General features: G+C 42.7%; 58 protein-coding genes (2 of these 58 running past the window's edge). 17 read left to right on the top strand and 41 right to left on the bottom strand.

The window, feature by feature from the left end; genetic code table 11:
- Nucleotides 1-341, top strand: partial view of an aspartate/glutamate racemase family protein gene (locus JOC54_RS14620; protein ID WP_035421166.1) — the end only. The gene continues 355 nt to the left of window position 1, outside the view; only the last 341 of its 696 coding nucleotides appear in the window; its start codon lies off the left edge, out of view; its stop codon occupies nt 339-341.
- A gap of 37 nt (nt 342-378) precedes the next feature.
- Here JOC54_RS14620 and JOC54_RS14615 read toward each other — a convergent pair whose 3' ends face one another.
- Nucleotides 379-1,812, bottom strand: a complete 1,434-nt coding sequence (locus JOC54_RS14615) for a DEAD/DEAH box helicase (RefSeq protein WP_204466912.1) — start codon at nt 1,810-1,812, stop codon at nt 379-381.
- A gap of 62 nt (nt 1,813-1,874) precedes the next feature.
- Between JOC54_RS14615 and JOC54_RS14610 the strand changes: the two genes are divergently transcribed.
- Nucleotides 1,875-2,747, top strand: a complete 873-nt coding sequence (locus JOC54_RS14610; protein ID WP_204466911.1) for an oxidoreductase — start codon at nt 1,875-1,877, stop codon at nt 2,745-2,747.
- A 12-nt stretch (nt 2,748-2,759) separates the two neighbouring features.
- On the top strand, nt 2,760-3,860 hold the full coding sequence (gene ribD / locus JOC54_RS14605) for a bifunctional diaminohydroxyphosphoribosylaminopyrimidine deaminase/5-amino-6-(5-phosphoribosylamino)uracil reductase RibD (protein WP_239586743.1): 1,101 nt from the start codon (nt 2,760-2,762) through the stop codon (nt 3,858-3,860).
- Here ribD and JOC54_RS14600 read toward each other — a convergent pair.
- Complete coding sequence (locus JOC54_RS14600) at nt 3,857-6,040, bottom strand: ABC transporter permease family protein (protein WP_204466910.1); 2,184 nt, start codon at nt 6,038-6,040, stop codon at nt 3,857-3,859. The two genes, ribD and JOC54_RS14600, sit on opposite strands and share 4 nt — an antisense overlap.
- Nucleotides 6,037-6,690, bottom strand: a complete 654-nt coding sequence (locus JOC54_RS14595; RefSeq protein ID WP_204466909.1) for an ATP-binding cassette domain-containing protein — start codon at nt 6,688-6,690, stop codon at nt 6,037-6,039. The genes JOC54_RS14600 and JOC54_RS14595 overlap by 4 nt, the downstream gene beginning before the upstream one ends.
- A gap of 170 nt (nt 6,691-6,860) precedes the next feature.
- Here JOC54_RS14595 and JOC54_RS14590 point away from each other — a divergent pair, with 170 nt between their 5' ends.
- Nucleotides 6,861-6,998, top strand: a complete 138-nt coding sequence (locus JOC54_RS14590) for a YycC family protein (protein ID WP_081760836.1) — start codon at nt 6,861-6,863, stop codon at nt 6,996-6,998.
- A 27-nt stretch (nt 6,999-7,025) separates the two neighbouring features.
- Here the strand turns inward: JOC54_RS14590 and JOC54_RS14585 are convergent, their stop codons facing one another.
- From JOC54_RS14585 to JOC54_RS14555, 7 genes are all read right to left on the bottom strand, one after another.
- Nucleotides 7,026-7,565: a GNAT family N-acetyltransferase gene (locus tag JOC54_RS14585; protein ID WP_204466908.1), complete on the bottom strand. Its 540-nt coding sequence runs from the start codon at nt 7,563-7,565 to the stop codon at nt 7,026-7,028.
- Nucleotides 7,566-7,683: 118 nt separating this feature from the next.
- Nucleotides 7,684-8,613, bottom strand: coding sequence for a nucleoside hydrolase (locus JOC54_RS14580; protein ID WP_204466907.1), 930 nt, complete (start codon nt 8,611-8,613; stop codon nt 7,684-7,686).
- 69 nt (nt 8,614-8,682) lie between these two features.
- Nucleotides 8,683-8,997 (bottom strand): CHY zinc finger protein, encoded by a 315-nt coding sequence (locus JOC54_RS14575; protein WP_204466906.1) that lies wholly within the window; start codon nt 8,995-8,997, stop codon nt 8,683-8,685.
- Nucleotides 8,997-10,295, bottom strand: coding sequence for a branched-chain amino acid transport system II carrier protein (gene brnQ, locus JOC54_RS14570; RefSeq protein ID WP_204466905.1), 1,299 nt, complete (start codon nt 10,293-10,295; stop codon nt 8,997-8,999). Before brnQ ends, JOC54_RS14575 begins: the two co-directional genes overlap by 1 nt.
- A 133-nt stretch (nt 10,296-10,428) precedes the next feature.
- The gene (locus JOC54_RS14565) at nt 10,429-10,935 is read right to left on the bottom strand and encodes a DoxX family membrane protein (protein WP_204466904.1); all 507 of its coding nucleotides are present in this window, start codon (nt 10,933-10,935) and stop codon (nt 10,429-10,431) included.
- Nucleotides 10,936-11,099: 164 nt separating this feature from the next.
- Nucleotides 11,100-11,531 carry an ASCH domain-containing protein gene (locus JOC54_RS14560; RefSeq protein ID WP_204466903.1) on the bottom strand — a complete coding sequence of 144 codons (432 nt, stop codon included), beginning with the start codon at nt 11,529-11,531 and terminating at the stop codon, nt 11,100-11,102.
- 80 nt (nt 11,532-11,611) lie between these two features.
- Nucleotides 11,612-12,331 carry a M15 family metallopeptidase gene (locus JOC54_RS14555; RefSeq protein WP_204466902.1) on the bottom strand — a complete coding sequence of 240 codons (720 nt, stop codon included), beginning with the start codon at nt 12,329-12,331 and terminating at the stop codon, nt 11,612-11,614.
- Between the two features lie 138 nt (nt 12,332-12,469).
- Between JOC54_RS14555 and JOC54_RS14550 the strand changes: the two genes are divergently transcribed.
- Nucleotides 12,470-12,736 (top strand): 4a-hydroxytetrahydrobiopterin dehydratase, encoded by a 267-nt coding sequence (locus tag JOC54_RS14550; protein WP_035421153.1) that lies wholly within the window; start codon nt 12,470-12,472, stop codon nt 12,734-12,736.
- A gap of 97 nt (nt 12,737-12,833) precedes the next feature.
- Here the strand turns inward: JOC54_RS14550 and JOC54_RS14545 are convergent, their stop codons facing one another.
- The 6 genes from JOC54_RS14545 to JOC54_RS14520 all read right to left on the bottom strand — a co-directional run bounded on the left by JOC54_RS14545 (nt 12,834) and on the right by JOC54_RS14520 (nt 18,362).
- The gene (locus JOC54_RS14545) at nt 12,834-13,229 is read right to left on the bottom strand and encodes a hypothetical protein (RefSeq protein ID WP_204466901.1); all 396 of its coding nucleotides are present in this window, start codon (nt 13,227-13,229) and stop codon (nt 12,834-12,836) included.
- A 62-nt stretch (nt 13,230-13,291) separates the two neighbouring features.
- Complete coding sequence (locus JOC54_RS14540; RefSeq protein WP_204466900.1) at nt 13,292-13,717, bottom strand: FixH family protein; 426 nt, start codon at nt 13,715-13,717, stop codon at nt 13,292-13,294.
- 25 nt (nt 13,718-13,742) lie between these two features.
- Entirely contained in the window at nt 13,743-15,131 is a 1,389-nt protein-coding gene (locus tag JOC54_RS14535) for a sensor histidine kinase (protein ID WP_204466899.1), read from the bottom strand.
- Nucleotides 15,128-15,808 carry a response regulator transcription factor gene (locus tag JOC54_RS14530; protein ID WP_204466898.1) on the bottom strand — a complete coding sequence of 227 codons (681 nt, stop codon included), beginning with the start codon at nt 15,806-15,808 and terminating at the stop codon, nt 15,128-15,130. The genes JOC54_RS14535 and JOC54_RS14530 overlap by 4 nt, the downstream gene beginning before the upstream one ends.
- Complete coding sequence (locus JOC54_RS14525; protein WP_204466897.1) at nt 15,805-16,776, bottom strand: YncE family protein; 972 nt, start codon at nt 16,774-16,776, stop codon at nt 15,805-15,807. The genes JOC54_RS14530 and JOC54_RS14525 overlap by 4 nt, the downstream gene beginning before the upstream one ends.
- Before the next feature lie 413 nt (nt 16,777-17,189).
- A complete protein-coding gene (locus JOC54_RS14520) occupies nt 17,190-18,362 on the bottom strand; it encodes an MFS transporter (RefSeq protein WP_204466896.1) in 1,173 nt (390 codons plus the stop codon).
- Between the two features lie 293 nt (nt 18,363-18,655).
- Here JOC54_RS14520 and JOC54_RS14515 point away from each other — a divergent pair, with 293 nt between their 5' ends.
- A complete protein-coding gene (locus JOC54_RS14515; RefSeq protein WP_204466895.1) occupies nt 18,656-18,799 on the top strand; it encodes a hypothetical protein in 144 nt (47 codons plus the stop codon).
- Between the two features lie 126 nt (nt 18,800-18,925).
- Here the strand turns inward: JOC54_RS14515 and JOC54_RS14510 are convergent, their stop codons facing one another.
- The 3 genes from JOC54_RS14510 to JOC54_RS14500 all read right to left on the bottom strand — a co-directional run bounded on the left by JOC54_RS14510 (nt 18,926) and on the right by JOC54_RS14500 (nt 22,977).
- Nucleotides 18,926-20,587, bottom strand: a complete 1,662-nt coding sequence (locus JOC54_RS14510; protein ID WP_204466894.1) for an SLC13 family permease — start codon at nt 20,585-20,587, stop codon at nt 18,926-18,928.
- Nucleotides 20,588-20,659: 72 nt separating this feature from the next.
- A complete protein-coding gene (locus JOC54_RS14505; protein ID WP_204466893.1) occupies nt 20,660-21,376 on the bottom strand; it encodes a response regulator in 717 nt (238 codons plus the stop codon).
- Complete coding sequence (locus JOC54_RS14500; RefSeq protein ID WP_239586742.1) at nt 21,373-22,977, bottom strand: ATP-binding protein; 1,605 nt, start codon at nt 22,975-22,977, stop codon at nt 21,373-21,375. Before JOC54_RS14500 ends, JOC54_RS14505 begins: the two co-directional genes overlap by 4 nt.
- A gap of 250 nt (nt 22,978-23,227) precedes the next feature.
- Between JOC54_RS14500 and JOC54_RS14495 the strand changes: the two genes are divergently transcribed.
- From JOC54_RS14495 to JOC54_RS14480, 4 genes are all read left to right on the top strand, one after another.
- Nucleotides 23,228-24,655 carry an aldehyde dehydrogenase family protein gene (locus tag JOC54_RS14495; RefSeq protein ID WP_204466891.1) on the top strand — a complete coding sequence of 476 codons (1,428 nt, stop codon included), beginning with the start codon at nt 23,228-23,230 and terminating at the stop codon, nt 24,653-24,655.
- Between the two features lie 185 nt (nt 24,656-24,840).
- Nucleotides 24,841-25,737 (top strand): DMT family transporter, encoded by an 897-nt coding sequence (locus JOC54_RS14490; protein WP_204466890.1) that lies wholly within the window; start codon nt 24,841-24,843, stop codon nt 25,735-25,737.
- An 11-nt stretch (nt 25,738-25,748) separates the two neighbouring features.
- Entirely contained in the window at nt 25,749-26,312 is a 564-nt protein-coding gene (locus JOC54_RS14485) for a cysteine dioxygenase (protein ID WP_204466889.1), read from the top strand.
- A gap of 27 nt (nt 26,313-26,339) precedes the next feature.
- A complete protein-coding gene (locus JOC54_RS14480; RefSeq protein ID WP_204466888.1) occupies nt 26,340-26,957 on the top strand; it encodes a YdcF family protein in 618 nt (205 codons plus the stop codon).
- Nucleotides 26,958-26,993: 36 nt separating this feature from the next.
- Here JOC54_RS14480 and JOC54_RS14475 read toward each other — a convergent pair whose 3' ends face one another.
- Nucleotides 26,994-27,839 (bottom strand): DegV family protein, encoded by an 846-nt coding sequence (locus JOC54_RS14475; protein WP_204466887.1) that lies wholly within the window; start codon nt 27,837-27,839, stop codon nt 26,994-26,996.
- Between the two features lie 240 nt (nt 27,840-28,079).
- Here JOC54_RS14475 and JOC54_RS14470 point away from each other — a divergent pair, with 240 nt between their 5' ends.
- From JOC54_RS14470 to JOC54_RS14455, 4 genes are read left to right on the top strand one after another with little or no spacing between them, the layout of a single operon-like run.
- On the top strand, nt 28,080-28,661 hold the full coding sequence (locus JOC54_RS14470) for an RNA polymerase sigma factor (protein WP_035440500.1): 582 nt from the start codon (nt 28,080-28,082) through the stop codon (nt 28,659-28,661).
- A complete protein-coding gene (locus JOC54_RS14465) occupies nt 28,624-29,466 on the top strand; it encodes a hypothetical protein (RefSeq protein ID WP_035421144.1) in 843 nt (280 codons plus the stop codon). The genes JOC54_RS14470 and JOC54_RS14465 overlap by 38 nt, the downstream gene beginning before the upstream one ends.
- Nucleotides 29,450-30,331, top strand: coding sequence for an ABC transporter ATP-binding protein (locus tag JOC54_RS14460; RefSeq protein WP_204466886.1), 882 nt, complete (start codon nt 29,450-29,452; stop codon nt 30,329-30,331). Before JOC54_RS14465 ends, JOC54_RS14460 begins: the two co-directional genes overlap by 17 nt.
- The gene (locus JOC54_RS14455) at nt 30,324-31,469 is read left to right on the top strand and encodes an ABC transporter permease subunit (RefSeq protein WP_204466885.1); all 1,146 of its coding nucleotides are present in this window, start codon (nt 30,324-30,326) and stop codon (nt 31,467-31,469) included. The genes JOC54_RS14460 and JOC54_RS14455 overlap by 8 nt, the downstream gene beginning before the upstream one ends.
- Nucleotides 31,470-31,515: 46 nt before the next feature.
- On the opposite strand, the gene JOC54_RS14450 is transcribed toward JOC54_RS14455, so the two are convergent.
- The 5 genes from JOC54_RS14450 to JOC54_RS14430 all read right to left on the bottom strand — a co-directional run bounded on the left by JOC54_RS14450 (nt 31,516) and on the right by JOC54_RS14430 (nt 38,985).
- Nucleotides 31,516-33,438: an endonuclease MutS2 gene (locus JOC54_RS14450; protein WP_204466884.1), complete on the bottom strand. Its 1,923-nt coding sequence runs from the start codon at nt 33,436-33,438 to the stop codon at nt 31,516-31,518.
- Nucleotides 33,439-33,877: 439 nt separating this feature from the next.
- Nucleotides 33,878-34,561, bottom strand: coding sequence for an ABC transporter ATP-binding protein (locus JOC54_RS14445; protein WP_204466883.1), 684 nt, complete (start codon nt 34,559-34,561; stop codon nt 33,878-33,880).
- Nucleotides 34,558-35,568 carry an ABC transporter permease gene (locus tag JOC54_RS14440; protein ID WP_204466882.1) on the bottom strand — a complete coding sequence of 337 codons (1,011 nt, stop codon included), beginning with the start codon at nt 35,566-35,568 and terminating at the stop codon, nt 34,558-34,560. The genes JOC54_RS14445 and JOC54_RS14440 overlap by 4 nt, the downstream gene beginning before the upstream one ends.
- Before the next feature lie 163 nt (nt 35,569-35,731).
- Nucleotides 35,732-38,848: an efflux RND transporter permease subunit gene (locus JOC54_RS14435; RefSeq protein WP_204466881.1), complete on the bottom strand. Its 3,117-nt coding sequence runs from the start codon at nt 38,846-38,848 to the stop codon at nt 35,732-35,734.
- Nucleotides 38,845-38,985 (bottom strand): hypothetical protein, encoded by a 141-nt coding sequence (locus JOC54_RS14430; protein WP_157684225.1) that lies wholly within the window; start codon nt 38,983-38,985, stop codon nt 38,845-38,847. Before JOC54_RS14430 ends, JOC54_RS14435 begins: the two co-directional genes overlap by 4 nt.
- A gap of 197 nt (nt 38,986-39,182) precedes the next feature.
- On the opposite strand from JOC54_RS14430, the gene JOC54_RS14425 reads away from it, so the two are divergent.
- Entirely contained in the window at nt 39,183-40,058 is an 876-nt protein-coding gene (locus JOC54_RS14425; protein WP_204466880.1) for a TetR/AcrR family transcriptional regulator, read from the top strand.
- A gap of 22 nt (nt 40,059-40,080) precedes the next feature.
- Here JOC54_RS14425 and JOC54_RS14420 read toward each other — a convergent pair whose 3' ends face one another.
- The 9 genes from JOC54_RS14420 to JOC54_RS14380 all read right to left on the bottom strand — a co-directional run bounded on the left by JOC54_RS14420 (nt 40,081) and on the right by JOC54_RS14380 (nt 49,839).
- Entirely contained in the window at nt 40,081-40,998 is a 918-nt protein-coding gene (locus tag JOC54_RS14420; protein ID WP_204466879.1) for a Ppx/GppA phosphatase family protein, read from the bottom strand.
- A 16-nt stretch (nt 40,999-41,014) separates the two neighbouring features.
- Nucleotides 41,015-41,812, bottom strand: a complete 798-nt coding sequence (phnE, locus tag JOC54_RS14415; protein WP_239586741.1) for a phosphonate ABC transporter, permease protein PhnE — start codon at nt 41,810-41,812, stop codon at nt 41,015-41,017.
- Nucleotides 41,809-42,579, bottom strand: a complete 771-nt coding sequence (phnC, locus tag JOC54_RS14410; RefSeq protein WP_204466878.1) for a phosphonate ABC transporter ATP-binding protein — start codon at nt 42,577-42,579, stop codon at nt 41,809-41,811. The genes phnE and phnC overlap by 4 nt, the downstream gene beginning before the upstream one ends.
- Nucleotides 42,579-43,481: a PhnD/SsuA/transferrin family substrate-binding protein gene (locus JOC54_RS14405; protein ID WP_204466877.1), complete on the bottom strand. Its 903-nt coding sequence runs from the start codon at nt 43,479-43,481 to the stop codon at nt 42,579-42,581. The genes phnC and JOC54_RS14405 overlap by 1 nt, the downstream gene beginning before the upstream one ends.
- Before the next feature lie 182 nt (nt 43,482-43,663).
- A complete protein-coding gene (locus JOC54_RS14400; RefSeq protein ID WP_035440487.1) occupies nt 43,664-44,524 on the bottom strand; it encodes a mechanosensitive ion channel family protein in 861 nt (286 codons plus the stop codon).
- Between the two features lie 22 nt (nt 44,525-44,546).
- On the bottom strand, nt 44,547-45,398 hold the full coding sequence (locus tag JOC54_RS14395; protein ID WP_035421137.1) for a GAF domain-containing protein: 852 nt from the start codon (nt 45,396-45,398) through the stop codon (nt 44,547-44,549).
- 165 nt (nt 45,399-45,563) lie between these two features.
- Nucleotides 45,564-46,280 carry a purine-nucleoside phosphorylase gene (deoD, locus tag JOC54_RS14390; protein ID WP_204466876.1) on the bottom strand — a complete coding sequence of 239 codons (717 nt, stop codon included), beginning with the start codon at nt 46,278-46,280 and terminating at the stop codon, nt 45,564-45,566.
- A 564-nt stretch (nt 46,281-46,844) separates the two neighbouring features.
- Entirely contained in the window at nt 46,845-47,822 is a 978-nt protein-coding gene (locus JOC54_RS14385; protein WP_204466875.1) for a ring-cleaving dioxygenase, read from the bottom strand.
- 163 nt (nt 47,823-47,985) lie between these two features.
- Entirely contained in the window at nt 47,986-49,839 is a 1,854-nt protein-coding gene (locus tag JOC54_RS14380) for a UbiD family decarboxylase (protein WP_204466874.1), read from the bottom strand.
- Nucleotides 49,840-50,021: 182 nt separating this feature from the next.
- Here JOC54_RS14380 and JOC54_RS14375 point away from each other — a divergent pair, with 182 nt between their 5' ends.
- Nucleotides 50,022-50,432, top strand: a complete 411-nt coding sequence (locus JOC54_RS14375) for a hypothetical protein (protein ID WP_204466873.1) — start codon at nt 50,022-50,024, stop codon at nt 50,430-50,432.
- Nucleotides 50,433-50,544: 112 nt separating this feature from the next.
- Here JOC54_RS14375 and JOC54_RS14370 read toward each other — a convergent pair whose 3' ends face one another.
- The 6 genes from JOC54_RS14370 to JOC54_RS14345 form a co-directional block, all read right to left on the bottom strand.
- The gene (locus tag JOC54_RS14370) at nt 50,545-52,491 is read right to left on the bottom strand and encodes an FtsX-like permease family protein (RefSeq protein ID WP_204466872.1); all 1,947 of its coding nucleotides are present in this window, start codon (nt 52,489-52,491) and stop codon (nt 50,545-50,547) included.
- Complete coding sequence (locus JOC54_RS14365) at nt 52,488-53,243, bottom strand: ABC transporter ATP-binding protein (RefSeq protein WP_035421134.1); 756 nt, start codon at nt 53,241-53,243, stop codon at nt 52,488-52,490. The genes JOC54_RS14370 and JOC54_RS14365 overlap by 4 nt, the downstream gene beginning before the upstream one ends.
- 118 nt (nt 53,244-53,361) lie before the next feature.
- Nucleotides 53,362-54,366 (bottom strand): sensor histidine kinase, encoded by a 1,005-nt coding sequence (locus JOC54_RS14360; RefSeq protein ID WP_204466871.1) that lies wholly within the window; start codon nt 54,364-54,366, stop codon nt 53,362-53,364.
- A complete protein-coding gene (locus JOC54_RS14355; protein WP_035421133.1) occupies nt 54,363-55,058 on the bottom strand; it encodes a response regulator transcription factor in 696 nt (231 codons plus the stop codon). Before JOC54_RS14355 ends, JOC54_RS14360 begins: the two co-directional genes overlap by 4 nt.
- Before the next feature lie 131 nt (nt 55,059-55,189).
- Nucleotides 55,190-55,831: a 3-oxoacid CoA-transferase subunit B gene (locus JOC54_RS14350; protein WP_204466870.1), complete on the bottom strand. Its 642-nt coding sequence runs from the start codon at nt 55,829-55,831 to the stop codon at nt 55,190-55,192.
- A 1-nt stretch (nt 55,832) separates the two neighbouring features.
- The gene (locus JOC54_RS14345; protein WP_035421132.1) at nt 55,833-56,540 is read right to left on the bottom strand and encodes a CoA transferase subunit A; all 708 of its coding nucleotides are present in this window, start codon (nt 56,538-56,540) and stop codon (nt 55,833-55,835) included.
- A gap of 163 nt (nt 56,541-56,703) precedes the next feature.
- Between JOC54_RS14345 and JOC54_RS14340 the strand changes: the two genes are divergently transcribed.
- Nucleotides 56,704-57,309 (top strand): DUF6944 family repetitive protein, encoded by a 606-nt coding sequence (locus JOC54_RS14340; protein ID WP_204466869.1) that lies wholly within the window; start codon nt 56,704-56,706, stop codon nt 57,307-57,309.
- On the opposite strand, the gene JOC54_RS14335 is transcribed toward JOC54_RS14340, so the two are convergent.
- On the bottom strand, nt 57,281-57,671 hold the final stretch of the coding sequence (locus JOC54_RS14335) for a sodium:calcium antiporter (RefSeq protein WP_204466868.1). 584 nt of this gene lie beyond the right edge of the window; 391 of the gene's 975 nt are visible here — the last part of the coding sequence; its start codon lies beyond the right edge, outside the window — the gene reads right to left on this strand; its stop codon occupies nt 57,281-57,283. The genes JOC54_RS14340 and JOC54_RS14335 overlap by 29 nt on opposite strands.

The following is a 57,671-nucleotide window of genomic DNA, read 5'->3' as shown; positions in this document are numbered from 1 at the left end:
CGGTTGGTTTGCTCGGAACTCAATTTACAATGGAAAAACCATTTTACCGTGAACGAATGGAGAAACACGGAATAGAACTAATTGTTCCAGAAGAAGCCGACCGCAAAAAAGTCCATGATGTTATCTTTAACGAACTTTGCGTCGGCACAACCTGTCCAAATTCAAAACAATACTATTTATCTGTAGTCGAACAATTAGCCGACCAAGGGGCAGAAGGCGTCATTCTCGGCTGTACAGAAATTCCGCTGCTTATTAACCAGTCAGACAGCATTCTTCCGTTATTCGATTCAACTAAGCTACATGCAGAAAGTGCCGTTTCGATCGCACTTGAAGCCAGATAATCAAGACAAGAACCGCTCAGAAACTGAGCGGTTCTTATTATTTCTTCGCTTTATGCACTTTCAGCTGCTTTCCTTTTACCGTTACCTTACGCAAATGCTCTAACACATACGGACCTTTGTAATTTAAAATTTCTACAAAACTTGCCGTTTGTTCAACCGTAATAATACCGATGTCGCTTGCCTCAACGTCTGGGATTGAGGTAATCGTGCCCACTAAATCTCCAGCACGAATTTTCTTCTGTTTTCCCCCATTTAAGTATATCTTCATGATTCCTTCATCAATCTTCTTCTTATCTTCAGTTACATGAACCACTTTTTTAGCTCGGAAAAATAGGTTACGTTGTTGAGAAGAAACGACCGGTTCTTCTTGGAGCCTGAAAACAACATTAAGCTCTTGTTCAAGCTCATTCAAGTCTTCATTTTCATCAGGATGAATAAGCAAGATTGATTTACCCACGGCTCCGTTACGTCCCGTTCTACCTGTCCGGTGAACATAGTGCTCGGAAGTTTGCGGAAAGCTTGCGTGAATGACAAGTTCCAATTTGTGCACATCAATGCCGCGTGCTGCTAAGTTTGTTGAAAGTAGATAACGAATTTTTCCTGTTTTAAATTGATTCATTATATCGAGCCGTTCTTCCTGTTTCATTCCCCCATGGAGTTTGCCGAGGGCCGGAATGAAGTCTCTTAACTTCTGAAAAAGAGAATCAACATCAGTCTGCATTTCGCAGAAAATGAGGGCATTCTCTGGCTGTTCAACGCTGAGCAGATCGAGCACACGATTATCTGTTTGTTTTGTTGATTCGATTACTACATGCTCAATCGCAGGAGCATCAGCTTTCTCCTCGTTTGTTAAATAAACCGGTTTATTTAACATTTGCTCCATTAACTGCTCAAGCTCCGACGGAAAAGTAGCTGAAAAAAGCAAATGAGTCCGTTCCTTTGGCAATAATTCCACAATCTCTTCAAGCTGTTCCAAAAATCCGCGGTTAAACAATTCATCCGCTTCGTCTATAACAAGGTACTGCAGCTTCGAGACATCAAGTGTACCTTTCTGTAGATGATCCAGCACGCGTCCCGGCGTTCCAACAACGACATGGCTTTTCTGTTTTAAACTTAACTTTTGTTTCTCAAACGACTGCTTGCCGTAGATCGCTTTAATTTGTAGACGTTTAAAACGCCCTATTGCGGTTAAATCACCTTGGACTTGGGCTGCCAATTCTCTTGTAGGCGTTAAGATCAATGAATGAACTTTGTTTTCTTCCCAATCTATTTTCTCGCATAAAGGAATCCCATAGGCGGCCGTCTTTCCACTTCCCGTCTGTGATTGGACAACAATATCTTGATTTTCATTATCTAGAAGCAACGGAACAACAAGTTGCTGAATGGTTGTAGGCTTTGTATAGTGTAATAAAGATAACGCACGCTTAATTTCATTACTTAGCAGATACGTTGAAAATGGTTTTTTAGTCATTGGACACCTCACTTACTTAAGCATACTCTATTTTGCTTGAAATAGAAAAAGGATGATTGCAAATGAATCAGAATGTGACGATTATAACGGGTGGAACGAGCGGTATCGGATTTGAGACTGCAAAAGCCCTCTTGCAAAAAAATCATCGCGTCCTTATTGCGAGCAGAAATGCAGCAAGAGGCAAGACTGCCATTAGCGCCTTACAGCCCTTTGGAAAGGTTGAGTTTAAGCTACTTGATTTAGCTGATCCCGCCTCTATTCGTTCATTCGCAGACCACGTGAATAAAGAATATACCGCAATCCACTGTTTGATTAATAACGCTGGCGTAATGATTCCACCACTAACGCACACAGTGGAGGGATTTGAGCTTCAATTTGGCATTAATCACCTCGGCCACTTTGCTTTAACAGGCTTATTGCTGCCTCAGCTGATGGAAGCTAATCGGGCAAGAATCGTCATGATCTCAAGCATCGCAGCAATAAAAGGCTTTATTGATTTTACAAACCTCGATGGTAAAAACGGATATAAGCCAATGGTTTTTTATCGCCAAAGCAAGTTCGCTAATTTACTTTTTTCTAAGCAGCTGCAGCAGAACTTACGCTCAGCTAACTCATCGACGCTAGCGGTTACTGCCCACCCTGGACTTGCTTACTCGAATTTGCTGTCCCGTGGCTCTGGGAAAGAGGCAAACCTGCTTATTCGCAAGCTGCTTCCACGGCTCATTCAGTCTTCTGCCAACGGTGCATGTTCGCCGATTTATGCTGCAACTGATCCGCTGTTAGAAGGTGGCGAATGGATTGGTCCAAGCGGACACCGATCATGGTACGGAGCACCAGTCGTCAGTACATTAGGCGATCAACTGTATGACGAACAAACTGCAGACAAGCTCTGGCAATTTTCGCAAGAAGTAACTGGTGTCACCTATTCGTTTTAAGGAGGAGAAACGATGCACGAAACGTATATGAAGCTCGCACTAGAGAACGCCAGAACGATGCGGGGACAGACAGACCCTAACCCAACGGTCGGCTGCGTTCTTGTAAAAGAAGGTCGCGTCATTGGAATTGGCGCCCACTTAAAGGCTGGTGGACCCCACGCGGAAATTCATGCGCTACAAATGGCCGGTAAAGAAGCCGTAGGATGTACGGCGTATGTGACGCTTGAACCTTGCTCCCATACAGGAAAAACCGGACCTTGCGCACTTGCGCTTATTGAGGCCGGTGTCAAACAAGTTGTCGTTGCCATGCTTGATCCAAACCCGCTCGTTGCCGGTAATGGCATTAGACTGCTTGAAGAAGCAGGAATTCACGTGGAAACAGGTGTCTGCGAATACGAAGCACGGGCGCTAAACGACGTTTTTATTCACTCAATCCTGCATCAGAAACCCTTCGTCACGGCAAAAACAGCGATAACCCTCGATGGAAAACTGGCAACCCATACAGGCAGCAGTCAGTGGATTACCTCTAGCGAAGCTCGGACTGACGTTCATCATCTGCGTAGCGAACATCAAGCGATTATGGTCGGGGTGGGGACGGTTGTACAAGACAATCCCGCACTAACTGCGCGAATCCCGAACGGTAGAAATCCACTTCGTATTATTGTTGACTCGCACTTACGCACTCCGCTCAATGCCCAAGTGATTACGGATGGACAAGCTCCTACATGGATATTCACAGCACAGGCGACGGATGAAAACAAGCGTAAAGCCTTGCAAGACCTCGGCGTAGAAGTTATCAAGACTTCAGGGACAGAGCAAGTAAACCTTGAGGAGATGCTCGATTCTATCTACCAACGATCGATTACCTCTATCCTCCTTGAAGCTGGCGGGACGCTAAACGCATCGTTTATTGAAGCCGAGCTCATTAGTAAGCTGATTCTATATATGGCTCCAAAAATCATTGGCGGACGTTTGGCGCCAACCTTCTTAGAAGGCGAAGGGATTGGGCTAATGAATGATGCCATTCCAGTCGAGATTGCTTCGGTTGATTTTGTTGGCAAAGATCTTAAAATTACTGCTTATCCCCAATACAGTAAAAAGCCAAGAACTTAGTGAAGTTCTTGGCTTTCTTTTGGAGAAAACAGGACAGCGGCAATGCCAATTCCAGTTAAGCAAGCAAATAGAATGAGAGATAGATAAGGAAAGGCCAGATCACTCACAACCTGAGCCGTCGCAAACCAACTTATCAGCCCACTGACCCCAGCTAGTCCAGTTGAAAGTGTCAGCTGAACCTTACGCTTGCGATGGCGCAAAACACTCCTTGTGAACTGATAGAAAGCATAGCCAAACAAAAACACAAATGGGCTTATTACAACGGCAATAAAGGTTGTTGCACTGCTTTTTAGGGAATCCATCCCGTCAACAAACCAATTGTTAAACCCATCGTAATACATGTCTACAAACGGGTAAGCGTCACCTAGCTTATCCTGCAAAGCTCCCGCTATTTCGCTGGCATTATGGTTAATCGCATAAAGCGTAACACTTTCATCCATATACACTGTATTTGTATGGTTGGTTCCCTCAACCCAATCATCCACATGTGATTTAGGTATAATAAATAAACTGTTCATGTACGAATCGATTGAACCTACCTGTTCACTAGATGCTGTTGCTTTTATTTGTGTTTCTTGTTCAAAAACCTCCGCTTCTCCATATTCATTAGTCCTGAACAATTCAACTGTATAACCATTCTCCAATTGCACTCCTGACTCTTGTGCGCTTCTCACCAAAAACATGTCGCCTTTATCCATTTCAGCGAGTTGGATGTCTTCACTCCAATCAAATGTTTTCAAAACTAAATCCCAATCTGAATCGTCAATAATGACAAGATCGTAATCGTATTTATAATCGTCTCCCTCAACTCGAGTAAAGAAATTGTAATTACGATAAAACGTTAAAAATTCGTGCCGCTCTTCTCGTGCTTCTTGTAAAAAAGACTCAATTTGATTTGTGCCAACGGAATAAACTTCTATAAATGTCGTTGACCCCTCTTGTTCAAGCCCTTCATCTTCATCCCAATACATTTCGCCAAACTGTTCACCGTAACGAAGCGTAAGATCCGTCCAGATCGTCTGCATTCTTTCCATAAGTGGACCAATCATTAAAGAAGCTAAAATAACGATACCGATATAGAAAAAAGCTCCTGTTTTTTTCATTTTAAAAAATGTTGTTTGCTTTATAGCAAAACAACTAAAGACTACCACCAAAACAGCTAACATGAATACAAAAAAGATCGTTGTAGGAAATGGGATGTACGGATTGTATTCTGTCGATTGATACAGTAGTCCCCCTAAGCCAATACCTAGAGCACTTCCCACCGTCTGTCCGTACCCATAGAAAAACGCGTAAATGAGTAAAGCGCCAACTACAGCAACCACAGTTGCTGAAAGAATCGCCTGATAAATTCCCTTCCGTTTCATCCGCTTAGGCGAATAGCCTAGCGTAACATACAGCTGTTTGTGTGGATTAAATACGTTTTCCAACAACATCTTCAACCGCAGGCAACAGCCTACTAAAATTAACCCCAGTGAAATGAATAAGATTGTAAACGTACTATTTAGTAGAGTATGATCAAATAGGGATGTGTGATCATCATAAATTTGCCAGGATTGATGACTAACATGTTGCCCCGTCTCTGCTTGAATTTCACGAGCAAGTTCCCCCAGGTCTTCTACACTTGAATATGCATATAAGCGACCGAGTTCAGTCGTCTGTACATCTTTTATACTAACTGCATTTATGACACTTTGACCATATTCATAAAATAAGCCTGTAATTGTATACGTTCTTTCTTCTCCATTCTCGTTTTGGAGAACCAGCTCATCACCGAAGCTCATATCTGGATAAAAAGTTGTCGCAAAATTAAAGCCTAAAGCTACTTCCGTCTCGTTACTTGGAAACGAACCGTTGGCTAATTGCAGATCTGTTTCTACGAAATTAGGTGAATTTAAGTAGCCAATATCTAATTCAAATCCATCCCTATCTGAAACTAGTTCTGGCGCGCTTAGAAGCCAAACATGATCAACCTTTCTTAATCGACTAACATACTCTACTGTTTCTGGTTCGACATTTTCAATTAAGAGCGAATAGCTATTCCCATTAAATAAACGTTCTTCCGTTTTCTCTGCTTGATAAAGAACAAGCACCATCCAGCCAATTACAGCGAGAACCAGTAGAATTGCGCTTACGAGTATTCCGGCTTCTCGCTTCTTTCTCTTTGTTAACTGTTTCATCCGCTGTATTCAACCACCTTCCCCGCTTCTAAAAGAACGGCCCCTTGGGCAAGCTGAACTTGCTCCCAGCTCGAGGTTGTATAGATTAGAGTATGACCATTTCTGCGGGCATAGCGGATAAGTTTTTCAAGTACCTCATTTGTCTTTGGTTCATCGAGCACAAGTAGACTAGGATTTGAAGAGAGTGCTCGTATGTATAAGACCGCCTCATGTTCCACTAGATTAAGTTTCGGCGGGAATTTATTCATTAAATCAGCACAATTGAAATAATCAATCAACTCTTGCAATAACTCTTTGTCTCCCTTCTTCCCTCGAACCTTGTCCATTATTTGCAAATTCTCGGCTACAGTCTTGTCACTTATCAGTGGACTCTTTTCTAAGTAAACGCCTATCTCTTCTCGCCGAATTTGCGCGCGTTCCTCTTCTGTTTTAAATGCCAGATCGTCCTGTCCGACAATAATCTGTCCGTAATCTATTTTATCAATGCCTAGTAACAAGTTTAGCAGCGTTGTCTTGCCAGAATCATGCTCTCCAAAAATGGCGAGGCATTCTCCGTACGACACACTAAAATTGAGTCCATCCAACACAGTCTTTCTTGTTTTTCCCCAACCATACTCTTTCTTTAAATCAATTACATCAACATGTTTCATCTACGTCCTCCTACAAGATGTCAACCAGCTTCTTCCATCATACCATTCAAGAAATAAAAGGAATAGTTGAAATAGAATCAAAAAAGAACTTTTGAAAGCATCCGTCTATTAGGCCGTGCTATACTACATGAATACGCTACGCTGAACGTGGAAAGGAGGGCTGTATTAAGATGGGTCCTTTACAACTATCGGAAGAAACGGCGCTCGCTTTATCAAAGTCGTTGAATATTCCATTGGAACAACTGATGCATATGCCAAAACCTGTACTGATGCAAAAGCTAGCTGAACTAAATGAAAAAAAGAAATAGAAGCAGGCAAGAGCCCGCTTCTATTTTTTATATCGTTTCTTTCAAGCGTCCCATAACCACTTGATCATAATACGTTCCGTTCACAAATTCAGCGTTACGTAACAAGCCCTCAACTTCAAAACCGCACTTCTTATAAACATGAAGCGCTCGCTCGTTGCCACTCCATGTATCAAGCTGCACTCGGTTTAAGTTCATGTCTGCAAATAAGAAATGGACAAGAAGATTCAGTGCTTCTGTTCCGTACCCTTGGTTGCGCGCTTCAGGTGAGCCAATCGTCATACCAACTTCTGCACTTCTTGCAATGAAGTTTACATTACGGTAGTCACAATTACCGATGTGCGTTTTTGTCTCGGCCACATAAATGGCAAACAGACAACCCTTTGTCCGATCAGGAACGCTATTCTTCTCAAAAATAGCTTCCGCCTCTTCGATAGTAACATGGCTGTATAAAGCAGCATACGTTCCTGCAGCAAGACGTGCCGTTTCTGGATCATTTCGCCAAGCCGCCTGCCTACGCCAATCGTCTTTTGTTGCTGGTCTTAATTCAATCCGTTCTCCTTTGATCAATCAAACCTCTCCCTATTTTCAATTTGTCTCCAACTAATTTTCTCTGCGTTTTCCACTTTGCTGTCATCATCGTCATCACCCTTCCTATTCATTCTAAACAAATCATAGCAATTTTCCGTCAGCTTGTATAGTTGATTTGAAAGACATCCGTAACCTCATTATGAAAGGTTGTTTGGTTGATCGTCCAACAAATATGATGATTGCCCCCTTTACTTGATGGTCTGAGATCAGCAATGGTCATTCCTTTTGCTTCTCCTTTTGTCACAACCGTTACATCACGCTTAATAAATGTCGCAATGTCTTGATTATGCAGGAGCGCGACCGGTAAAAGATCATGAATTGGAGCTTCAGGAAGAGAAGGATTAGTAGCTGAGTAGTAGTTTTGATAATGGAAGAATACGTGTTGAAACAAGTTCCCGAATAGAGGGTGGTTCGCTAAGAGATTAATTAACGAGGTAGAGAGAGTTGCCTGCGATGTCACATTTAATGGCGCAATGACTGCTTCCGTGTGGTCAAGTACAAACTTTGCAGCGATGGAATCACCATATACATTCGCTTCTGCCACAGCCGTCCGGTTTCCAGGCATAAAAAAGGCGCCTCCCATAATGTAGACGCCGCCTATCTGTCTAAACTCTTTTTGAAATACATTTAGTGCGAGGGCAAGTGACGTCATTCTCCCTAGCTCCACTACATATAGATCACGCTTGTAATGCGCAGCAAGAGTTCGAATATGATCAAACGTATGGATATTGCCCGGGAAATGTCCTTGTCCTGTAAACAAACCTAGCCCGCTCACCCCATGAATATCTGGGTAATGGCTCTCATGTCTTTCTGCAATTGACACACAGGCAGCAGGAATAACCGGTACGTGACTCATCCCGGCAAGATGTAAAACGTACGAAGCGTTTATTGTCGCCTGCTCCTGCGTCACGTTGCCATAACTAGTCACGACAGCGACTAGCTCCAGCAGTGGATTCAGCAGAACATACATAAGTGCGATTGTATCATCAATACCAGGGTCACAAAAAACGATGACGTATTTCTTCATACCATCCCACTCCCTTACGCTTTTTACTAAAACTATGAAGCGCAAGGAAGGGTCATGATTGTTTTTAACCTAAATCTGGAAATAATACGAAAAATGCGCTGAACAGTTTGGATTAAAGGGATGATCACAGGCCGGGCAGGAGCTTACTTGCATATATTCATTGATTGATAATAGCTCTTGACAGCTTCCACATAAAATCGCTTTTTGCTCAAATTGGTCCTTCTGCCAGCGAGTAAGCGGCTTACTGCAATGATCCTGATGACATTTGTAACATGGATAAAACGTTTGGCAACAAGCGAACTTGATTGCGACGACATCTCGCTCTGAGTGGTAATGAATGCAGCGCGTTTGCTCATCAACTTTCGCTCCGAACACATTGATCATTATTTTGATCCCAATGAGGCGACCCAGCCAATGACAAAGCCGACAAGTGCTGGTACAACCCAAGCAAATCCAATGTCTGCAAACGGCAGCCAAGCAACAAAGTCCCAGTTTCCATTAAACGCTTTTAAGCCTTCGCCAATGCTGACAATAGCCGTGAAGATAATCGTCATTTGATAAACGAGTCTTTGTCCACCGAATAATTTATCAAGGAAAGCTAAAAGAATGAGCACAATAACGATTGGATAAATAAATACTAATACAGGAATTGAGTACGCAATAATCTGCGAAAGTCCAAAGTTAGCAATAACTGCGCTAAATAGTGTAAAACCTAAGACAAGTCCTTTATAAGATAGACTTGGAATCTGTTTATTGAAGTAAATCGCACAAGACGAGATTAACCCTGTTGCTGTCGGGATACATGCCGCCAAGATGATTAATCCGAGCAAAATATTTCCTGATGTACCGAAGTATTCAAACGATACTTGCGCTAAAATACCCGCTCCATCGCTCGCTTCAATGGCTGAAGAACTGACAGCGCCAAGATAACCGAGGCCGGCATAGACCGTTCCTAAGCAAATCGCTGCCACCAATCCTGCTTTCCAAGCAGTTTTGCGTATTAATCGTTGATCTGTAACGCCGTAATCTTTAATTGCCTTCACAACAATAATGCCGAACACAACCGCTGCGATTGTATCCATTGTCAGATAACCTTCCGTAATACCTCGGAAGAGTGGGAATCCTTGGTAATCACCAACGGCCGGTGTATACGTTCCAAGCGGTCCCGCGATGACACGAATAAGTAAGATTGAAACAACAATAAGTAGTATTGGTGTAATTATTTTTCCAATTCGATCAACGAATTTACCTGGGTTTAATGCTAAAATATAGACAATGCTAAAATAAATAAGGGTAAAGAGTGCTAAAGCCCATTGACTATCTGATCCCAAGAAAGGAACAAGACCGATTTCATATGAAACAGCAGCCGTACGTGGAACGGCGAAGAATGGACCAATTGTTAAGTAGGTTAAACTAGTCAATCCAACAGCAAAATACGGGTGGACTCGCTTGCTCAATCCTTCTGCGTCATCACTGCCTACATATGTAATTGCCATAACACCTAATATTGGCAACCCTACTCCAGAAATAAGGAACCCAATAATTGCTGACCATGCGTTCTCTCCAGCTTGTTGACCTAATTCAGGCGGAAAGATGAGATTGCCTGCACCAAAGAATAAAGAAAAAAGCATCAGGCCAATAAAAATGATTTTTGTATTGGAAATGGTTTGTGTTTGATTCATATGCCACCTCTTAGTAAAATTATCTGACAAATTCGTCTATTTGAGAAGTGTATCATAGATTTTTCATTTTTGTCCACTGTCTTTAAATTAAAAAAGGCTAAGCCTCTTTAATTAAGACTTAACCTCTTCATGTTTATGAAATCACTTGTATAGTTTGTTCTGTGTGCTCTGGTTCTTTTTTCTGCTTAATGAAATAATCTAACCCGATCTTTCCGCTGTTTCCTTTCCCAACCATGATGAGGATGGCTAATAAGAGCAGAATGGGATTCGTTGAAACTGTGCCCGCAAGTAAGAATGAGACGTTCATTACTCCTCCAAAAAACGCAGCAGTTGTGGTTAGTAGTCCTACGAGTAAACCCAGTCCGACAAGTACCTCTCCCCACATGACAATAAAGCTTATCATCTCTGCATTTGGCAGAATAATCGTTTCAATTAGCGCGTTATAGAGTGGATAGGCTACCGATCCGTCGCCGCTTGTAACTGGGTTCTCGACCGTATTGGTCAGAAAACCGGCTGCATTAAATCCATCTCCTGTTACCTTACCTAATCCCGATGATAACCAAGCCCAACCTACATACAATCTAACAAGAAGTAATCCAACCATTGCGCTTTTTGACGTTTTTAGAAATTGAATAAACATCGACTCATCTCCTTTTTATTGTGAAATACTTCACAATATCTTATAGGTTAAGTATATGCGGAATTCGCTACTTGTGAAATAATTCACAATAATAGTTAACAAAGCAGCCACATTTTTATGACTATTTTGTTACAGCACTTGTTTGCACTTAAAGTTAGCGCTTACTAGCCGACACATATAAACCGTTCACATACAAGCTTTAACTTAGGGTCATAAGAAATACCTAGCCGCTTGTATTCGCCTCTGAAGTAACGTTCGTGTATCGCTCTCCACGCTTCTAAAGAACCGTCACCTTCAGCAAGTGCAAACGCTTCTGTTACATCTTCAAAGCGCATCGTAAAAACGTCTGTTGTTTTAATGATGGCTACTGGTTCATCTAACCGATTTAACACAATGCCATAATCATCTCGTTTCGGCAAAGGTTGGTTTGTTTTTTGATAGGTTATTTCGGCTGTACACGTCGCTGTCTTCTGCCCACTTCGGACAAGCTCGGCCAGTTTATCCGGCTCATCACCAAACTGAAAGGCATATACAGATTGAGGTTGAACATGGTTCCCCCAGTATGTATCCCAATAGTTACGCGCCGCTTGGTTCATAAGTGCGCTCACCTCTTTTCATTTTAACGTTTATACATACAATCTTTCGTCACTGTCTCTCATAATCCTCTTCTAGTCAATTAAATGCCTTTACTCAAGTTATGGTACTCGTCTAAAGACAGCTCGTCTTCAACCAACCTCTCAGCAAGTTCAATCCCGACATAGCGCAAGTGCCAGGGTTCGTAATCATAGCCTGTAATCCCTTCTTTACCCGCTTGATAACGAATGATATAGCCATATCCATGCGCATGTTCTTCAAGCCACAGACCTTCAGGAGTAGATCCAAACGCTTCAACTAATTCATACTCAATTGATGCTGTTGATACATCCATTGCCAGCCCCGTTTGATGCTCGCTGTAACCGGGCTCTGCTACTAACTTCTGTGATGGTCCATTCTCTTCAACCGCATTTTCATACAAAAACGCTTGACGTTCAAATGAGCGATAGCCCGAAACCGCAATAAAAACGAGACCTTCTTCTTTTGCATCGCTAAACATCTGCTCAAGAGCCACACTTGCTTCCTGACGCAGGTAACGTTTATCGATGTCTTCTTCGAAACTAAACGGAACATTGGGAGTGACCAAATCAGCAGGGATGTAGGCTTCAGACAAACGTGTCTCTTTGTTAATATTAGCCGCCATATTCTCAGGATTAGCAATTGTTGCCAACCCATTCACTTCAATGATTTCATTTTGATGGGTTTCCTCAATGAACGGATGCGATTGGTCTTCCACCTGTCCTGCACAACCCGTTGCCACTATGATAATCGCGACTCCATAAACGACTACTTTTATGTTCATTTCTACCCCTCTTCTCCTTCGATTTCACTCTATTTAGTCTAGCCACTAAATCTTCGTTTCATAGCTTTACAACTTTGAGGTTTCTTCGTTCATCAAATCAGGTATATAAGAAGGAGGTAGAAAAAGGAGGGTGCGACTATGAGTCAAGTGAGAAAAGAAGCAGAAGAACTGACTGGTTGGTCTTTAGAAAATGAAACGCTGATAAGGGAATTTTCGTTTAACGACTTTCTCAAAGGAATTGACTTTGTCCAAAATGTTGCCGCTTACGCAGAGGGTGCACAACACCATCCCTACGTCATTATTGACCACACAACCATTACAATTAAATGGACGACTGTAGACGAAGGAAAACTAACTCGGAAGGACATTGAAGCAGCAAAAGCTTGCAATAATTTTTATAACTAAAAAAGAGATGCAGCTACGCATCTTAGGCTATTGAGAAGATGTCGCTCTCAATAGCTTTTTTTTATTCAAAATGAAGAAGGGACCATAGCCCCTTCTTCTACGCATCTCTTTTTTTGCTGTCTGTTAAACACGCTAATACCACAAACAGTAAGAAACTAATGACAACAGTCATTCCACCACCAATGTAAAAACCAAGCGTTACCCCTCGAGGTAAATCAAACGGATTCGTATTGTAGAGCCACATCCCTGATGTAAGTAAAATCGCACCTGCAATACCGGTCCACGCCTGAAAAGCGGCGAGTCTTTTTTGATTTGGCTGATAGATTTTATGAAATAAGCTCCAGGCGAACAGCGTCAGCCATCCCAACACTAGCACATGGGCATGGATTGCCGAGAGCGCATAAGAGCCTCCGCCGGCCATATGGGCACCCATTAACACACCCCATAGCCCAAATAGCGAGGACACAATTAATAACAGTTTTGCATGGTTCATAATGAAACGCCTCCTTTCTTACAAGTGTAACCGCTCAATATGAATGGAGTATGAACAACGAATTAGTCCTCATCATAAAACGCCTTTTTTTCTTCTTCACTTACTTCCCCGACAAAAAATTCCTGCGTCGGCATAACGTGCATATCTCTTGCTGTCACATGAGCTTGTACAATATACACCCCATCTGTCTCTAACTCGATTTCCGCTCGATAGATACCATCTTGAGAATGGGATGCTTCAATAAACTCCGCATCATCTCGCTGCTCATTCTGCCAAACTTCGTATAACACTTCATGGGCATCTTCAACGAAATCGTCCCCCTGCATCACTTGTGTTTGCAGTGTAAATGGTTCATTAACTGGCTGTTCTTCCTGTACTTGAATATGGACATCAATTATTTCTGTTGAGAGATTTTCATTTGGATCTTCATCCGCTGAACAAGCTGTTAAAAATAGAAGCAGCAAGCTAGTGGTCATCAGTCGTTTCATTTAGGAACCTCCTTCCAATAAATCTTTATTCATATTGTGCGATCGTGACGGTGGCAGTCGTTCCTTGCCCTTCAACAGATTTAATTTCAAGTGATCCTTCGTGTTTTGCCATAATTTCCTGAACAATTGCTAGTCCAAGGCCTGTTCCGCCATCTTTACGGCTACGAGCTCGCTTTACTCGGAAAAACCGATCCGTAATATAAGGCATATCAGCCTGAGGTATACCGATCCCTTCATCGCGAATGGTTAATTGAGCTTGCTTGTCTACAGTGATAAGGTTTACATCAATTTTTTTCCCTCGATTTGTATAGGAAATAGCATTTGTTAAGAGGTTAATAATGACTTGTTTCATGCGATCACGATCGGCATAGATGATACAATCTTCATCTAAATCAAGCCTAATGGTCATTTGTTTCTGCTTTGCTCTCATCTGCACGGTTTCACATGCTTCACGAACAAGCTCCGCAAAGACAACGACATCGTGCTGAAGAGGATACTCATCCCCTTCTAGTTGAGCTAGATCTAATAAATCATTTACTAAGCGATTCATGCGGCGCGCTTCTTTTTCAATGATTGCCATTCCTTGTTCAGGTTTAATTACCCCTTCTTCTATTCCCTCGATATAACCAACAATGTAGCTTAACGGAGTCCGCAGCTCATGGGCAATTGTTGCGAGGAAAATACGTCGGTTTGTTTCGACTTGTTGAAGCGTGCTAGCCAATTGATTAAGCGAGTTCGATAACTCAGCCATTTCATCTTTACGGCGGCGAACCGATAGCCGTTCCGAGAACTGACCTTGCTCCATCCGTTTTGCGACAGCGTTCATCCTTACAAGAGGATCTACTAAATGTCTCGTTAGTCGAATTCCTAAGAAGACAATTATACCAGCAGCAAGCGCAAGCGCCCCTGCTAAGAACCAACGTAAATTGGTAAACACATCATACACATCTGCCAATGGTTTCGATATAAAGACAGCTCCCGCCAAGCGTTCACTTTCCATTAGAGGGATAGCGATACCAATCATATCCTGTTGAAAACGCGGATGTTCTCTTCGTATAAAAACGGTTTCACCTTGAAGCAGGACCTGACGTTCTTCAAATGTGATCAACTCTTCCCCAATCGTTCCCTCAAACGGCGCACCGCCTGCGAGTTCCATCGGGTCTTCGGTAACAAGGTACAGAGCCTCCGTTGTTTGTTTTGACCAATCAATTCGCTCAAAAAACGTTTCATTTGTTCCTTCAAGCTCATATAGATTTGAGAGCGCTTCTCCTTCCTGCATGAAGCGATCAACCTGCTCTTCAACATATAAGCGTTCATAGAGGAAAAAAATCAGCACACTCGCTAACGCAAGAACAGCAAGTGCAGTGAAAGCAATTCCAAGCCATACTTTCGTGCGAATGGAATCGAGCTTCATTCTCGCTCACCGAATTTATAGCCAACACCCCAAACGGTCTGGATGCGTTTGCCGGACGTACCTAGTTTTAAGCGAAGCGTTTTTATATGCGTATCTACCGTTCTGAGCGAACTTGTGCTCACATCGGTCCAGACGTTTGTAAACAGCTGTTCCCTCGAAAAAGAACGGTTTTTATGTTCAGCGAGGAATAAGAGCAAATCATATTCTCGTCTCGTTAAGACAAGTTCTTTTTGATCGACTTGTACCATTCGAGCGTGTCGATCAATTAACAACTCCCCAAAGACCAGCTTATCCGTCGGGTAAATTAACTCATACGAGCGGCGTATCGTTGCTTCGACTCTAGCCATCAATTCTTTTGGACTAAATGGTTTGACAATGTAATCGTCTGCGCCGAGCTTTAATGCTCTTATTTTATCTTCTTCATGACTCCGAGCTGTAAGCATAATGACTGGCAAAGCATAGTTTCTTCGAATGGTTTCACACACAGCAAAACCGTCCATACCTTCCATCATAATATCAAGAATCACAAGGTCTACCTCGCGCTCCTGAATTACCTGCAAGGCTTCCTCGCCAGTACCCGCTGTGATTGCCAAATAGGAATGGTTTTTTAAGTAAGTGACGACCAGCTGCAAAAGCTCCGGCTCGTCATCAACAACAAGCACCGTTCTTGATTTCATTGCATGATCTCTCCCGACGAAATTGCGTATGGACCTGGCTCCACCTCAACTTCTGCCATTAGGGCAAAAGGCTCTTTCATTATAATTGACAAACTATCGCTATCAAAATTGCTAACAATCAATTGTTCTTTATATTCATACATAAAATTTGGATTATGTCCAACTTCAATTGAAGCAACAATTCCCTTTGATTCCAGATCAATTTGATAAAGATGATCGTTTCCGTGACATAAAACAAACATTTGGGATTGATCCTTACTGCCCGTAATCGCGATTGGCATTAAGCCGACATCAACTGATTGAACGAGCTCACCGTTTGACACATCATATCCGTGGAGTTGATCGTTTAACTCACCACTCGGTCCGTGCCCCCCAACCCAGAGTAAGTGCCCATCATAAAACATCCCTGCTGGCCTGTCGATGACTGAAAACGACTGCTTTCGTTTCGACTGCATCTCAATGTAATCCACTTGACCAGCATCGGTGCTCAGCACAAACAGATTTCCAGCTTGATCTAAGTGCAACTCTGCTGGCGCTACATCCAGTGAAATCGTTTGTTCAATCTCACCCGTTTCTATGGCGATAAATGACACCGTCCTTGATTGCTCACTCGCTACAATTAAGAGTCCCTCGTTGGCATCATAAACCATTGTCGACACTTGATCATCAAGCTCAACAAACGATTCAACAGCACCATCCGTTAAATGGAACAGGACTATTTCATTAGCGTTATTTGTTAAAGCGGCAACACGTTCATCACTTATGCTCACCTGCGTTTTCCAAGAAGAAGGAAGCGGTTCTGTATGCTCAATTGTATAATCTTCCACATTCATAAAGGATAAGGATGGTTCTTTTAGATGAGAAATCACTAAATAGGGTCCATCATTAGTAGGAAGCGTTAGCGATTTATCTGCACATCCATGCAGCAAAACAATTGAAACCATGAAACTAACAAGCCACTTCTTCATTCAACCCCTCCTTTACCCGATCAGTATAGCACTTAATTGTGAAATAAATACGAAGTTATCTGCAAACAAATAGGAGCTAGAACAACGGGTGAAAACGAAAAGAGGCTGGGACATAACTAAAAGTAGTAGTTGAAAAGACGAATAATCGAAACGATGCTGAGTAGCACCGCTACAGGAGAATTCTTCGCTTTCCGGGGGCACGGCCTCAGCCTCCTTCGTGGAAAACCGCCACTCCAGAGACTTCAGACACGTGCTGGTCCCCCAGGAGTCTTCGAATTCTCCTTCCGCTAATTTTAAGATAAAACAAACGACGAACGTTCCCATTTTCAGGAATGTTCGTCGTTTTGATCTGTCTATCTACTTTTGTCCCAGCCTCTTTCAATTATGCTCGTACACTTTTAAACCCCATCTGATCATAGTGTTTCTTTTTCACGGACGGCACTAGACTGCGTTCTTCCCAACGTCCATTGCACGGCAATCATGCAGACCACAAGAAATGCAAGCACAATTAATGCTGGCTTAAAGCTGTTAAATGTATCATACAAAATACCAACTAGGAATGGTCCAAGCGCGGCAAAAACATACCCGCCGCCCTGGTTCATTGCTGACAAGGCACTTGCTTCATCAGCTGTCTCTGTTTCCAAGATTGGTAGCATCAGCGCCAACGGAAATAACCCACCAGCTCCTACACCGAGCAAGATCATCGCAGGTAGCGGATGCACATCGGTAATTAAAAGAAAAATTCCTGCTAATTCCAGCAAGCTGCAGCTAATTAAGGCGATTGTAAGCCCACCTTTTCTTGCTACGACATTAGGTAAGGTTAGCGAGACTGGAATTTGAATGACTTGGAAAATGGTAATCATCGTTCCTGCCATTGCAGCCGAATACCCCATATTCATTACAATCGGTGCAGCCCATGCCGTCGTTGTATAGAACACCGTTGCCATTAAACCAAAAAACAACGTAATTAGTAAGGCTCTCTTGTTTCGCAAAGGTAGTGCAGCACTTCGGTTGATGATCTCCGTCTGTCGTTTCTTCGCAAGCTTAATCCATAACAATACAGCAGCAATGCCAAATACTGCCCACACCGCGAGGGAGATCTGCCAGCTATTGCCCGCTGCTTCATAAAAAGGCACTGCTAAACCCGTTGCAACTCCTGCTCCAATAACAAGAGATGCTGAATAAATACTCACAAACCCCGGTTTATGGGGAAAGTATTGCTTAATAAAACCAGACAAAAGTGGACCGGCTATCCCAATACCAACACCTGCTAAAAAGGCGGTAACAATTAGGAAGAAAGCAGCACCTGTCGTTCCTAAAACACCTCGTACAGCAGTTGCGAACGTAATAAGAAGCAAGGAAAAAAAGATTGCCTTTTCCAAGCCAATTCGTTTGCTTATTGTTGTTGCTAGCGGAGCAAACACGCCCATACACAGCACAGGTAATGTCGTTAGTAAACTTGCTGTCGTCCCGCTAATTCCAAGGGATTGTTGAATGGATTCAAGCAGGGGTGAAACCGACGTAATGGCAGGACGTAGATTAAGAGATGCCAACGCCAAAGCTAAAAGTAGGTAAAACGTGCGCATGCTTTTCTCTCCTTGAACCAAACTTTCTATCTATTTAAAAAAGAATACGAGACAAGCTCTTTATCCGTCAAGCGCATTTCTTGGATTTAAGAAGAGCCACTGATTGAATCGGCTTCCCTTATAAATAAAAAAAGATCAGGCTCACATCAGTTAACCTGTAGAAAGGATTGTTCTATTGTAATAAATCACCTATTGACAGGAATTAGGATGAGGAGTATGATTCACTTGAAATCGCCGTTTAAGATAATTTAAGTCACTAATGACTCAGGTCGATCAACTAGAGTAGGGGTCCAATGAAACGAATACCAAAATTAATTAAATTTCCTAGTGAACTTGTGCAACGCATTGAAGACTACCGTCAAAACAAGAAAATCCGAACGTTTTCTGGAGCGGTTTACACGCTTTGCAAAAAAGGTCTACAGAACAAAAATGATTAAAAACAGGAGCACGCTTAATCCAGATGCTTCTGTTTTTTGTTGGATGATACTATGAATAGTTTATTAAACAACAAGTCACCCATATGACAAAAAAAGAGCCTAGTTGATCAACTAGGCTCTACATGATTAATCAATTAAACTTGTTGGGAATGTCGATAAATCTACACCAAGCGTAAGAGGAACGAGGTAGTAAACGGCTAAGACAATAATTGCTGTGGCAAAGACGTTCAGCCAGAAACCAGCTCGGACCATTTCAATAATTTTTATCTTCCCGGTTCCAAATATAATGGCGTTAGGTGGTGTTCCAACTGGAAGCATAAATGCACAGTTAGCTGCCATCGCACATGGAATCATCAGTGCAAATGGGTGAATATCAATTGCCACTGCAAGCGCCGCAACAACAGGCAAAATCATCGTAGCCGTCGCTGTGTTGGACGTAATTTCTGTCAGCATCATAATAAGCAATGTTGCCCCAGCAATAATGAGTAACATATGCATGCCGTCGAGTATTGTTAACTGATCACCAAGCCAGCTTGATAATCCACTTGATTGGAACCCAGCAGCAATAGCAAGACCGCCGCCAAATAAGAGCAACACACCCCAAGGAATGTCTTTTGAATCGGACCAATCTAAAATACGCGAAGCCGCTTTACCAGGAATAAGAAAGAGAAGCATTGTAGCAATAATCGCAATCATACCATCAGATATACCTGGAAGTTGGTAAATTAACGCATCTTCTCCTGCCCAGAAAAATTCTCTAGAAATCCACATAAACGCCGCGAAAATAAATACAGCAGCAACTATTTTTTCTTCATAAGAAGTCTTGCCTAGCTTTTTGCGTTCATCTTGAATTAATGCTTTTCCACCAGGCAGTGTCTTAATGCTTGTTTTAAAACTGATTGACCCTAAGAAAAACCATGTAAATAATAGCAACAGGATAACAACAGGAACTGCGAATAACATCCAAGATCCGAAACCAATGGAAATGCCAAAGATTGTATCAAGCTGAGCTGCTAGAATAATATTTGGTGGTGTACCAATTAATGTCCCCAATCCACCAATTGTCCCTGCATAACCAACTCCAAATAGAAGTGATTTTTCAAATTTTGGCAAGTCTCGCTTGTGACTGTCTTCCTTTAGAGCTGCCGCAACCTGCGCTGTAATAGCTAATGCCATCGGAATCATCATCATAACCGCCGCCGTGTTTGAAACCCACATTGAAAGAAAGCCGGTGGCAATCATAAATCCAAGTAAGATTCGCTGCGTGCTTGTCCCAATGACAGCAATAATAAACAAAGCAATCCGTTTATGAAGATCCCATTTCTCCATTGCCGTAGCGATAAAAAATCCACCTAAAAAGAGAAAGATAATATCATTTCCATAAGAGGAAGCGACCGCTGAGCCTTCCATCGCACCTGTTAAAGGTAATAAAATTAACGGCATCAGTGAAGTTGCCGGAATTGGAATGGCTTCGGTCATCCACCAAGTAGCAATCCAAAGCGTGACTGCAAGAACACGTTGGCCATCCGCTGACAATCCAGCAGGTTCAAAAAATAAAATCGTCAATAGAAATAGCAATGGCCCGAGAATTAACCCAACCAGTTGTGCTCTGGAATAAGGGCGTTTTTCATTTTCATTTTTTGGTGTTGCGGTTTTTCCTTTTTTGCTTTTATGTTGGGCAGCTTCTTCTTTTAAAGCAGCCGAGCTTTTATTTGCATAGGAAAACACATTTAAAAGATCCTTTGTCCGCTCTGACTGAGCCCATAATCTGTTCCAAACTAACTTCATGTTCGTTCCCCCATCCTCTGAAAGCGTTTTCTTATTTTTTCATAGACTAGGGGGACGGTCTAGTTTTTTTAATTAAACGAAATCATTTTCTTTTAAGAATTGCCTCCCTTGCTCTGAAATTTTATATTGATGAAACGGTCTCCCATGCGATAAATAAACCAAATCCTTCTGTATAAATAATTCTTCTTCAAAAAAGCGCATATATTTTCGTAGTGAAACATGCGAAATGCTTGTTTGTTCTTCTAGTTCAGCTGTCGTTCTCCAGCTTGTAGGAGTTAACTCAAGCGCTTGTAATATACGGATTGCCGTTACTTTTGTAATACCTTTAGGCAATTCTATTCTTTCTTTTGAGCGTATTTTTTCATTGCGCTGTAAAAAGGTATCAATTTCATTTTGTAACAGAAGGTCAGGCTGGGCTTCATCACTCATTGAGCGGTAGCGCTCCATCGCTTCTTTGAAACGAGCAAAGGTAAACGGCTTTACCAAATAATCCACAACACCAAAACGATAACCTGTTTGAACGGTATAAGAATCATTAGCTGATGTAATCAGTATCACATCAATGTTTCGCTCATCCATTCGCAGCTGCTTCAAAATATCAAGCCCGCTTTGCTCGCCTATATATACATCAAGCAGCAGCAGATCTGGCTTATGCTGCGCCAGCTGACTAAGCCCTTCGTCAAAAGTACGTGCGCTGGCAACAAGCGAAAATCCCGGAATCTTCTTTAAGAATATCGCATGGAAATGAGCAATTTCTTCCTCATCTTCAATCATCATTACGCGTATCACTCGTTTACACTCCCTTCAAGTCCGAGTGGGATGTGAATCGTTACAATCGTCCCTTTGCACACTCTCGATAGCACATCAAATGTGCCATTGTACTTATCTACTTCCTTACGAACATTTTCTAACCCATAGCCATGGTCCCCAGCTTTCGTTGACATCCAGCCTTCCTGCTCTTGCTTTGGCGTAAATCCTTTCCCGTTGTCTTCAATCACATAACGCAGCACACCGCCAACTTGCTTAATCGTAATGATCATAAAATGATTCTCATGTGATTGGCTCGCTTCAACCGCGTTATCAATCGTATTGCCCATAATCGTAATCCAGGCATCAATAAGCTCCGGATCAAGCTTTGGCCACATCGTGCCTGATTGAAAGAGCACCGTTATTCCTTGTTCTTCCAATGCTTCCGTCTTACGAGCTAAAAATTGTGCGAGACTCACGTCAGACACAAGCTTTGCAACCTCATCAGGCAATTGTTTGTTCTTTTTCTGTTGATAGCGCTCAGATAGCTTGCCTATATATTCTCTCAGCTCTGCATACGATTCTGTTTCAACCATTGCGCTAATAATATGAAGCTTATTCATAAATTCATGCGTTTCACTGCGTAAGCTTCTCGCATATGTCTCAGCGCCACTTAACCGTTTCATAATGTCGTCAAGCTGTTTTTTTTCCCGAAATGTCGCTAATGCACCGATACATTTCCTGTTATAGAAGATAGGTACTTTCGTTACAACCGCTTCGAGTTCACCTAAGTGATACACACGGTCAAACTGACTTTCACGCTTCGTTACGATGCATTCTAACTTTAAATCTGGCCAGACATCACTAATTAGTTTTCCTTCGATTGCTTCTTCCTTGCCTGAAGCTTGTAAGAAAGTTAAAGCCGACTCGTTTGCAGCTATAACGTTTCCGGTATCGTTAATGGCGATAATTCCTTCACCAGCAGCCTCCAAAATCGCTTCACGTTCGTTCACGAATCGGGCGATCTCTTGAGGCTCTAAACCGAGCAGTCTGCTTTTAATTCGATTGGCTAGATAAAAAGCACCTACTAATCCGACTAATAAACTGATGCCTGCTCCGATAGCAGAAGTGATAATGACTTTGTTTTCAGCAATTGCTATTGCATCAGTGGCAATTCCAACTGAAACAGCACCAATAATCGCTCCTTCATCATTATAGACAGGTTCAAACGCACGCACAGAGGGGCCAAGAAAACCGACAGCTTCAGAAATATACGATTCTCCCTCAAAGACGAGATCCGCGTCATCCCCTACAAAGTGTTTTCCAATTCGATCAGCAACAGGATGCGTATAGCGGATTTGATTTGTATCCATTACAACAATATAGCGAAATTGGTTTTCAATCCGAATGTCTTGAACAAATTCAATCAATTCCTCAGATGTACTCCCTGCTTCCAATGCACTCGTTACTAACGGATGGTCCTTTAAATGACTTGCACTGATCTGCACTTTATCGGCGAGGTGTTCTCTTGTAAATGTGACTTGCTGGTACGCACTAAATAAACCAAATAAGATGAGAGAGACAAGCACAATCCCGCCGCTCAACAGCATCGTTTGTGTTCGCAAAGATAAAGGCTGCTTCATTTTTTCACCTTCAATACGTTTTCTATTACTCATTTTAGTTCGAATTGAATGAACATGCTATCGTTTGATCAAATCAAACGAGTCAAATTTGTTTTAAACCACTAGTAGTAATAGTTTGACATTTAATAAAAGCTAGGTAACAATATAATTGAAAGCGCTTTCTCCGTTTTAGTTTTGTTATGAAGGGTACACAGATAAGGAGAAATTTTGTTTCTACACAAATGGATCTATTTAAAAAGGAGCGATCTTCATGCGTAATCAAACACAGCATTTTATCAATGGAGAATGGGTCAATTCTGTTGGGACAGACACAATTGACGTTATTAATCCTGCTACTGAAGAAGTGATTGGCAAGATTAGCGCAGGAACAAAAGAGGATTTAGATAAGGCGGTCGCTGCAGCAAGAGCAGCTTTTCCAACCTTTTCTCGGTCAACTAAAGAAGAGCGTATTAACTGGCTTGAAGCCATTGCAGAAGGATATAAAAAAAGAAGTGCAGAATTAATTGATGTGATGACAGATGAACTAGGTGCCCCGCTATCCATCTCAGAAAACGTCCACTTTAAAATGGGCCTAGCTCATTTTAAGAAAGCGGCTGAATCACTAAAGACTTTCTCCTTCTCTGAAGATCGAAACGGCCATACACTGGTCAAAGAAAGCATTGGTGTGAGTGGTCTCATTACACCTTGGAACTTCCCGACAAACCAGACATCAACGAAGATTGCCGGCGCAATCGCTGCTGGTAGTCCTGTTGTCTTGAAACCTGCAGAGAAAACACCTTATGCAGCGATGATCTTAGCTGAGATTATCGATGAGGCCGGTCTTCCAAAAGGAGCATTTAACCTCGTTAACGGCACCGGTGATGTTATTGGTGATGGCATCAGCTCTCACCCTGACATTGATTTCGTCTCCTTTACTGGTTCCGGTGGTGTCGGTGAAAAAATCATGCAGAATGCTTCTAAAACGATTAAAAAAGTTGCGCTTGAGCTCGGTGGAAAGTCGCCATTAGTTGTGCTTGAAGATGCAGATATGAAAAAAGCAGCAAAAACAGCTGTCTCCAATATGTTTATGAATTCTGGGCAAGTGTGTACGGCAGCAACACGCATCCTTGTCCCGAAATCAAAGAAAGAAGCGTTTGAATCAGCGGTGCAAGAGGTTCTCCCTTCATTCTCGATGGGCGATCCACGTGAAGACGGGCATAACGCTGGTCCGCTTGTTTCTGAAGGACAGTGGGAAACGGTCCAATCATATATTCAAAAAGGAATCGATGAGGGCGCAACCGTTCTCGCCGGAGGTACCGGTAAACCAGATGGCATCACTAAAGGCTATTATGCAAAACCAACCGTGTTCACCGATGTTTCCAATGACATGGTCATCGCACAGGAAGAAATTTTTGGACCGGTCATTTCGTTAATCTACTATGATGACCTTGAACATGCGATTGAAATCGCGAATGATACGGTCTACGGTCTTGCTGGTTATGTATTCGGTGAAGATCAAGAGAAATTACGCTATGTAGCTTCTCGTATCCGTGCTGGTCAAATCACTGTAAATAATGCCCGCACTGATTTTAACGCTCCGTTTGGCGGTTATAAGCAGTCTGGTATCGGGCGCGAGTGGGGCGACTTTGGTATTGAAGAATATCTTGAAGTCAAAGCCGTTCTCGGAATGCCGTCTTAAGTTTTAAAAAAAGTTCTGTTGATAGGTATAAAAAGAATAACGTTGGTAAGAATGTGTAACGTATTCCCCTATCCCCCTTAGCCTCCAACTTTGTTGGAGGCTTTTTTTTTGCGCTTGTACGCCTAATTGGACAACTCTTGCATACGATGATAAGAGTAACCAATTTGATTGGAGGTCGTACAACGATGTCGACACGTACAAGAATGATCGCGTCTTTCTATGCCCTTCTGGCTGTAGCTTTCTGGGGCTTATCCTTTGTCTCAACAAAAGCACTTCTTACCTCACTAGATCCGGGAACGATTCTTGTTGCCCGATTTGCCATTGGGGCGCTTTTTTTATTCATTTTACTTCTTTTCTTACGAATTCCATTGTTACTGCCCGTTCGCTACCTGCCCCATTTAATTATCTTGAGTATCCTTGGCGTGTTTGTTCACCAATTTTTACAGGCAACAGCCTTACTGACAATTGATGCTTCAGATGCTGGTTGGATGATTGCATTTGCGCCTATTTTTACCTGTATTCTCTCCTTTCTGTTTTTACATGAGCGGTTAACGTTTCCCAAGATGATTGGTATTGTCGCCGCAGTATGTGGGGTATTAATGGTTACCTCAAATAACCTGTTTGTTTTTTCCTTTGATTTGGGACATAATCTGATGCTGTTAAGCACATTTAACTGGGCTGTTTATTCAATTTTGTTAAAAGGGTTACGAATTCCTCTGCCTCCCCTGACCGTTACCTTTTATATGTGCTTAATTGGCTCTCTTCTTACCGTACCGTTCTTTGCTTCAACAGAGAGTTTTCATGCGGTGTCAACACTGGAATGGGGACAATTGCTCCATTTATTGTTTTTAGGCATTTTCGTTTCAGGCATTGCTTATTATTACTGGACTAAGGCGCTGCAGGTGCTTGAAGCCAATCGGGTTTCTTCGTTCCTGTATATCGAGCCCCTCGTTACGCTTGGTGCCGCAATCTTAATTCTTCATGAAAAAATCATACTCATAAGCATACTAGGCGGACTCATACTTATAGGAAGCGTCATTTTTATAAATAAGGGTTTCTCAACTCCTACCAAACGGGAATAAGGAGGACAGATATGTTAGTAGATCGAATTAGTCAGGTGTTACGCCCATTAAAACAGCCTTCCATTGCTGAGCTTCGGAACGCTTTAGTGAAAATAGATGCTTCGTATCGCGAGCTATCTCCCTTTCTAGAGTCCACCTCAAATAAGCCCTATTATAGAAAGCTACTCTATCAATCCGATGAGGTCGAGCTACTTGTAATGAACTGGTCAAACCTTGACTGTGCCCCGCATGATCATGGCTCGTCATATGGCTGGATTCAAGTGATCGGGGGAGCCTGCAAAAACACCCTTTATCAAGTTGAGGGAAATGAGCTTCCAGAAGAAATTTTTCATAAAACCTATCAACAAGGAAGCACCTTTTTCGCGCCACAAAAAGCGGTTCATAAGATGAACGGGGAGAACGGCCTTGTTACACTGCATCTCTATGCGCCACCGATTACCGGCATGAAAGTGTATGATTTAGAGCGCTGCCGCATGTGTATCGTTGCAGACGACTGCGGTGCCTGGTGGCCAGAAGAACAGCGGCAAAAACTGCAAGAACTACGCTTAAAAAACAAGAACACGAGTCAGAAATAGAATGAAAATTGTGAGGAGGAAGAGCCTATGTATCTCTCAACGCTACGAATAGAAGACTTAACCGATGCCCAACTAACAAAGCTGCTCTTCCACGTTGGCGAAGATGACCAAAAGCAAGCTGACTGTATTTTTGTACCTGGAAGTAGCAAAGCGGTTGATTATAAGGTACCTAAAGCCGCGTCTTTATATAAAGCGGGTCGGGCGAAGACGCTGTTATTTTCGGGCGGGGTCTCGTGGGATGAATCGAAAAAACCTGAAGCCGAGTTAATGCAAGAGCGTGCCGTACAGCTCGGTATTCCTGCAGAGGCGATATTAACCGAGACCGATTCGCTCCACACAAAAGAAAATGTGCTCGCATCGTTACTTGTGCTTGATCGGGCATTTGATCTGCACAAGATGGAACGAGTTATAATTGTCACATCAAGCATTCACACACGGCGTGTTCTTCTGACGATGAAAACCTATATGCCTGATTGGATCAACTACTCGCTTGCCCCCGTTGATGACCGAACGACCAAAGCAACGAATTGGTTTGCTTCACCATTTAGTCGAAAGCGCGTTCTGACAGAAGCAACAAAGCTTGTTGAATACACCCGCACTGGGGCAATCATCGATCAAGATCTAGGTGACTTATTAAACACATAAAAAATGCCCCTTTCTCAAGGAGCATTTAAGCCAAATTTACTTTGTATAATACATGAGCGCAATCGCTCCAGGGCCTGTGTGTGTGCTAATAATCGGTGACGTCTCCATTAATGAAAACGTAAAATCTTCGCGAATTTGCTTTAATCGATCATGAACCTGCTTCGCAAGCGACTCTCCTTCAATATGCGCAATGCCAACATGTCCAACTTCTTTTCCTTCTGTCTCTGATTGAAACTTCTCAGCAAGAAACTCGATGACCTGTTTGTAAGAACGCTTTGTTCCTACCGGCGTGTACGTTCCCTCTTTTAAAGCAGCAATTGGCTTAATCTTTAATAAAGAGCCTAACAGCGCTTTTCCTTTACCAATTCGGCCACCTTTTGCTAAATACTCAAGCGTATCGACCACAATGTAAAGCGAGGTACCTGAACGAATAGCTTCAATTGCTTTCCGGATCTCTTCAAGCGAAGCGTTTTCACGGACTAATTCAGCAGCTCTTTTTACTTGAAAAGACAGCGCAATTGAAATGTAGTCAGAATCAATAACCGTCACTCGACCGCTCATCTCATCAGCAGCCATTTGCGCAGATGAGACCGTGCCACTCATCGCTTTTGTCATATGAATTGAAAGGACATGGTCGTCCGGATTTTGCAATAAATCCTCGTATACTTGTATAAATTTCCCTACTGGTGGTTGAGAACTTTTTGGCAATGTTTCGCTTGTTTTTAATAAATGAGCAAATTCTTTTTTCGTGATGTCAACTCCATCTAGATAACTAGAGTCGCCTATATTTATTGATAAAGGTACAACTGTAATTCCCAGTTCATCTATAACCGTTTGATCCAGGTCCACGGTGGAGTCTGTTACTATTTTTATCATCGTCAAGGAAGCCTCCTTATGAGTGCATATCCCTTACCCTTATACGCACTAAAGCATCTGCCTGTAGTATGACATAGCCTTCAAGCGATGTAAACGCTGGTCACATGAACAGAATATTAATTCTATTAATGACTACAATTGGTATCTAAGTCGACATAATCTGTCTATTAATTTTTATAAAAATAAGCTTTTTTTAAATCTTTATTCGGTTTCCTTCGTTACTATTAGTAGAGGTGGTGATTGCTTATGCCAACTGACGCAGAATTAGTTGCGGAAATCAAACAAGGCAGTAAGGCAGCAATGGATGTACTCGTAAAACGGCATTATCATACGGTCTTTGCATTTTTTTATCGTAAATTAGGAAACGACCAACTCGCCTATGATTTAACTCAGGAAGTGTTTATTAAGGTAATTAAGGCCATTCCTCGCTACAAAAACAGTAAACCTTTTTCACATTGGCTCTTAACAATCGCAGTTAATCATTCTCGAGATTATTTCAGAAGTCGCGCCCACCAACAGAGCGCAACGCAACTTCCTTTATTTGAGTCTTTGAAAGATGAATCTGCAGATATACCCAAACTATTATCAAAAAAGCTAGATAGCGAAAGAGTGAAAGAAGCATTGGGGCTTCTTCCCGACCACCAACGCGAAGCCATTATCCTGAAATATTACCATGACTTATCGATTAAAGAGATCGCTTCTTTATCAAACAAAAAAGAAGCAACTGTAAAATCAAGGCTACAGCAAGGCATCCATAAGTTAAAAAAACAGTTAAAAAGGAGGGATATAGATGAAGAAACAACAAACCAACTTCGCAAAACAAGATGAAGAATTGTTATCGGATGAAATGTACATAGCACTGCAAGAGCTTGAAGAAGAACTTGATGCTTATCTTGTTAACTACCCGAACTCAGAACAAATTCAGGCAACAATTGAGACCTTACAACAATATGCTCCCGCTAAAGAAAGACTGTTAAAAAATTGGTTCAGTCAAGGACAAACTCTAATAGAGCGAGCAAGTATCGAGATCTTCTATATGAGTCGACGTTACTGGTTATTGACTATCGCATTTTTTATCGTTGGTTACCTCATAACAATTGAAACCGCACATCATCCAATTCTATCGCTTATTATGCTTGCCCCAGCTCCTTTTGTTTTTGGTTTACTTGAAATCATTAAAGGAAGAGAGCACGGTTTATTAGAAATGGAAATGAGCTGTAAATGGAGCGCTCATACCATTCTATATGCTCGATTACTCGTCATCAGTCTATTTACAGTACTAGTAAATACACTCTTTATGCTCAGCTCCACGCCCATCATTGATGCAGCACAGTTGTTTTCTTTAATACTTAGCTGGTTTGTACCCTTAACCTTATTTTGTGCGATTGCCTTCTATTTAAGTATGAAACTAAGGAGAATTCCCTTCCTTGTTAGCTTTCTTGCTATCTGGTTTGTTTTCTGTGGCTATGTTCTTCTCGACCCTATTAGAAGTCAAGTCTTTCTATCCTTGCACATCAGCCTCTACCTTTTCACTTTTTTAACCGCTATTCTGCTGTTCACACTTCAGCTGAAGCATGTTGCAAAGCAATACCAAAATTTTGAAAAGAGTGATCCCGTTGAAACTAGTTATTGAGAACATCACAAAACAAATTAAAGGAAAAGTCATTATCTCACCGTTTTCAACTGAATTAACTGAAGGGGTCTATGCACTACTCGGTCCAAACGGAGCCGGAAAAACAACCCTGATGCGAATGTTAGCAAGCATTTCAAAACCATCATCTGGACGCATCCTGCTCGATGGCAAAGACATCTCGTTACTAGATGAAAATTACCGCGATCAGCTTGGTTACTTACCGCAAGATTTTGGTGTTTATCAAACCTTCAACGCGGAGCGCTTCTTACTGTACTTTGCAAGCCTAAAGGGCTTGTCACCAGTCGATGCAAAAAAACGCGTTGCCGAAGTGCTTGACTTAGTTAATTTAACAAATGAACGTAAGAAGAAACTTGGTACTTATTCTGGCGGCATGAAACGTCGACTTGGCATCGCTCAAGCATTATTAAATGACCCCAAAATCTTAATTGTCGACGAGCCGACAGCAGGACTTGATCCACAGGAACGAATTCGCTTCCGTAATCTCTTATCCGACATTTCTGCCAATCGCATTGTCTTGCTTTCAACCCATATTGTTTCCGATATTGAATACATTGCTAAAGAAATCTTGCTGCTGGAAAACGGGCAGCTGCTCCAGCGTAGCACGCTGGACAACTTGCTTACTCAGGTTGAGGACAACGTCTGGACAGCTATTGTGACTCAGGAAGAACTTGCAGAGGTACAACGCTCATTTAAGTTAGGCAATATCCAGCGGCAGGCAGATGGTATTTCGATTCGGATTGTCTCTCCAGAGAAACCACTGCCCCAAGCCAAAAACGTCCAAGCTACATTGGAAGACGTTTACTTATTCTTTTTTAATGAAAGTGAGGCGCAGTCACATGATTAGACATGAACTTTATAAAATTCTTTCGCGGAAAAGTCTTTGGCTTGTTATGGGTGGCTGTCTTGCCTTGTTTATTTTTTTTGATCCACGTTCATCTGGCTCAAACGAAACGCTGGCAGACCCCGTTTACGAGAGCCTTTATGCCGACTGGGGTGGTGCAGTAACGCCAGATAAGGTTGACGCCGCAAGAGAGGCGATGCGGGCTTCCGATGCAGGTGATCAATCCCTATTAATGGAAGAAGGAAATGTTCAATATGTTGTTGCAGTCGCCGGCAATAGCGCTGCTGAATTAGTTGAGCGGAAAGAAGCCCTCGTCCAAAGCTTAGAACGAGAGCCCACGGGAACTTATGCTCATCGGGAGAGTAAGAAAGAATTGGACATGCTTAATGCTTTAGAAAACCCGTACGGTTTCTATCTTGTGAATGGATGGAACAGCGTTTTTGCATTAATCGAACCATTCTTTAGCGTCCTTTTACTTGCAATCATGATTTTACTTGGAGTGACACCTGTCTACGCGGAAGAATACACGAAGCGCACAGCAGGTCTCATTCTCGCAACAAAGCATGGCAGACGAAAAATCATTACGGCAAAGTTGATCGCTGCACTTATGTACACATCCATTATTTTCTTCCTCTTTCATGGTACGAACCTTGTGTTACAGTTCTTTATCGCTGGTTCGTTCTCAGGTGGTGATGCGCCGATGCAAAGCTTGCCAAGCTACCTTTATGCCTTTAGCTTTGATCACCTGCTTGCACCCTATGACTGGACGATTTGGCAATACTTTCTTGTTACAATGGCTGTGCAGCTCGTTGCCTGCCTCTGCTTTACCATTCTTGTCGTTTTCCTTTCCATGTTGCTTAAGCAAACGTTGTTTACCTTTTTTCTTGCAGGAGGACTTCTGGCGTTTCCTTTTCTGCTCCGACAATTTGGTATGGACGAAGGTTTTTTTGCCTACCTTAACTCGTTCAGCTATCTCGAATTCATCCGAGTCGAGCGCTTGTTCCAGGCGTATGAGGCGTATAATCTATTCGGTTATCCCGTGCTTTATCCAATCATGCTAGTGATCATTTTTACATTTATTTCTGGCTTCCTTATTTACGGCTCTTTTCTCTATTTTCGCCACCATCAAGTACATCGTTAGTCTACAAAAAAACCCTTGGTCCGCTTCCGCGTCCCAAGGGTTCCTCCTATTCTTCATTTAGGCTCTGGCCGTCCACATGCTTCTTGCTCATATCTCGTTTCGTTTTGCGGTAGGCTACACTTTTAAAAATTTGATCAAAATCATAATCAGCTGGGTAGAGCTCACTTGCTGAGATTGCGAGCTTGAGGCGCTTTTGATTTACCGTCCGCTTTTCCCCTTTGATTTGAACAATGTAGTTGCCAGAAACATCAGGCCCCTTGTAAACAATTGCCGTCTCATTTGTTGCCTGAACGGTCACGTTATCACCTTGATTAAAATGAACAACGATCTCTTTTGGCGCGGTCTTCTTTTTCTTTCTATACTTGTTTACAATAATTTGCTGCTCATATGGTAACTCTTTTAACGCTGATGGTTCAAATCGGCTCTGATAATCGTATTCTTCTTTATAGGCAACTTCGTGGGCTCGCTCGACCATTTCCGGATGCATGCCGAGCTTTAAGGCGATATCAAATGCCTGACTCTTGCCCGTTTCGTCCATGAGTAGACGATACGTTGGTGCGAGCGTATTTAGATCAAACTCCATTGATGCGTTCAAAAAACCTGGTGTTGTTTGGGCGAAATCTTTCATCTCGCTGTAGTGCGTTGTGGCAAATAACGTCGCGCCTTTTTTAAAGAGCTGTTCTAAAATAACGATTGCGAGCGCCATTCCTTCAGCTGGATCGGTTCCTGAACCAAGCTCATCAATTAACACGAGCGAGCGGTCATTTGTTTTCCGCATAATATCAATGATATTAACCATGCGTGAGCTAAACGTACTGAGGTTATCAGAAATGCTCTGTCCGTCTCCAATATCAACGTAAATCTCCTTAAAGATAGCGACTGAGCTGCCTGCGTCAACCGGAATGGGGAGCCCCGCTTGCGCCATAATGGTTAATAATCCAATCGTCTTCAGCGTCACCGTTTTACCACCGGTATTCGGTCCGGTAATAACAAGCGCGCGTTCTTCCTCGCCGAACTGAATCGTGAGCGGGACGGCAGACTGGGCCAGCATCGGATGACGGGCGCGCAGGAACGATAGATGATCGTCTTCATTTAAGTTGGGCGCAATCGCTTCAATGACTTGGCTATATTTCGCTTTTGCAAACAACACGTCATAGTGATGCATCACTTCAACGGCAATTCGAATCGCCTGCTCATAGGTCAGCAGCTGTGCTGTTAAGTCGTAGAGGATTCGTTCAACCTCTGCCTCCTCTGCGAGCTTCATCATGGCAATATCTGCTTGAATGTCGCTTAAATCATGGGGTTCAATGAATAAGGTTGACCCGGAAGCTGATGTATCGAGCACGGTTCCTGCAACCTTAGCGCGATATTCTTTCTTAACTGAAAGAACGATACGGCCGTTTCGTTCAGATAGCGTCTTGTCTTGTAAATAAGGCGTGAACCGTTTATTTTTTAACAGCCCTTGCGCCTTCTCCTTCACCTTATCGTTCAACGTCGCCAGCTGACGACGTGCGTACGCCAATTCACTAGAGGCATGATCATCGACTTGGCCGTGACGCAAACAGCGGGAAATTTCTGCTTCGAGTTCATCCATTGATTCAATTGAGAACGCATAGCTTGAGACAGCCGGAGCAATGGCTTCTTTGTCCTTCATAAATTGTTTTAGCTTGCGGCAATGATCGAGAAACGAAAGCACTTGGTTAAATTGATCCGCTCGGACATACAGTCCTTTTTTTCCTTGTTCAATAAAATGTTCCATTTCCCCTAAGCTGTGAATAGGGACGCTCCCACTTCGCTCGAGTATCGCCATTGCCTCCATCACTTCTGCTAGCTTTGCCTCAATTTGCTTGCGATTTTCAAGCGGTTTGAGTTCAAGCACCGTTTCTTTCCCAGCATCCGTCCGTGTATAGCTAGCAATTTTAGTTAAAATAGCGTTGTATTCTAGTGCTTCGAATGTTTGTTGATTCATCGGTCTTCCTCCTTTTATTTAGAAGCCGCAGCTTGCATTTGCCCAGACAAAAAAACCGTCGTGAACAAACGCTCACGACGGCAGGATACAGCGATAGCAGCTCTTCATCATGGTTTTTTTAGACACAAAAAAACCATGACACCTCTGCCATAGCAAAATAATCCCTTAGGCTATGATACGTGTTCTTAACATACTCCAAAATGCACATAAGTAAACAAACGTCGCGCAGCCACGTTTTTTTGCATTTCGGTTATCCAATTGATTGGATTAGTTAAGAACAACCAGATACATACAACAATCTCCTTTAGATTAAGGGAATAAATATACCCTTTTATTCTAGTAAGAAGAGCCTCCTTTTGTCAACAAAAGAAATTAGTGAATTTCTGGATATAAATTATTGCGTAGCCAAGCCGAGATAAATCTCAGCTTGGCTACCAGATTATGCATGTTCGGTCGTTATCTTTCCGTCTTCAATCACAATGACCCGATCACATAAATCAAACATCCGCTGGTCATGGGTGATCATAACGGCTGCTTTATCTTTTGCTTTCACTTCTTTAGCTAGCGTTTCGACAACCTCACGGGCGCGCTTGGCATCTAGACTAGCCGTTGGTTCATCCGCTAGAATTAAATCTGGATTAATCATCCAAGCTCGCGCAATCGCTACTCGTTGTTTTTCCCCACCAGATAAGTTAACTGGGTACTGCTTCGCCCGATGCGACATTCCTAATGAATCCAATAGTTCTGCCGTACGCTCTTTCGCTTGTTTGCGTTCCATTTTTGCTAGTTTTGCGATATAAAGAAGCTGATCCTCAACCTTTAAATACGGCAACAAGTGCGCGGATTGAAAGATAAAGCCGATTTGATTTAGACGTACGTCACTTCTTGCTTTTTCATCCAGCTTTGAAAGGTCTTTCCCATTTATTTTTATCGTTCCTGAACTTGGCGAAAGCAAAGCGCCAGCTAAGGAAAGCATCGTACTCTTTCCTGATCCTGAGGGTCCTGTTATACAAACCAGCTCACCAGACTTTACCGATAGCTGGATGCTCTTTAACACGTCTACTCTTCCTTCTCCGTCTCCAAAAGATTTCGTTACACCTTGAAAATCAAGCATTGTCGTCATTCTGCTCCTCCTCCAATTGCTTCTAACGGATCTACTTTTATCACTTTTACAAGCGATAACAATGAGCCCAGCACCGCCACAGCAAAGAACAAAGCAGCAAGCAAGCCTATTAATTCAAAATCTAGGTGGAACGGCATTCCATTTGGTAACAAATTACCCACAACTAACGTCGCCCCAATACCAAGCCCGACACTTACTGCTGATAGGATCACAATTTGAAAAAAGACCGCTTTAGCTAACTCTTTAGATCGAGCACCTATCGCTTTTAAGATACCAAACTGCGTCAGCTTTTGAATTGTCATCACGTAGAAAAAAGCAGCTAACACAAATGCTGAGAGAACATCGCTATGAGAAACAACAGCCCCCTCATCTAACTCGCTTGCAAGTTGTTCAGCATCGTCACTCGTTAACGATTCCAGAATAAGACCACTAGTGATAAACTCAGCGCCTCCCATCTCCGTCCAATCTTCTTCCGACACATGAAGAATAGGCGAGTGGCCATAGCGTTGATTTTCAGAAAAACCAACAAGCGTAAACATCATATCACTAGCTGAATCATGAACAGATGAACCTACTGCAAAACCTTCTGACTTCAGCGATTTATCCGCTACAATTTCACCAGGCGCAGTCGGAGCGTCTCCTTCAATCACTTCCGGGAACCACTTGCTTCCATTTTCAAATGACATAAAGGCAATATCAGCAAGTGAATCTTCTCCGTCTTCTATCTGAGCCATATGAATCCCAATCGGCTCGGCCTTATCAGAAAAGGACGCAACCGCTTCTTGATCGGTTTCGCTGACAATTGATCGTGTTAACTGATTCTCAGCTTCTTCATCTAATACGAAATAATCTGCGTCCATATTCATAATACCCGCAGCGTTATCCGTCGCTAATCCCTGTGCCAATCCTGAAACGAACAGCACAAGCAAAGACAGTAAAAACATTATGAGCGCAATAAGCGCATATCTCAACTTCGCATAAGCCAATTCTCGCATCGCTAAAAACATGTACTCACATCCTTTTACCTTGATACAACTAGAATAGACTTGTTCTATGAACGGAGAATGAACAAAAGCAGTCCTTTTATTGAACAAACTTGTTAAAGCGAAACGATATAAAAATGGCCTTCCCCCAATCACTAATTGAGAAAAGACCACTGAGCGTAAACCATTATCCTTCTGTTTTTATCTTTCTTTTCATCTTCATTAACGCTTCATACACAATTGGCACGATTACAAGCGTGAGCAGTGTCGAACTTGTTAAACCACCAATAACGGTAATCCCAAGCCCCTTCGAAATCAAACCGCCACCTTCTAAACCAAATGCAAGCGGCAAGAGCGCACCAATTGTAGCAAGTGCCGTCATTAAGATTGGACGCAAACGTGTTGTTCCTGCCTCAAGCAGCGATTCTCTTGTGCTTAAGCCTTCGCGCTCTTTATGAATAACGCGGTCTATAAGAACAATTGCATTCGTTACAACGATTCCGATTAACATGAGCACCCCAATTAAGACAGAAATGCTAATCGTTTCACCGGTAATAAATAAACCGACAAGTGAACCAATCGCGATAAACGGAAGCGAGAACAAAATCGCAAATGGTGCGAGTCCGCCGCCAAAAGTCACAACTAAGACAAAGTAAACAATCGCAATTGCCGCGAGCATCGCTAAACCTAACTGTGTAAACGATTCTTCAATGTCAGCAGTTACACCACCTGTTTGAGTGGTAACTCCAGCCGGAAGCTCCAGCTCATCAACTTCCTCCATAACATCTCCAGACACTTGTGTGACATCGTCAGAAAGAATCTTTGCTGAGACTTCGGCATATATCTGTCCTTCGCGACGGGTAATCGTTGAAGACGTCGTGCCTTCTTCAACCGTCACTAAATCGGCAACTGCAACCTCTGTCCCCATTGGAGTCGGAATCATGACTGCGAGCAGTTCGTCAAGATCATCGTATTGCTCTTCATCTGTTGCAACTACAACATCCAGCGTCTGTCCTTCCACCTCAACGGTCGTTAAGGCGTCAGAATCTTCGCGGGAATAAAGCGCCATCCCTACTTGTGCCGTCGTTAAACCGTACTGAGTCACCTGATCCTTGTCTATCTCTAGTGTGTATTCATTGTACCGATCTGAAATCGTTGTTTCGGGTTCATCTAAGTCATCGTACTGCTCCATAATCGAGGTCACTTCTTCAATGACAGGTTCAATTTCTTCAGCTGTCTCTCCATAAACTCGGATGCTTAAATCACTTGAACCCATACCACCTGTAGCAATATCTTGGGACGACCATGTTCCATTCTCTGTTACCTGTTCCATCTCTTCTAGTAGCGCCGTTTTTTCAGCACTAAATCCTTCAAAATCATCTTCATATTGAATGTAGAAAATCGCTGAATTGCTTCCAGTTGCCACCATTGGCATCGGACTTGAACCACCTAAAGAAAACTGGAACGTATCAATACCTTCACGCGCAAGTAAAATCGCTTCTGCCTCATTCACATCGGCTTCCGCATCGGCGAAGGTTGTTCCTGCATTAGGTGAATAGGTGGCAAAGACCATTTTCTCTTCGTCTTCTGGAAGGAAACTTACGCCCACAAATGGCGTTAAAAATAAGCTCCCAACCAGAAGCACGACTGCAATTAGGCCAGTTATCCACTTATGATTTAAGGTCCACTGCAGCAGCTTGCGGTAAGCGCTCGCCAGCTTGCCTGGCTTCGATTCATCATGAACCTGTTTTGCCGGCACGCCTTTTTTGAACATCGTATGTGCCATCATCGGTACGACCGTAATCGCCACAAGAAGCGATGCAAACAAGGCGAAGATAACCGTTAAGCCAAACGGTAGAAATAATTCCCCAACAACGCCTTCAACTAATCCAAGCGGCAGAAACACCGCACTCGTCACAATCGTTGACGATAGGATCGGTTTAAATACTTCTTTTGTTGCACTCTGAATAAGTGCTCTACCCTTTAATGTTTCTGTCTTGGAGCCCATCCGCCTGAAGATGTTTTCAACAACAACAATCGAATCATCAATGACTCGACCAATCGCGACGGTCATCGCACCAAGCGTCATTAAATTGAGCGTAATGTCTAACTGCTGCAATAGAATGAGCGCAATAAAGAGCGAAATCGGAATTGAAATAACTGAGATGATGGTTGACTTAATGTTACGCAAGAACAATAGGATAATCAAAACAGCAAACATCGCTCCGAACAATGCTTTGCTTAACATCGTTGCAACTGCTTCCTCAATCGGCTCAGCTTGATCCATTGTCGTGGCAATCGTCACGCCGTTCTCTTCAAACTCAACAATCACTTCTCTGACTTCTTCCACCACTTCAACCGTATTGGCATCGGAAGCTTTGACAATTTCAACCCCGATTGATGTCTGGCCGTTTGTCCGGGAAATCGATTCCGACTGTGTCACAACCTCAACAGTGGCAACATCTTCAAGCGCAACCATGCTCGGCTCCATCGCCGGCATTTGCGCTCCTTCTCCTTGTGCTGGAGGCATGTTATCCATTTCCATTTCACCCAATGAAGGCGGCGTTACTGGAAGCTGCAGTTCTTTTAAGTCACCAATCGTTGTAACGCGCCCATCGATTACAACAGATTGTTCCGTATCCCCAAATGTATAGAGTCCAAGAGGAAAGCGCATCGACTGCGCTTCCAGCAGCTGTGTAATCATGTCTTCTGTTAAACCATTTTCAGCTAGTGCCTCTTGATCAAAAGTTATTTCGACTTCCTGCATCTCTTGTCCAGTTGCCGCTACAGAGGCAATGCCAGGAAGCCCTTCTAGACTCGGAATAATCTCATTTTCAACCTGTTCCGTTAATTCTGCTAAAGTTTTCCCATCTTCTGATACGCTAAGCGTTAAAACTGGGAAAGCGCCAAAGCTTAACCTTGAGACAGTCGGTGCTTCCACACCGTCTGTAAAGGAAATCGCCTCAACCGCTTCTTTGACTTCAGCTTCAGCTTCTGTCATATCCTTGCTAAATTCATACTCAATTTGCATCGAGGATACATTTTCAAAAGAAGAAGATTGAACGACGGCTACACCATTCAAATTTTCCACAGCTTGTTCTATTGGGATCGTTACTTCTTCAGCCATTTCTTCTGGCGTTGCACCGGGATAAATGGTTGTTACGCTAACAAGCGGCGCATCAATATTTGGAATGACCTCTTGATTCATTGTTGTACCAGCAAAAATTCCGGCTACTGTAATTAAAATGGTTAATAACCAGATGGCAAACTTATTGTTTATTGAAAAAGATATAATTGATTTCACCACTTGTTCTCCTTGCGTTCAGTTTTAGGTAAACAGACAATCGCATCTACCCCGCGTATGCGTAATCGCCTTGCAATGGTTTCTAATGATTCACGTGAAACATTCTTGTTCATATCTCGCGTCTCTCTTTGATCCATCTTCTCCCTCCACCCATATGACTGACTGGTCATAATTATCTATATTAGCGAACATAACAATCAATATCAATTGTTTTTTAACGTGATTTGTGTCTATTTTTAGCATATATGACCGATTAGTCATTACCTCAGTATCGCTTCATGTTTTTTTCTGTTACGATACAGGTAACGATATTTGTTGAGAGGATTGCTTTCTAATGAAAGATAAACGAACACAATTAATTGAAGCGGCAATGCGCTTATTTGCAAATAAAGGTTTCCATACAACATCAATTCAAGAGATTGTGACTGAGAGCGGCATGTCTAAAGGGGCATTCTATCTGCATTTCTCTTCTAAAGACGAATTAATTCTGGCGATTTTTCAGTATTATTATGGACGGTTATGGGAGAAAGTAACGGCCGTTGCTGAAGAAAACCTCTCGCCTAAGCAGACATTTGAGAAACAGCTTGAAGTTCAGTTTAAGGAGATTATTTCGCATCGGGAATTTATTATGATGCAATTCCAAGAACAGGGCCTCGCCTCAAATCGAGAAATGGCGATCTTTATGAGAGAAAAGAAAAAAGAGATTTTTATTTGGCACCAAACCATTCTCCTTTCTATTTACGGAGAAGATTTAAAGCCACACGATGTGGATGCAGTTATTATGCTCGAAGGACTAACACAGACGTACTTCCAAATGATCTTATTAAATCATGTTACGTTGTCAGAAAAACAGCTGGCACGTTATATTTTAAATCGCTTAGATGACTTAATTACCGCACTTAATCAGAGGCAAGAAGCTCCTTTGATGACAGAAGCGATGATGAAACCATTGCTGCACCACAGCTGTTTTCCCCATGGGCAGGAAAAAGTAGCGGAGCTTATTAAGCAGGTACAGCATAAAATGACGACACTCTCTCTGTCCGAAAGCAAGCACCAGGATCTTCACGATGCACTGCAGGTTATTGCTGCTGAATACAAAAAAGAAGAACCGAAAAAAGTTGTATTCCAAGGCATGCTGCTTACCTTTGCAGACGTGGCTGAACTATCGACTGAACACGATCAACTTGCAGCACTTTTAACCGGCAAGTAACGCAAAAACGAACGGCACCTGGTTACGTAAAACTTACGCTCGAGGTGCCGTTCAGAATTGATCTAGCTTTTTTATTTTTTTCATTTAGGGCAGCAATGACACCTTCCGTAATTGTCAGCCGATGAAACGCAATTTTAGAAACGTGAAACACATCTAACACAGCAAGCAACGGTAGGATTCCACCCTTGAATGATGCAATTCGATGTTTCGGAATCCATTTTAACGTGACAAATTCCTCTTCTGCTTTTTCTAACAGCTCGTAAAGCTGCTGCTTAAAGAAATCGTTCGAAAATGTTTGATCGCCCGCAATATCCTTTAAAAAATGATGAGATCCACCGATTGTGACTAACGTAGTCGTTCGCTTTGTATGTACACTGTTTAAAACGATTTCTTCTTTTAACTGCTCCACAAACAATCGCCAGTCTCGCTCTTTTTGATTGAAATAATCATTGCTTAATGTCAATGCCCCAAAGGGATAGCTGCGAAGAGATGCAGGGCTTGATTGAGACACAACCGTTAACTCTGTACTAGCACCACCTGTATCTAATATAATGCCAGCCTCCAGTTTTTCTTTTTGTTGCAGAGCAAGGTATCCAAGCAAAGCTTCCAGATTCCCTGAGAGAATATGAATCGATGAATGCATCTTTTCTTTAATCGTCTTTACGATCTCCGCTTGGTTTAAGGCGAGGCGCAAGGCACCGGTCGCAAAGACAAATGATCCGCGGCACCCGTAAGCGTCTTCCACTTTTTTAAACTGCTGCAGGCCCCAAATCACTTTCTTTACCGCTGCCTCTTTGAGAAATCGTTCTACAGTGAGATGTCTTGCTAGATGGACCTGCGTCTTCTTTTTCGCCACCACGCACCATACGTCATTCTTTCTCCTGCAAATGGTACATTTCATGGAGTTGGAGCCAATTTCAATGATTGAAACATAGTGCATAAGCGCTCCTCCTCCGCTAAATAAGTCGTTTACGGATGCGCTGTGAAACTTGTTCAACAGCAATGACCACAACCAAGATTAGAATAATGATCATTAGCGCTTCGTCAAATCGTCGTAGCGTCATTGATGTCGAGAGTTCGACGCCAATTCCACCCGCACCAACAAGACCTAGAATTACCGCTGATCGTACGGCTTTTTCCACGCTAAAAAGGCTTGTACCGACAAATGAAGCAAATCCAATCGGCAAGATTGCCCCTGACATCACGCCAAGCTTGGAGCCTCCCGTTGATTCAAGCGCCTCTGACGGCCCCTTCTCAATTTCTTCAATCCGCTCTGAAAAAAAGCGAGCACAGAAACCAATTGTATCAACGGTAATCGTTAGTATCCCAGCTAAAGGACCAAGCCCAATTGAGATGACAAAGATTAACGCCCAAACAAGATCAGGAATGGTGCGAAGAACAGAGACAAACCCTTTTGTTGCATAACCAACAAGCGGATGAATTGTTGTGTTCGCAGATGCTAACAAAGCGACCGGTAAAGAGATAATGACGCCAAAAACGGTTCCCACTAGGGCAATCTGAAAGGTCTCATACATCGCTGCTGAAATTGATGAGAATCGAGATGGGTCAGGTGGAAAAGCAGTAGAAATGAAATGAATCATGTTCACAAATCCTGTTGAAAGCCGATCGATCGAGACCCCACCGTGCTGAATTCCCATAATAAACAGCGTCAAGAAGACTAGCCAGCCGAACCATGCAAGCAAAGGCGGACGCTTAAAACGAGGAGGCATATGCGCATTTTGTCGTTCAGTCATGATACACCCTCCTCTTTTTCATCAATATCATAAAGCCATGATAGTTGACGCTGATCAATCTTCCCTACTGGGGCATCGAGCACTTTTTCACCTTGTTTTAAAGCAATGATTCGATCGCCAAACTCCAACGCAGCATCGAGCTGATGTAGAATGCAAATCATCGTCATCCCTTTGTTTGAGGCAATCTTAGTTAACAACGCCATAATTTCCTTACCGGCTTTCGGATCAAGGCTTGCAATCGGCTCATCGGCAAGAATAATGGACGGTCGCTGCATGAGCATCCTTGCAATCGCAACCCGCTGTTTCTGGCCGCCCGACAATGCATCTGCTCGACGCCCTGCTAAATGGGCAAGACCGACTTGCTCTAAGCAGTCCATGGCTTCTTCTCTTAACTGACTTGTAGCAAAGGGGGCGAGCACTTGCACAAATGTGGCTGTGCGCCCCATAGCGCCAAATAAAACATTCTGCATAACAGATAGGTTGTATATAAGATTAAAGTGCTGAAACACAATTCCCATCTGTTTGCGGTATGTCCGCAATGTCCGTTTATTCAAACTTGGGAGATTAACACCCTCAACGAAAACCTGACCCTCAGTCGGCTGCTCAAACTGGCTCATGCAGCGGAATAAGGTCGATTTTCCCGACCCGTTATGCCCAAGAAGAACGACTTTCTCCCCTGCTTGTATGTTAAAATCAATTCCTCTAAGAGCCGTTACTCCATTCTCATAAGTTTTTGCTAAGCGTTCGACTGAGATGACTGCCCCCATCAATCAAGCTCCATTCCAAGTACGCGATACGCTTCACGCATGGAATCATAGTCGGCATCTTCTGCATCAACAAACTGACCTTCTAAATACTTATCGTTCTCTCCCGTTTCTAAAATACTTGATAAGATTACATCTTGATTCTCAAGAATGGCCGCTGTTAGCTCTTCAACAAAACCGTCGTCTAATGCTGGAGAGGCAACAAATAAATCATTTGGCAGTGGCTCCCCCTCAGCCAACAAGCGGTATTTGCCTTCGCCATCCTCCTCTACCATTTGCTGATAATCTTTAATCCCAGTGGCAAGTACTTCCACATCATGATTTTTAAATGCTTCGATTCGCGCTCCATCAAGCAGTTGAATGGATACATCACGGTCAAGATCAAAACCAGCTTCAATTAAAATCTGGCTCGGTCCAATATGACCACTCGTTGAGCCAGCGTCCTTCATTGCAACCGTTGTTCCTTTTATATCTTCCAACGTTTGATACTCACTGTCTTCATGAACAATAATCGCTGCATGATAATCAGCTCGCTCAATCCCGACTATCGGTTCAGCACCTGGAACCACCGATTTAATTTGCGCATATTCAGACGGTCCAGCAAGGAGGACATCTACTTGATCGTATTCCAGTGCTGTCGCCCCAATAATGCGGTCATTAACAGCAAAAAATTCTATCTCAATATCGAGAACTTCTTCTAACGCATCTTTAAATGGACCAAACTCGCGCTGCAATTCTTCCAGTCCTTCTAAACCTGTATCAGCAAACCGCAATGTTTCCGGCCAGTTTTCTCGTTCATTCGTTTCGCTTCCCGCTCTATCCCCTTCAGCGGTTGCTTCATTCGTTCCTTGCCCACATCCAACTAATAAAAACGACAATCCTGCAAACAGAAAAATCTTTTTCATCTCTTTCACTCCTTATGTAAGTTGTTACCTCTAACATAAACAAAGAATGTTAAGTGACGTTGCAGCTGAGGTTAAACTATCATAAAGTTTGTAAAAAGGTTGTATTGTTTGTAAATGATTACTCAAAAAAAAGCACGATAAGCTCGCTCTCGCTTATCGTACTTTTAACTACCAATATATTTTTAAGAAACACGTTCCTTCTGATGAACGGTTACTTGTTGATAAGGTACTTCAATGCCTTCTTCTGCAAATGTATCTAAGATCGCACGACGAATCTCACGCTCAACACTCCACTGCATTACTGGTTTAGAGAGGGCGATAACACGAATAACTGCACCGGACTCATTAAACTCCTGCACACCAAGCATATCTGGTTTTTCAATCATGTTGTCGTTTTTCTCAAAAACAGCTAAAGCCGCTTGTTGAATAAACGCTTGCGCCGTCTCAATATCCTGTTTATATGAAACGCGCATATCGACGACTGCATAGGAATTTTCCCGTGAGTAATTCTTTAAGTCTTCAATGTGACCATTAGGGATGATGTTCACTTCCCCGGTCCAATCCTGTATCTTCGTAACGCGCAGTCCAAATTCAATGACTGTGCCGGTATAATTTCCTGTTGTGATAAAGTCTCCAACGGAAAACTGATCTTCATAAAGAATAAAAAATCCAGTAATGACGTCGCGGACGACGTTCTGCGCTCCGAAACCAACTGCAAGACCGAGTACCCCGGCTCCGACAAGAACAGACGTTAACGAGAATCCAAGTTCATCCAATACGAGCAGAATTGCCACAAAGTAGATGATATTAGCGACAACGCTATGCAAAAGTGAAATTAACGTTTGGCTTCGTTGTTCCGACAGCTTGACATATTTCCCTTCACGTCTTTGCAACGACTTGCTAATGACTCTCTTTAATACTTTTAAAACGATGTTTGCCAATAGTAATATCACGGCAATTTTTATTACAGTGCCAATAACCGTTAACCAAAAACCTGTATCCGACAGCAATGCATACGTCGAATTCCATAAATCTTCAAACATAAGTACCTCCTACAACAATACGTTAATTCACTTCTTCCAGTACATATCCGACTTTAATTAAAGCCGCCTCAATCGTGTTTACGAACTCAACTTCAGAACGCACGAGTTGATCACGTATCTCATGATCATGCGCCAGCTCTACAGGAACTCCTGATAAGAGTACCTTTACACCCATTAACCTAAGGGCTGAAATGAGCTGATGAATTAAATTAGCAAACTCATTTTCACTGTACTTCACTTCCGATAAATCGATAACAAAATGATTGACGCGGTTCGTAACCGCATAGTCCATCGTATCTTCTAATATCTTTCTGCCACGTTTTTTGCCGATGTTTCCTTGCAAAGCCAAAATAGCCAATCCTGATCGAATCGGTATGATTGGCACACTTAGTAATTCAATGTCAGATGATGTTTCATCAAGCTCAATCATATAGGAGAGAATATCAGCCATTGTTTTGAGAAACGCTAAATCGTTATCGGTAAACTGCTTTTCTGATTTATCCATGACACATAGCGTTCCGAACAAATCACCTTGAATGCTGCGCAGTGTTACCCCCATAAAACCACGCACCTGCAGCTCCTTTGTTACGTCACGATCCTTTGTTAAATGGAACGTCATTAAATCGTCTACTTTTGCTTCCCCTTGCTCACTTTCTAGGACGTACTTACAGTTGGAATCTCTGTAATCAATTTCATAATCTTTCGGGACAATGTCTTCGCTTTCGTTATGCGAATTAACGACTGTCATTGACTGCTCGTTCTGCCTCGCAATATAGGCTGTGTTGACATTCAGTTCTCTTACGATAATCTCAAATAACTTGTTTGACACTTCAACGAGTGATTCATGGCTGTTGAATTGCTTTTTTTTCCCCATTCTTAAACCCCTTTGTTTTTGTTCTTAGTCCTTTTAAGACACTATTCGACCCATTTCTACAACCCCATGTCGTTCCGATACCCAATCTTAACGACACTTAAACCTCTTTTTTAAAAATAAAAAATCAGGGCACTCTTTTTAGGAGTCCCTGATTCTTTTCTTGCTTTATTCAGCTAAGTCTAACGCGATTTCCATCATCTTTGTAAATGAAGTTTCACGCTCATCAGAAGTCGTTTCTTCTTGTTTGTAAATATGATCACTGACAGTTAAGATACAAAGCGCGTTCACTCCAGCTTCAGCTGCGTTCATGTAAAGTGCTGCAGCTTCCATCTCAATTCCAAGAATGCCCATGCCACGCCATTTGTCATTTGCTTCTTTATCGGCGTTATAGAACGTATCGCTAGAAAGAATGTTCCCCACATGCACTGGGTAGCCTTTCGCGTCAGCAACTTGCTTCGCTTTTTCAAGCAACGAGTAAGATGCAATTGGCGCATAATGTCCAGGTAAATGGTATTGGCTGACATAGTTGGAGTTCGAAGAAGCACCCATTCCAATAATGATGTCATACAGATTTAAATCATCTTGTAACGCTCCACAAGAACCGATACGAATGAGGTTTTTTACGCCAAAGACGTGAATGAGTTCCCATGAATAGATACCCATGCTCGGCATTCCCATTCCTGAGCCCATTACGGAAATACGCTTTCCTTTATACGTTCCCGTGTAACCAAACATATTACGTACAGTATTGAATTGAGTAACGTCTTCTAAAAATGTATCTGCGATAAACTTAGCGCGCAGTGGGTCACCTGGTAATAAAACCGTTTCTGCGATCTCTTCACCTTTTGGATTAATGTGTGCGGTTTGTTTTACTTCTGACATGTTCAGTCTCCTTTACCTCATAAATTAACGATCGCCGTCTTAGTATGAAACCTTTTTACCTTTTCCATGAGTGGCGATTGTAAATGCCTTCTTGTCCATCATAAGTCAAAGCGGTTGTGAATCGCAATGAATTGCCTAGATTCTCTTAAAAAGTCTGATACTCAACTAAACGAATGGTCGTTATGAGAATCATTGAGCACACCCTCCTGTTAATACATCAAGCTACTGTTTCGATGTGCGCAGAGGTTGATTTCCAATCCAGGTGGAAGCTTGCCGCGGCGGAACGGCTGAGCCTTCGCAGTCTCAACACGCCCCTTTTTCCGCTAGCGTCACCGCCTTTCTTTCCAATCAACAATAAATTTGGGTGTACATCAGAAAAGGGACTAAAAAATCCGGTTCCTTTCGCGCTCTATTAACGACGATTATCTTTTCATACTTAGAAGCGAGAAATATCAATATATCTTCATTTCATATGTCGAAAACAATAGCAAAAAAAGTGCGGAAGGGTTATATCATACCCTTCCGCACTTTCTTAAATATAGGTTTTAAGAAACCCTCTTAACCTTATTCTTTAGTAAATGTTTTGTCGCTGCGCACCGTATCAATATGGCGCACGGCATCTTCAATATACTCGCGTTTTGGTTCTAAAAATGGCGGTAAAGAAAGCTTTTCTCCTAAGGTTTCGTATGGCTCATCGCCCATGAATCCTGGTCCATCTGTTGCGAATTCAAACAAGATTTGTGGAGACACGCGAGCATATAAGGATTCAAAGAAATGACGATCGACATAACCTGATGTCTGTAAGCCAACCGATGCCAAATGATTTGTCCATTCATCTAGAACAGCTCTGTCTTCTACGCGGAATGCGGCATGGTGAACTGTACCAAATCCTTGGCGCGCACGCGGTAAAACCATATTATGCTCAACCACAACTTGCGCTCCGTTTCCGCCTTCACCCATTTCATACAAGTAAGTTGAACCTTCATGTGCTACTTGTCTGAAATGAAGCACGTTCTCAAGCATTTGCTTAAAGAAGTCAACATTTGCGACGCGAATAAAGAGTGGCCCTAAGCCAGTAATTGCATGCTCTAATGGAATTGGTCCGTTTTGCCACGGAGTGCCCGACTCAACTCCAGTATTATTTTCATCTGAGATCAACTGATACTGCTGGTCGTCAAAATCAACGAATGACAATGTTTTTTTACCGAACAATTTTTTGACGCCAGTATGCTCTACTTCCAAGCGATCAAAGCGTTTCTCCCAGTAAGTAAGGGACTCATCTGTCGGTACGCGGAATGACGTTTTATAAATCTCATCTGTGCCATGGCTACCTTTTGGGATGCCTGGAAAATCGAAGAACGTCATATCCGTTCCTGCACTGCCCTTATCATCGGCAAAAAACAGATGGTACGTTTTAATATCATCTTGATTGACCGTTTTCTTTACTAATCGCATGCCAAGAACATGGGTAAAAAAGTCATAGTTTTTTTCTGCACTGCTTGTAATGGCCGTAACATGGTGGATTCCTTTTAATTCATTCATTAAAAAAACCTCCTCGAAATGGTATCTCGTTATTTATCTCTAATTCAATTATAACGAATTCGAGATAAATGTCAACCAGCTAGTTTACTCATTGTAGGATTCTATCCTATCGGCGTTTCTATACGAAAAAAACCGGACTGCATCGTTGCGCAGTCCGGTTATTTTATGGTGATTGCTCTTCATCAACCTCTGTAGCAGTCGGCGCGAAGATGCCACCCTCTTCAAAGAAATGATTGATGCGGGCCTCAACGGCTTCGTCTTCAATCAACGGTGGAGCATGATGTCCTTTTAATCGTGCATCAATAATGACCGCATCACAACCCCAGTGTTTATGCTCGATAAAGGAACCCACACCGTGAATGTCATGAGACGGATTGCTTCTCGTAAATGTCGCCCACAAGAAGTTCTCCTTCGATTCACTTACAAACGCACTGTCATCACAAAGCACAATTAGTGGGCAGCGCTCTAAATTGATTTCAGCCAATGCATCCGTTAAGATTTTCATTTCTGCTTGAATCTCTTCGTAGCTTGCAAAAGCGGTTGTTTCGATTGCGACAACACCAGGCATAACCAGTCGTGCATCTTGGATCACTTCAAGCTGCTTCATTCCTTGAGGTACTTGCTTGCACAAATCGCGCTTCTCGTCTCCATATGCCGCAAATACAACCTTACTTCCACTGTTTAAGCCTGTCCCACTGTAGTCGAGCGTATCAATGGTTGTGTTTGTCTGAAAGTGAAGATCTCTACGCAGATCAATCCGCTTTAAAATGTACTGAATAAAGGCTTCCTCATCATGCGTTGAAACAGGCTGATCCTCTTCGGCTGTTAAAAATAAATACTTCGCCAGACTAAGCTGACCAAATCCAAGAATGCGATTGCTAATTGTTAAAAGCTCAGTTGGCTTTTTTACTTTTTGATAAGGGAGATACCGTTCACTTCCAATCGCAAACAGCAAGGGATGAACACCAGCAGCATCGACGGCATGAACTTCTTTCACGCCCGGAAGCTCCTGCGTCACCGCGTCGCCCGTTAGCTCGTGAATGAGTGCTCCAAAGCTCGTATCTTCTTGCGGTGGGCGACCAACCACGGTAAACGGGTAAATCGCTCCTTTTCGGCCATAGACTTTGTGTACTTTTAGCACCGGAAATTCATGCGTTAAGCTGTAGTAGCCTAAATGATCCCCAAACGGTCCCTCAGGCTTAGTCTCATTCGGGTACAAATCACCCGTAATGACAAAATCAGCGTCATGGCTAACACAGTAACCGTCCACGTATCCATAGCGAAAGCGGCGATTGGCCAGCAGACCAGCAAACAGCATCTCGCTTAACCCTTCAGGAAGGGGCATCACGGCAGAAAGCGTATGCGCGGGTGGTCCACCGACAAAAATACTTACTTTTAACGGCTCTCCCTTTTTCGCTGCTTTCGTTTGATGCACACCAATTCCCCGTTGAATCTGGTAATGCATCCCCACTTCTTTGCCAACTTCATAGTCATTTCCGTTTAATTGAACACGGTACATGCCGAGGTTTGCGCCCATTAAACCGGGCTTATCCGGGTCTTCGGAATAGACTTGTGGCAGGGTAATGAAGGCTCCGCCGTCATCTGGCCAAGACTGAATGAACGGAATATCGGTAATCTCTATTTCCTCTAGCTTCGAGCCATTTAAACCGGACTTACGCATTGGTAAAGCCGCTAGAGCAGATAAGCCGTTACCGACATTTTTAAAGGGACTTTTCATTGCTTTCATCGGGTCGTCGCGCAAAGCAATAATGTTCTCAACCGTAGCCCAGTTTTTACGAAACATGAATTTGCTTCGCTCAATTGAACCAAAGAGATTGGCAACCGCAGGGTACTTTGAACCCTTTACATTCTCAAATAAAACCGCCGGTCCACCTTGCTGATAAACACGCCGTTGAATCGAAGCCATTTCTAAGTGAGGATCAACCTCTTCTTTAATGCGGACGAGGTGCCCGTGCTTTTCCAGATCAAGCACACATTCTTCTAAACTTTGATACATGGACTTACCTCCTACGTGTAGTTCTTCTTACATCTATTATGCTTGCATCATTTAAAAAGAGTCAAACGACAACCTTTTGCTGCTAAACGACGCACCATTAAACTTGATAAAGGATAATTATTTATTGTTTATCAATAATAAAAGGCGTATAATAGAAAAAAATTAAGAGATGAGGTTGATCTATGAGAGCGATGGTTTTTCGTCTATTGGTTGTTGCTTCATTTATTGTTCTTTCCGGTTGTGCAAATGGCCAACCAATCGAGTCAGATGCTCGAATCACGATTAAAAACGAAGCGTCTTTTCCTGTCTACGGTTTCTCCCTTCAGTTTGATGACCACAGTACAACTACTGTTAACGCGGATGGCTCTGCCTTAGCAAGCGGCGAAGAGATTAGCTTTGATTTCACCAAACAAGACATTCGGTTTGATCAAGAACAAGGCTTAGTTGTTTCGATCCTTATAGAAGAAAATGAACCGTATGAATTAGAGAACAGCTTTAGCCTCTTCCTTACTCAAGATGCGCACTTCATCTTTGAACTAACTGGGTCTACTGTGGAAGACGCTTCGCTCCGGCTGCAGTCAGATAGCGAATAAGAAGGCCTAGACCAGTAAAAAGACGATGGATCCTGATTAGGTTCCATCGTCTTTACATTACGTCAATCTGGAGACACTGAAGCAGTTTTTTCGCATAAAAACGGCTTGGTTATCACAACGATTCTCGAATAATTTTTTTGGAATGAGCAACTGACAGAATCGCAAAGACAGAATAAAGCGCCGTATATAATCCCATCACAATCAGCATTGGAATGTGCATCTCCGCTCCAAAGAAAAACCAGCCAGAACGAACGGCAAAGTAGCTATGCAACAGTCCAATTATGAGCGGTATCCCAAAGTTGTACAATTGACGCACTTGAATCCCTTTTAACAAGTCCATTTGAGAGAAGCCAAGCTTACGAAGAATCGTATAGTCAGGCTGATCCGCCTCACTTTCATCCATTTGTTTAATATATAAGATGCAGCCAGACGTAAAGAGGAAGGCCAAGCCTAAAAAGCCAACAACAAACATCAGCAGACCAATGGTTTCTTTTTGATCTGTAAAGTATTCTAACTGTGAGTTAGCCATACTTTCATACGGACCTAATTCAGCGAATAACGCAGTCGCTTGTGAAAGATCTTGTTCATCACTCAGTTGAATCGCATAATCGACCTGCGGCGTCTCAACTTCCGCTAATAGCTCTTGGAAAAGCCCGTTGTCTACAACGAGAATTGGCAATCCTCCGCTTGCAAATGTATAGGATACAAGTCCCTCATCCTTCAAACCTGTATAGTCGAGCTCAATTTGTTCGTTTTCAACCGTGAATCGCACTGTACCTTCATCCTGGAACGTCAGCATCGATCCGAGAACGGCATTCATACCTGTTAAATAAGCTGAGCCTGGCTCAACGTCTTCAGCCAGATGGTGGCTATCGCTAACAACTGGTGTGACCGTATTCTCGTAGTCGCCAAAAAACTGATTGCCTTCATCAACAAGGACGTCGGAGAGATCGAGATTCAGCTCAATCACTTCTAAATCATGCGATTGATAAGAAATTCCTTCTTCGTCTAATCCAGTCTGCAGCGCGTTTCGCTCTTCTTCATCTGCAAAAGAAAAATGGTGCGGTACATACTGTTTCGCCGATTCCTCAGCCGAGTAATAGCCGATATAGCTCAGTGACAGCAGACCGATCGCTAGAGCAGAGATCGTTGTAATGATCGTTAGGAGAAGGGAGCTTGATTTCATATTAAACATAATTGAAGACAAGGAAAGCACTTGCTTTACCGGCATGTAGCCAGCCTGTTTTTTTCGAATCAGCTTAGCAATAAATGAAACGGATCCTCTGTAGAATAAATACGTTCCAACAATAACAGATCCTAATACAAACAGCATCGTTAGGAGCATGGCAAAGACCCCAAGATACTGAGACGTCGAACTCATAAACGATTCACTGAACATAACTGAAGAAATAAAATAGCCCGCTCCAATGAGTCCAAGACCAAACAAGCCAATGATTATTTCCCAAATGGTTAACTTGCGCGCCCGGTTTTCCGTTTGTTTACGAAACTGAATCAGATTGAGAATGCTTCGTTTTCGTATAAATAAACTGTTCGCAATCATAACTAGCACGTAAATAATTAGAAAAACAACAACCGTTTGCCAGAGTGCGATTAACGAGAAATAGAGCGTTACCTCTTCTTCTATTCCAATAATCAGCAACAATAACATGGTCATTAATTTTGAGATTAAATAACCAAAGATCGTACCAGCTACAAGGGCTATTACATAGAGAATCGCACTTTCCACTCGAACCACTTTTGTCACTTCTTGCTTAGTCATACCGATCAGCTGGAGTAAGCCAAACTCCTGACTTCTCCGCTTCATGATTAGATTGTTCGCATACAACAGAAAGAATGCGAGTATGAAGAACAGCATCACTGATCCTGCCGTAATAGCTGGAGTCGCGCTCATCCGCTCTTCTACGACTCTCATTACCGGGTTATGACGCAGCGTTAAGAAGGAGAAGTAGAGCGCTACGCTTAATACGAGTGCAAATAAATAGATAAAATAATTTTTTCCCTGCTTCTTTACATTTTTTAAAGCGAGTGATTGATTCATTGGTGAACGCCACCTAAAACCGCTTGTGTTTTCATGATGTCTTTGAAAAACTCTTGGCGAGACTGAGTTCCCCTCGTTAAGCGGGTATAAATCTGTCCATCTTTAATAAATACAACGCTACTGCTGTAGCTGGCAGCCGCTGGGTCATGCGTAACCATCATGATCGTCGCCTGACGCTCTTTGTTCAATTGACTTAATGTTTCTAGTAAGCTTGATGCGCTTTTCGAATCCAAAGCCCCCGTCGGTTCATCTGCAAAGATTAAGCTCGGCTCATGAATAAATGCTCGCGCTGCCGACGTTCGCTGCTTCTGACCTCCTGACAATTCATTCGGGTATTTATTTGCTAGTTCAACAATGCCCAGCTGGGTGGCAATGGTTTCAAAGCGGGCATGAGCCTCTTTCTTGCTCACTTTCTGGATTGTTAATGGCAGCACAATGTTTTCTTTCACGGTAAGGGAGTCGAGCAGATTGTACTCTTGAAAAATAAAGCCAAGTTCTTTTTTGCGAAATTCAGCTAGTTGCTTTTCTTTTAAACTTGTAAGCTCCATCTCGTTAATAATGATTGATCCACTGCTTACATGATCAATCGTTGATAACACGTTTAGCAACGTTGTTTTTCCTGAACCAGAAGCACCCATAATGCTGACAAAATCAGCCCGGTCAATTAACAAATCAATTCCTTTTAACACTTCTTGTTTGTTCCACTTGTTTCCGTAAGCTTTTCGAAGCTTGTTTGCCTGTAAAATCATAATTTCCCACTCCTCTTAAGTCCTGCTTCCTGTTTATTGTTCCTTACAACAAGTATAAGAGTGCTCCTCGTCAATCTCCTTCTATTGTGCGAACAAAACGGCAAAGCATGTGACATCTTTGTCACATGCTTTGTACAGAACTAAACGAATTGCGATTCGGGAAAACAAGCGTTATCGTTGTTCCCCGTTTAACTTCAGACTCAATGAGCAGCTCCATATGCAAAGCTTCAGCCACCTTATCCGCCAAATACAAACCCATTCCACTTGCTGCTTGTTCTTGATGATGGGTTGTTGAGGTAAAGCCTTTTTCCTTAATCCGGATTAAATCTTTTGCTTCAATGCCAATTCCCTCATCCTGAATCGTTACGACTACCTGCCCATTGAGTTCAGATGAGCGAATAACGATTTCCCCTTGACTGCTATACTTAATGGCATTGGATAGAATCTGCCTCAACAGAAAAGAGAGCCACTTTGCATCACTTGTCACCTTTTCCTCGACCAAGTCTAATTGAATGCCAATTCCTTTTTGGACACACCAAGTTTGAAACGACTTAATTTCTGTATGAAGCAATGAAAGTAAGTCTACAGTCTCTATAAACAAATCATTTTCAATAAAAGCCATCCGTTTTTGGTAGAGTTGTTGATCGAGCAGCAAATGAATTCGCATCCATTCATAATGAATCGTTTCTCGCAACTGTCTGTCCTCTAGGCGATCAATCACAAGCCCCATTGTTGTCAGCGGCGTTTTTACTTCATGAATCCACGCCAGCAGTTCGTCCTTCTCATTGTCCATTAAACGTTCTTTTTCCATATATCTTTTTACCAATACCGTCCGTTGATCAGACATGGTCCCAGCAACAATATCCTCGAACGGCGAATGGCTGTGCGGTAATTGAAGTAAGTCGTCGCTTTGGTTTATATCCTTAAGCGCTTCATAATATGCCGTCTCTTTCCGATAGCGAAAAACAAGAAACAGCAAGAAACAAACCGCCGTTAACAACAGTGGATAGAGAATACTTCTAAAAGGCAACGTAGTATCCAAGTACCCTACGAGCAAAATAACTCCGTGAATAAAAAAGACAAAGCCAATCCAACTCAGTCGTTCTTTTAAAAACGTACCGATCATCCGTGTTCTCCTTCCACAGCGATATAACCTTGTCCAACCTTCGTTTCAATATACTGGCCAAGATCGAGCTTCATCAACTGTTTGCGCAGACGGTTCACATTCACCGTTAATGTGTTATCACTAATAAAACGTTTATCATCCCACAGCTCTTTAATTAAATCATCACGACTGACAATTTTGTTTTTTCGTTCGAGTAGCTGTTTTAAGATAAACATTTCGTTTTTAGTCAGCTCAACAGACTGCTCGTTATACGTAACAAGGTTTTGCTCAACATCGACCGTAGCGCCTTGCCATGTTCGAATGATGTTGCCGCTATCCGCTTGATTGTAGTTATACGTCCGCCTTAACGTTGCTTGAATCTTCGCAATAAGAACATCCAAGTGAAACGGTTTTTGGATAAAATCATCTGCCCCAAGCTGCATCGCCATCACATGGTCGGTGGGGTGGTCTCTTGAAGACAGGAAGAGTATTGGAACACTAGAATGAGCGCGAATCATTCTACACCAATGAAAACCATCAAACATCGGTAGCTGCACATCTATTAAAACAAGATCAGGCGCCGTGCTTGCATAGGTTTCCATTACCTTACTCCAGTCATCTATCCCGTATACAGCATAATTCCACTGATTTAACTGTTGTTTCATTTCTTGGAAAAGCGATTGATCGTCTTCTATTAACAGCAGTTTAAACAGCTAGACCACTTCCTTTCATTCAGATCGAGCTTTTCTTTTAGCTTAATATGGTTATGTTTGGAATGCAAATGCCTGCAGAACAACGCAAAAAAAGCCAGAACAACGAGTCTGCTTTGGCTTTCACCTCTTTGCTACACATCTAACCCAACACGAAACTTGGCCTCAGTTGCTTGCTTGACTTGATCAAGCAAGACGCCTTCTTGCAGGCCAATAAGCGTCATTTGACCATCAACAAATTCAAACACAGCCAAATCGGTAATTAATAAATCCACGACCGCTTTTCCTGTTAACGGTAAGGTACAGGCCGCTTTTACTTTGGATTCTCCATGCTTATTCGTATGGTCCATAATGACAACGGTCTTTTTAGCACCTTGGACGAGGTCCATCGCTCCACCCATGCCCTTGACCATTTTTCCAGGAATCATCCAGTTGGCTAGATCGCCCGTTTCGGAAACTTCCATACCCCCGAGAATCGCTAAATCAATGTGACCACCGCGGATCATCGCAAAGGATTCTGCACTGTCAAAGTAAGACGCACCAGTCGTTGCCGTTACCGTTTCTTTTCCGGCATTAATTAAATCAGGGTCAATCTCTTCTTCAGTTGGATAGCGACCAATGCCGAGCAAGCCATTCTCAGACTGCAGCATAACATGCACATCAGTTGGAATCATATTGGCGATGAGCGTCGGCATACCGATGCCTAAATTAACGCACATTCCGTCCTTCACTTCCTGCACCGCCCGCGCCAAGATGCGCTGTCTTGATTCTTTCATCTTAAGCGCCTCCTTTCACTTCAGCTACCGTCCGTCGTTCAATCCGCTTTTCAAATGCCTCTCCAACAAACACATGCTGCACGTAGACACCAGACAGATGAATCTCATCGGGTCCAAGTTCACCAAGCTCCACGAGCTCTTCTACTTCAACGATCGTTCGCTTTCCAGCCATCGCTGCTAATGGGTTGAAGTTGCGGGACGTTTTTCGGAAAACAAGATTTCCAAACGGATCAGCTTTCCATGCTTTAACGAGAGCAACATCCCCAACAATGCCCCGCTCCATGATATAGCGTTTCCCGTCAAATTCTTTCTCCTCTTTCCCTTCAGCAACCGGCGTGTCTACACCTGTTGCTGTATAAAAAGCGGGAATACCTGCTCCACCTGCCCGCAGACGCTCGGCAAGCGTTCCTTGAGGCACAAGCTCCACCTCGAGTTCTCCACTTAGAAACTGTTGTTCAAAGCGCTTATTTTCTCCGACATAGGAGGAAACCATTTTTTTTATTTGCTTGTCTTCAAGCAGTAAGCCAAGTCCAAAATCATCTACACCACAATTGTTACTGACGACCGTTAAGTCCTTTACGCCTTTTTCCTTTACCGCTGCAATAAAATGTTCTGGAATCCCACACAGTCCGAATCCACCAACAACTAGCGTCGAACCGTTTGAAATATGTTCCATCACATCTGCAGTAGAAGCGATTACTTTGTTCATGTAACTCCATCTCCTTTGCACAAAAATCAATCAATAAAACGCTTACATTTATCTTATCAATCTTATCGCTATTTTTCCAATTTAGCTAATAAAGATTAGGCGTACATCACTCCCTTTTCATGAATAAGATGGTCAACAGCCTATCTGAAAAGGAGTGATGACTATGGCAACTGCATTTAAAGGTTTATCCGGTGCTTGGATTCAAGCAGCCGGGACAATCGTTGCTGCCATAGCCGATACTCCATCAGAAGCAATCACCGAAGCGCAGACCGATTCACTTGGATTATGGGGAAATGTCCTGCAAGCAACCGGTAATGGGTTAATGGCTGATAGCAATGAACCAGGCTCGCTTAATCAAGCAGGCAACGCCATTCAAGCAGGCGGTAATACGATTATTGTCGGCGCCCTTGTGCTTCCAATTAATGAAGACTTGGAACAAAATTTGACGATAAAAGGAAACTTAGTTCAGGCGGTTGGCGGTTCCGTCTGCTTTAATGAAGATTTAAAGGAAGACGTCAGCATCGCTGCACTATACGGCTTGTCCGGTGACTTTCTTCAAGTCGTTGGCAACTCGATTCAAGCACTCGCAGCCATCCTTGATTTTGAAATTGACGGACACGAAGAGCTTGTGAATGCCGTTGGTAGCTGGATTCAGGCAACTGGTGCAGTCCTTTCCGCTTTAAGTGAAACAAAGAGCCTCCAAGATCAGCCCCCATTAGAAGCTGATTCGCTAAACCCTATTAAATCGAACCAAACAAATAAAGCATAATCATGGTTGCTGTATAGCCGATGACAACAAGCAACGACGGCAGCCAAGTGAACCGTTTGATTTTTTGGTTTTTCCACGTTCCGATGAGCACTACCGTTGTTAACAAAATTAACGCAGCGATAGATATCCAATTGATCTGGCTCGCGTCTCGGAGCAGTACAGCGTCTCTGTAAAATCCATCGGCAACTGCAAGGAGAATTAAGTTAAACATATTGCTGCCAAGCACAACGCCAAGAGCCGCATTAAATTGATTACGTTTTAAAGCAAGGTAAACAACTGACACTTCCGGTAAGGATGTCGCTCCTGCTATGAGCAAACTTCCTACAAATGATTGGCCCAGCCCAGTTTGAATGGCAATTTGG

The sequence above is a fragment of the Shouchella xiaoxiensis genome (assembly GCF_016907895.1).
Classification (GTDB): Bacteria; Bacillota; Bacilli; order Bacillales; family Bacillaceae_D; genus Shouchella; species Shouchella xiaoxiensis.
The sequence above is the reverse complement of the archived record's forward strand: the minus strand, read 5'-3'. Positions and strand labels throughout refer to the sequence as shown.

Excerpts from the sequence above, each read along its gene's own strand:
- JOC54_RS14340 (WP_204466869.1), top strand. The coding sequence starts at position 56,704 with ATGGCAACTGCATTTAAAGGTTTATCCGGTGCTTGGATTCAAGCAGCC.
- phnE (WP_239586741.1), bottom strand. The coding sequence starts at position 41,812 with ATGACTGAACGACAAAATGCGCATATGCCTCCTCGTTTTAAGCGTCCG.
- JOC54_RS14575 (WP_204466906.1), bottom strand. The coding sequence starts at position 8,997 with ATGATCAATGTGTTCGGAGCGAAAGTTGATGAGCAAACGCGCTGCATT.
- JOC54_RS14550 (WP_035421153.1), top strand. The coding sequence starts at position 12,470 with ATGAGTCAAGTGAGAAAAGAAGCAGAAGAACTGACTGGTTGGTCTTTA.
- JOC54_RS14565 (WP_204466904.1), bottom strand. The coding sequence starts at position 10,935 with ATGTTTATTCAATTTCTAAAAACGTCAAAAAGCGCAATGGTTGGATTA.
- JOC54_RS14525 (WP_204466897.1), bottom strand. The coding sequence starts at position 16,776 with ATGAAGAAGTGGCTTGTTAGTTTCATGGTTTCAATTGTTTTGCTGCAT.
- JOC54_RS14380 (WP_204466874.1), bottom strand. The coding sequence starts at position 49,839 with ATGTATCAAAGTTTAGAAGAATGTGTGCTTGATCTGGAAAAGCACGGG.
- JOC54_RS14500 (WP_239586742.1), bottom strand. The coding sequence starts at position 22,977 with ATGAAGCAGCCTTTATCTTTGCGAACACAAACGATGCTGTTGAGCGGC.
- JOC54_RS14535 (WP_204466899.1), bottom strand. The coding sequence starts at position 15,131 with ATGAAGCTCGATTCCATTCGCACGAAAGTATGGCTTGGAATTGCTTTC.
- JOC54_RS14420 (WP_204466879.1), bottom strand. The coding sequence starts at position 40,998 with ATGCACTATGTTTCAATCATTGAAATTGGCTCCAACTCCATGAAATGT.
- JOC54_RS14510 (WP_204466894.1), bottom strand. The coding sequence starts at position 20,587 with ATGAAGTTAGTTTGGAACAGATTATGGGCTCAGTCAGAGCGGACAAAG.
- JOC54_RS14440 (WP_204466882.1), bottom strand. The coding sequence starts at position 35,568 with ATGTTTTTAGCGATGCGAGAATTGGCTTATGCGAAGTTGAGATATGCG.
- phnC (WP_204466878.1), bottom strand. The coding sequence starts at position 42,579 with ATGGGGGCAGTCATCTCAGTCGAACGCTTAGCAAAAACTTATGAGAAT.
- JOC54_RS14405 (WP_204466877.1), bottom strand. The coding sequence starts at position 43,481 with ATGAAAAAGATTTTTCTGTTTGCAGGATTGTCGTTTTTATTAGTTGGA.
- JOC54_RS14580 (WP_204466907.1), bottom strand. The coding sequence starts at position 8,613 with ATGAAGAAATACGTCATCGTTTTTTGTGACCCTGGTATTGATGATACA.
- JOC54_RS14485 (WP_204466889.1), top strand. The coding sequence starts at position 25,749 with ATGTTAGTAGATCGAATTAGTCAGGTGTTACGCCCATTAAAACAGCCT.
- JOC54_RS14455 (WP_204466885.1), top strand. The coding sequence starts at position 30,324 with ATGATTAGACATGAACTTTATAAAATTCTTTCGCGGAAAAGTCTTTGG.
- brnQ (WP_204466905.1), bottom strand. The coding sequence starts at position 10,295 with ATGAATCAAACACAAACCATTTCCAATACAAAAATCATTTTTATTGGC.
- JOC54_RS14590 (WP_081760836.1), top strand. The coding sequence starts at position 6,861 with ATGGGTCCTTTACAACTATCGGAAGAAACGGCGCTCGCTTTATCAAAG.
- JOC54_RS14610 (WP_204466911.1), top strand. The coding sequence starts at position 1,875 with ATGAATCAGAATGTGACGATTATAACGGGTGGAACGAGCGGTATCGGA.
- JOC54_RS14465 (WP_035421144.1), top strand. The coding sequence starts at position 28,624 with ATGAAGAAACAACAAACCAACTTCGCAAAACAAGATGAAGAATTGTTA.
- JOC54_RS14495 (WP_204466891.1), top strand. The coding sequence starts at position 23,228 with ATGCGTAATCAAACACAGCATTTTATCAATGGAGAATGGGTCAATTCT.
- JOC54_RS14395 (WP_035421137.1), bottom strand. The coding sequence starts at position 45,398 with ATGGGGAAAAAAAAGCAATTCAACAGCCATGAATCACTCGTTGAAGTG.
- ribD (WP_239586743.1), top strand. The coding sequence starts at position 2,760 with ATGCACGAAACGTATATGAAGCTCGCACTAGAGAACGCCAGAACGATG.
- deoD (WP_204466876.1), bottom strand. The coding sequence starts at position 46,280 with ATGTCAGAAGTAAAACAAACCGCACACATTAATCCAAAAGGTGAAGAG.
- JOC54_RS14345 (WP_035421132.1), bottom strand. The coding sequence starts at position 56,540 with ATGAACAAAGTAATCGCTTCTACTGCAGATGTGATGGAACATATTTCA.
- JOC54_RS14385 (WP_204466875.1), bottom strand. The coding sequence starts at position 47,822 with ATGAATGAATTAAAAGGAATCCACCATGTTACGGCCATTACAAGCAGT.
- JOC54_RS14560 (WP_204466903.1), bottom strand. The coding sequence starts at position 11,531 with ATGAACCAAGCGGCGCGTAACTATTGGGATACATACTGGGGGAACCAT.
- JOC54_RS14370 (WP_204466872.1), bottom strand. The coding sequence starts at position 52,491 with ATGAATCAATCACTCGCTTTAAAAAATGTAAAGAAGCAGGGAAAAAAT.
- JOC54_RS14360 (WP_204466871.1), bottom strand. The coding sequence starts at position 54,366 with ATGATCGGTACGTTTTTAAAAGAACGACTGAGTTGGATTGGCTTTGTC.
- JOC54_RS14445 (WP_204466883.1), bottom strand. The coding sequence starts at position 34,561 with ATGACGACAATGCTTGATTTTCAAGGTGTAACGAAATCTTTTGGAGAC.
- JOC54_RS14430 (WP_157684225.1), bottom strand. The coding sequence starts at position 38,985 with ATGGATCAAAGAGAGACGCGAGATATGAACAAGAATGTTTCACGTGAA.
- JOC54_RS14425 (WP_204466880.1), top strand. The coding sequence starts at position 39,183 with ATGAAAGATAAACGAACACAATTAATTGAAGCGGCAATGCGCTTATTT.
- JOC54_RS14375 (WP_204466873.1), top strand. The coding sequence starts at position 50,022 with ATGAGAGCGATGGTTTTTCGTCTATTGGTTGTTGCTTCATTTATTGTT.
- JOC54_RS14470 (WP_035440500.1), top strand. The coding sequence starts at position 28,080 with ATGCCAACTGACGCAGAATTAGTTGCGGAAATCAAACAAGGCAGTAAG.
- JOC54_RS14530 (WP_204466898.1), bottom strand. The coding sequence starts at position 15,808 with ATGAAATCAAGAACGGTGCTTGTTGTTGATGACGAGCCGGAGCTTTTG.
- JOC54_RS14450 (WP_204466884.1), bottom strand. The coding sequence starts at position 33,438 with ATGAATCAACAAACATTCGAAGCACTAGAATACAACGCTATTTTAACT.
- JOC54_RS14400 (WP_035440487.1), bottom strand. The coding sequence starts at position 44,524 with ATGTTTGAAGATTTATGGAATTCGACGTATGCATTGCTGTCGGATACA.
- JOC54_RS14515 (WP_204466895.1), top strand. The coding sequence starts at position 18,656 with ATGAAACGAATACCAAAATTAATTAAATTTCCTAGTGAACTTGTGCAA.
- JOC54_RS14595 (WP_204466909.1), bottom strand. The coding sequence starts at position 6,690 with ATGAAACATGTTGATGTAATTGATTTAAAGAAAGAGTATGGTTGGGGA.
- JOC54_RS14555 (WP_204466902.1), bottom strand. The coding sequence starts at position 12,331 with ATGAACATAAAAGTAGTCGTTTATGGAGTCGCGATTATCATAGTGGCA.
- JOC54_RS14480 (WP_204466888.1), top strand. The coding sequence starts at position 26,340 with ATGTATCTCTCAACGCTACGAATAGAAGACTTAACCGATGCCCAACTA.
- JOC54_RS14615 (WP_204466912.1), bottom strand. The coding sequence starts at position 1,812 with ATGACTAAAAAACCATTTTCAACGTATCTGCTAAGTAATGAAATTAAG.
- JOC54_RS14350 (WP_204466870.1), bottom strand. The coding sequence starts at position 55,831 with ATGAAAGAATCAAGACAGCGCATCTTGGCGCGGGCGGTGCAGGAAGTG.
- JOC54_RS14490 (WP_204466890.1), top strand. The coding sequence starts at position 24,841 with ATGTCGACACGTACAAGAATGATCGCGTCTTTCTATGCCCTTCTGGCT.
- JOC54_RS14520 (WP_204466896.1), bottom strand. The coding sequence starts at position 18,362 with ATGCGCACGTTTTACCTACTTTTAGCTTTGGCGTTGGCATCTCTTAAT.
- JOC54_RS14540 (WP_204466900.1), bottom strand. The coding sequence starts at position 13,717 with ATGAAACGACTGATGACCACTAGCTTGCTGCTTCTATTTTTAACAGCT.
- JOC54_RS14545 (WP_204466901.1), bottom strand. The coding sequence starts at position 13,229 with ATGAACCATGCAAAACTGTTATTAATTGTGTCCTCGCTATTTGGGCTA.
- JOC54_RS14600 (WP_204466910.1), bottom strand. The coding sequence starts at position 6,040 with ATGAAACAGTTAACAAAGAGAAAGAAGCGAGAAGCCGGAATACTCGTA.